The sequence below is a fragment of the Gordonia rhizosphera NBRC 16068 genome, from assembly GCF_000298195.1.
GTDB lineage: Bacteria > Actinomycetota > Actinomycetes > Mycobacteriales > Mycobacteriaceae > Gordonia > Gordonia rhizosphera.
The window spans coordinates 57,153-103,970 of the sequence record NZ_BAHC01000118.1; the positions used below are offsets into that span (position 1 = coordinate 57,153).

40 protein-coding genes and 1 pseudogene (1 of these 41 cut by a window edge) are annotated in these 46,818 nt (G+C 67.2%); 22 read left to right on the forward strand and 19 right to left on the reverse strand.

Annotated elements, in window-relative coordinates:
• A protein-coding gene (locus tag GORHZ_RS13725; RefSeq protein ID WP_006333941.1) for a cytochrome P450 crosses the window boundary here: on the reverse strand, positions 1 to 2,518 show its 5' portion. Its footprint begins 545 nt before the window's first position; the window shows 2,518 of its 3,063 coding nt (coding positions 1–2,518); the start codon lies at positions 2,516 to 2,518; the stop codon falls past the left edge of the window.
• Positions 2,519 to 2,720: 202 nt separating this feature from the next.
• Between GORHZ_RS13725 and GORHZ_RS13730 the strand changes: the two genes are divergently transcribed.
• Positions 2,721 to 4,307, forward strand: a complete 1,587-nt coding sequence (locus GORHZ_RS13730) for a long-chain-fatty-acid--CoA ligase (protein WP_006333942.1) — start codon at positions 2,721 to 2,723, stop codon at positions 4,305 to 4,307.
• Between the two features lie 17 nt (positions 4,308 to 4,324).
• Positions 4,325 to 5,479: an acyl-CoA dehydrogenase family protein gene (locus tag GORHZ_RS13735; protein WP_006333943.1), complete on the forward strand. Its 1,155-nt coding sequence runs from the start codon at positions 4,325 to 4,327 to the stop codon at positions 5,477 to 5,479.
• Between the two features lie 63 nt (positions 5,480 to 5,542).
• On the opposite strand, the gene GORHZ_RS13740 is transcribed toward GORHZ_RS13735, so the two are convergent.
• From GORHZ_RS13740 to GORHZ_RS13760, 5 genes are all read right to left on the reverse strand, one after another.
• A complete protein-coding gene (locus GORHZ_RS13740) occupies positions 5,543 to 6,820 on the reverse strand; it encodes an acyl-CoA dehydrogenase family protein (RefSeq protein ID WP_006333944.1) in 1,278 nt (425 codons plus the stop codon).
• A 16-nt stretch (positions 6,821 to 6,836) separates the two neighbouring features.
• On the reverse strand, positions 6,837 to 8,267 hold the full coding sequence (locus GORHZ_RS13745; protein WP_006333945.1) for a phosphotransferase family protein: 1,431 nt from the start codon (positions 8,265 to 8,267) through the stop codon (positions 6,837 to 6,839).
• Positions 8,268 to 8,513: 246 nt separating this feature from the next.
• A complete protein-coding gene (locus tag GORHZ_RS13750) occupies positions 8,514 to 9,359 on the reverse strand; it encodes an SDR family NAD(P)-dependent oxidoreductase (RefSeq protein ID WP_006333946.1) in 846 nt (281 codons plus the stop codon).
• A gap of 102 nt (positions 9,360 to 9,461) precedes the next feature.
• Entirely contained in the window at positions 9,462 to 10,487 is a 1,026-nt protein-coding gene (locus GORHZ_RS13755; RefSeq protein WP_006333948.1) for a substrate-binding domain-containing protein, read from the reverse strand.
• Positions 10,488 to 10,641: 154 nt separating this feature from the next.
• Entirely contained in the window at positions 10,642 to 11,661 is a 1,020-nt protein-coding gene (locus tag GORHZ_RS13760) for a LacI family DNA-binding transcriptional regulator (RefSeq protein ID WP_006333950.1), read from the reverse strand.
• A 137-nt stretch (positions 11,662 to 11,798) separates the two neighbouring features.
• Between GORHZ_RS13760 and GORHZ_RS13765 the strand changes: the two genes are divergently transcribed.
• The 3 genes from GORHZ_RS13765 to GORHZ_RS13775 are packed head-to-tail and all read left to right on the forward strand — an operon-like array spanning position 11,799 to position 15,017.
• Entirely contained in the window at positions 11,799 to 12,866 is a 1,068-nt protein-coding gene (locus GORHZ_RS13765) for a Gfo/Idh/MocA family protein (protein ID WP_006333951.1), read from the forward strand.
• A 14-nt stretch (positions 12,867 to 12,880) separates the two neighbouring features.
• A complete protein-coding gene (locus tag GORHZ_RS13770; protein WP_006333952.1) occupies positions 12,881 to 14,059 on the forward strand; it encodes a Gfo/Idh/MocA family protein in 1,179 nt (392 codons plus the stop codon).
• 1 nt (position 14,060) lies between these two features.
• Entirely contained in the window at positions 14,061 to 15,017 is a 957-nt protein-coding gene (locus tag GORHZ_RS13775) for a sugar phosphate isomerase/epimerase family protein (protein ID WP_006333953.1), read from the forward strand.
• A gap of 72 nt (positions 15,018 to 15,089) precedes the next feature.
• Here GORHZ_RS13775 and GORHZ_RS13780 read toward each other — a convergent pair whose 3' ends face one another.
• Positions 15,090 to 15,524, reverse strand: a complete 435-nt coding sequence (locus GORHZ_RS13780) for a MarR family winged helix-turn-helix transcriptional regulator (protein ID WP_006333954.1) — start codon at positions 15,522 to 15,524, stop codon at positions 15,090 to 15,092.
• A gap of 112 nt (positions 15,525 to 15,636) precedes the next feature.
• Between GORHZ_RS13780 and GORHZ_RS13785 the strand changes: the two genes are divergently transcribed.
• The 3 genes from GORHZ_RS13785 to GORHZ_RS13795 all read left to right on the forward strand — a co-directional run bounded on the left by GORHZ_RS13785 (position 15,637) and on the right by GORHZ_RS13795 (position 18,536).
• The gene (locus GORHZ_RS13785) at positions 15,637 to 16,281 is read left to right on the forward strand and encodes a maleylpyruvate isomerase family mycothiol-dependent enzyme (RefSeq protein ID WP_040531876.1); all 645 of its coding nucleotides are present in this window, start codon (positions 15,637 to 15,639) and stop codon (positions 16,279 to 16,281) included.
• A gap of 137 nt (positions 16,282 to 16,418) precedes the next feature.
• Positions 16,419 to 17,147, forward strand: a complete 729-nt coding sequence (locus GORHZ_RS13790; protein WP_006333956.1) for a dienelactone hydrolase family protein — start codon at positions 16,419 to 16,421, stop codon at positions 17,145 to 17,147.
• Positions 17,148 to 17,192: 45 nt separating this feature from the next.
• Positions 17,193 to 18,536 carry an APC family permease gene (locus tag GORHZ_RS13795; protein ID WP_006333958.1) on the forward strand — a complete coding sequence of 448 codons (1,344 nt, stop codon included), beginning with the start codon at positions 17,193 to 17,195 and terminating at the stop codon, positions 18,534 to 18,536.
• A gap of 21 nt (positions 18,537 to 18,557) precedes the next feature.
• Here the strand turns inward: GORHZ_RS13795 and GORHZ_RS13800 are convergent, their stop codons facing one another.
• Positions 18,558 to 18,779 (reverse strand): DUF3263 domain-containing protein, encoded by a 222-nt coding sequence (locus GORHZ_RS13800; protein ID WP_006333960.1) that lies wholly within the window; start codon positions 18,777 to 18,779, stop codon positions 18,558 to 18,560.
• Between the two features lie 251 nt (positions 18,780 to 19,030).
• Here GORHZ_RS13800 and GORHZ_RS13805 point away from each other — a divergent pair, with 251 nt between their 5' ends.
• Positions 19,031 to 19,831 carry a crotonase/enoyl-CoA hydratase family protein gene (locus tag GORHZ_RS13805; protein ID WP_006333962.1) on the forward strand — a complete coding sequence of 267 codons (801 nt, stop codon included), beginning with the start codon at positions 19,031 to 19,033 and terminating at the stop codon, positions 19,829 to 19,831.
• A gap of 65 nt (positions 19,832 to 19,896) precedes the next feature.
• Here GORHZ_RS13805 and GORHZ_RS13810 read toward each other — a convergent pair whose 3' ends face one another.
• The gene (locus GORHZ_RS13810; RefSeq protein WP_006333964.1) at positions 19,897 to 25,386 is read right to left on the reverse strand and encodes an ATP-binding protein; all 5,490 of its coding nucleotides are present in this window, start codon (positions 25,384 to 25,386) and stop codon (positions 19,897 to 19,899) included.
• 326 nt (positions 25,387 to 25,712) lie between these two features.
• On the opposite strand from GORHZ_RS13810, the gene GORHZ_RS13815 reads away from it, so the two are divergent.
• From GORHZ_RS13815 to GORHZ_RS13825, 3 genes are all read left to right on the forward strand, one after another.
• The gene (locus tag GORHZ_RS13815) at positions 25,713 to 26,564 is read left to right on the forward strand and encodes a 3-hydroxybutyryl-CoA dehydrogenase (protein ID WP_006333966.1); all 852 of its coding nucleotides are present in this window, start codon (positions 25,713 to 25,715) and stop codon (positions 26,562 to 26,564) included.
• A gap of 65 nt (positions 26,565 to 26,629) precedes the next feature.
• Positions 26,630 to 27,025, forward strand: a complete 396-nt coding sequence (locus tag GORHZ_RS13820) for a tautomerase family protein (protein WP_006333968.1) — start codon at positions 26,630 to 26,632, stop codon at positions 27,023 to 27,025.
• Between the two features lie 14 nt (positions 27,026 to 27,039).
• Entirely contained in the window at positions 27,040 to 28,143 is a 1,104-nt protein-coding gene (locus GORHZ_RS13825; protein WP_040531879.1) for an NAD-dependent epimerase/dehydratase family protein, read from the forward strand.
• A 19-nt stretch (positions 28,144 to 28,162) separates the two neighbouring features.
• Here GORHZ_RS13825 and fadD5 read toward each other — a convergent pair whose 3' ends face one another.
• The gene (gene fadD5 / locus GORHZ_RS13830; protein ID WP_006333975.1) at positions 28,163 to 29,767 is read right to left on the reverse strand and encodes a fatty-acid--CoA ligase FadD5; all 1,605 of its coding nucleotides are present in this window, start codon (positions 29,765 to 29,767) and stop codon (positions 28,163 to 28,165) included.
• 213 nt (positions 29,768 to 29,980) lie between these two features.
• Here fadD5 and GORHZ_RS13835 point away from each other — a divergent pair, with 213 nt between their 5' ends.
• Entirely contained in the window at positions 29,981 to 30,568 is a 588-nt protein-coding gene (locus tag GORHZ_RS13835; RefSeq protein ID WP_006333976.1) for a TetR/AcrR family transcriptional regulator, read from the forward strand.
• A complete protein-coding gene (locus GORHZ_RS13840; protein ID WP_006333977.1) occupies positions 30,565 to 31,548 on the forward strand; it encodes an EamA family transporter in 984 nt (327 codons plus the stop codon). The genes GORHZ_RS13835 and GORHZ_RS13840 overlap by 4 nt, the downstream gene beginning before the upstream one ends.
• A 44-nt stretch (positions 31,549 to 31,592) precedes the next feature.
• Here the strand turns inward: GORHZ_RS13840 and GORHZ_RS13845 are convergent, their stop codons facing one another.
• Positions 31,593 to 32,738: an RNA polymerase sigma factor gene (locus GORHZ_RS13845; RefSeq protein WP_040531884.1), complete on the reverse strand. Its 1,146-nt coding sequence runs from the start codon at positions 32,736 to 32,738 to the stop codon at positions 31,593 to 31,595.
• Positions 32,735 to 33,142: a YciI family protein gene (locus GORHZ_RS13850; RefSeq protein ID WP_006333979.1), complete on the reverse strand. Its 408-nt coding sequence runs from the start codon at positions 33,140 to 33,142 to the stop codon at positions 32,735 to 32,737. Before GORHZ_RS13850 ends, GORHZ_RS13845 begins: the two co-directional genes overlap by 4 nt.
• 224 nt (positions 33,143 to 33,366) lie before the next feature.
• On the opposite strand from GORHZ_RS13850, the gene GORHZ_RS13855 reads away from it, so the two are divergent.
• Complete coding sequence (locus GORHZ_RS13855) at positions 33,367 to 34,227, forward strand: LLM class F420-dependent oxidoreductase (RefSeq protein ID WP_040531887.1); 861 nt, start codon at positions 33,367 to 33,369, stop codon at positions 34,225 to 34,227.
• A 39-nt stretch (positions 34,228 to 34,266) separates the two neighbouring features.
• Here GORHZ_RS13855 and GORHZ_RS13860 read toward each other — a convergent pair whose 3' ends face one another.
• The 4 genes from GORHZ_RS13860 to GORHZ_RS30885 form a co-directional block, all read right to left on the reverse strand.
• A complete protein-coding gene (locus tag GORHZ_RS13860) occupies positions 34,267 to 35,055 on the reverse strand; it encodes an SDR family oxidoreductase (protein ID WP_006333981.1) in 789 nt (262 codons plus the stop codon).
• Between the two features lie 132 nt (positions 35,056 to 35,187).
• The gene (locus tag GORHZ_RS13865) at positions 35,188 to 35,808 is read right to left on the reverse strand and encodes an antibiotic biosynthesis monooxygenase (protein WP_006333982.1); all 621 of its coding nucleotides are present in this window, start codon (positions 35,806 to 35,808) and stop codon (positions 35,188 to 35,190) included.
• Between the two features lie 102 nt (positions 35,809 to 35,910).
• Positions 35,911 to 36,330, reverse strand: a complete 420-nt coding sequence (locus tag GORHZ_RS13870; protein ID WP_006333983.1) for a VOC family protein — start codon at positions 36,328 to 36,330, stop codon at positions 35,911 to 35,913.
• 71 nt (positions 36,331 to 36,401) lie between these two features.
• A complete protein-coding gene (locus GORHZ_RS30885; protein ID WP_006333984.1) occupies positions 36,402 to 36,572 on the reverse strand; it encodes a hypothetical protein in 171 nt (56 codons plus the stop codon).
• Positions 36,573 to 36,763: 191 nt separating this feature from the next.
• On the opposite strand from GORHZ_RS30885, the gene GORHZ_RS32250 reads away from it, so the two are divergent.
• From GORHZ_RS32250 to GORHZ_RS30040, 3 genes are read left to right on the forward strand one after another with little or no spacing between them, the layout of a single operon-like run.
• The gene (locus GORHZ_RS32250) at positions 36,764 to 36,976 is read left to right on the forward strand and encodes a maleylpyruvate isomerase family mycothiol-dependent enzyme (RefSeq protein ID WP_083877297.1); all 213 of its coding nucleotides are present in this window, start codon (positions 36,764 to 36,766) and stop codon (positions 36,974 to 36,976) included.
• A complete protein-coding gene (locus GORHZ_RS13880; protein WP_006333985.1) occupies positions 36,949 to 37,428 on the forward strand; it encodes a hypothetical protein in 480 nt (159 codons plus the stop codon). The genes GORHZ_RS32250 and GORHZ_RS13880 overlap by 28 nt, the downstream gene beginning before the upstream one ends.
• 16 nt (positions 37,429 to 37,444) lie before the next feature.
• Positions 37,445 to 38,098 carry an MBL fold metallo-hydrolase gene (locus tag GORHZ_RS30040; RefSeq protein WP_040531890.1) on the forward strand — a complete coding sequence of 218 codons (654 nt, stop codon included), beginning with the start codon at positions 37,445 to 37,447 and terminating at the stop codon, positions 38,096 to 38,098.
• A gap of 301 nt (positions 38,099 to 38,399) precedes the next feature.
• Here GORHZ_RS30040 and GORHZ_RS31630 read toward each other — a convergent pair.
• Positions 38,400 to 38,600: pseudogene (locus tag GORHZ_RS31630) on the reverse strand (TetR/AcrR family transcriptional regulator); the annotation flags it as partial.
• 590 nt (positions 38,601 to 39,190) lie between these two features.
• On the opposite strand from GORHZ_RS31630, the gene GORHZ_RS13900 reads away from it, so the two are divergent.
• Together GORHZ_RS13900 and GORHZ_RS13905 are read left to right on the forward strand one after the other, a co-directional pair.
• Positions 39,191 to 41,428, forward strand: coding sequence for an NADP-dependent isocitrate dehydrogenase (locus GORHZ_RS13900; RefSeq protein WP_006333999.1), 2,238 nt, complete (start codon positions 39,191 to 39,193; stop codon positions 41,426 to 41,428).
• Between the two features lie 82 nt (positions 41,429 to 41,510).
• Entirely contained in the window at positions 41,511 to 42,443 is a 933-nt protein-coding gene (locus GORHZ_RS13905; protein ID WP_006334001.1) for a 1-phosphofructokinase family hexose kinase, read from the forward strand.
• A 144-nt stretch (positions 42,444 to 42,587) separates the two neighbouring features.
• Here GORHZ_RS13905 and GORHZ_RS13910 read toward each other — a convergent pair whose 3' ends face one another.
• The gene (locus tag GORHZ_RS13910; protein WP_006334002.1) at positions 42,588 to 43,472 is read right to left on the reverse strand and encodes a universal stress protein; all 885 of its coding nucleotides are present in this window, start codon (positions 43,470 to 43,472) and stop codon (positions 42,588 to 42,590) included.
• Between the two features lie 99 nt (positions 43,473 to 43,571).
• A complete protein-coding gene (locus GORHZ_RS13915) occupies positions 43,572 to 44,042 on the reverse strand; it encodes a M15 family metallopeptidase (RefSeq protein ID WP_006334004.1) in 471 nt (156 codons plus the stop codon).
• A 141-nt stretch (positions 44,043 to 44,183) separates the two neighbouring features.
• Here GORHZ_RS13915 and GORHZ_RS13920 point away from each other — a divergent pair, with 141 nt between their 5' ends.
• Both GORHZ_RS13920 and GORHZ_RS13925 read left to right on the forward strand, forming a co-directional pair.
• On the forward strand, positions 44,184 to 45,377 hold the full coding sequence (locus GORHZ_RS13920) for a T6SS phospholipase effector Tle1-like catalytic domain-containing protein (protein ID WP_006334006.1): 1,194 nt from the start codon (positions 44,184 to 44,186) through the stop codon (positions 45,375 to 45,377).
• A 78-nt stretch (positions 45,378 to 45,455) separates the two neighbouring features.
• Positions 45,456 to 46,818, forward strand: a 1,363-nt coding sequence (locus GORHZ_RS13925; protein ID WP_040531942.1) for a ferredoxin reductase family protein, incomplete at its 3' end; no start/stop codon positions are given.

Here is a 46,818-nt window from a genome sequence, read left to right on the forward strand (position 1 = left end):
GGAAGTTCGAGCACACGCCAAGGTGATCGCGGCCGGAGCCGTTGCGAGCCGGCTCGGCCAACACACCGACCGTGATCGAACACACGCCGGGCCGATGATGTGGCGACGACGAGATCGAGTAGTACCGAGGGGCCAGCGGCCCGAGAGAGTCGAGGTACGTCTCGAAGGGCAATTCGCACGCGGGGTGCTCTTCGAGCAGATCCAGCAGGGACTTGCGGCGCTCGACGACGTCGGTGCGGAACACCTCCGGAGAGGCGAGCAGCGCCGACAGCGCTTCTCGCGTCCAGGGGTAGCGGCTGTGGTCGAGCATCGCCTCGACCTGCCGCCGCGACGCCGTGCCCTGCAGCTCCACATAATCGCGCAGGAGTTCGCCGATGCTGATCCGCTCCCCGACCGGTAGGAAGGTCGACTCCGCATCGTCGGCGCGCAACACGACGATGGTCTCCGGATCGACGCCGAAGCGGTCGGTCACCCGGGCAATGAGATCACTGTCGTTGTGTGGGATCACGCCGAGGTGATCGCCGGCCGCGTAGGTGGTGCCTTCCGGGAGCCGGAACTCGATGTGGCGCACCGTTTTGATCGGCAGACCGTCGATCGGACGGGTGAGATCGGCAGACGCCGTGAGTCGCAGCGGCACCGCGCCACGCGCTGCGGCGAACGGTCCGGGGCGTGTCCGCGACACCACCTCCATGCGGAAACGGTTCTGCTTGGACCCGGCGCTCAGGTCGTCGGGCGACAAGCCGACTGCATCAGCGAGGGCCGGCCACAGCGACTCGAGCCACGCCTCGAAGCTCTCGTCGAAATCGCCGGCGGCGTCGCCCTCTCCCCGATCGCGCACCCGGATACCACCTGCGGCGTCCAGCCCGGCGTCGACGGTACGCGGGAAGTGTTGGAAGGTCTTGTCCCACTCAGAGTTCCCGCAACCGAAGACACTGAACTTCACCCCGGTCGCGTCGACGTCACCGGCGGCGATGGCGGCCGCGAATCCGCCCGCGTTGTCCGGCGGGGTGCCGTTGTAGGTGGCGGTCACGACGATGGTCGCGCCGTCGGTGCGCAATCCGTCGATGGCGTCGTCGAGGTCGGCGAGCATCGGTGCGAAGCCGCGGCGCTTCGCTTCGTCGGCGACGATCTGTGCGGTTTCCTCGGCGGTGCCGAAGTTCGAGCCGAAGAAGATGTGCAGCGGTGTCTGATGGGTGGGCGCGGTGGTCTCGGCGGCCGGCTCGGGGGCAGCCACGTTCGAACCGGTGCTGACCGGCTCCGGTTCAGTGGTCTCGCTCTGTTCGGCGTCGCGACGCTCGGCGGGCGTGAATGCCACCGGCATCCTCTTGATGCCGTTGATGAAGTTCGAACGCATGCGCTCGGGTTCGCCGTCGGCACGGATGTCGGGCAGACGGGTCAGCAGCTCGGTGAGCAATGTGCGCACCTGCAGTCGCGCGAGGTTGGCGCCGAGGCAGAAGTGGGTGCCATCGCCGAAGGAGATGTGCGGGTTCGGATCTCGGCCGATGTCGAAGACGTCCGGGTTCTCGAACACCGAAGGGTCGCGGTTGGCGGACGCGTAGTTGATGATGACGCGGTCATTCTCGCGGATCTGCACGCCACCGAACTCCATGTCGCGGGTGGCGGTACGGCGGAACTGGATCACCGAGGGGTTGAACCGCAGCATCTCCTCGATCGCCGACGGCAACAGCGACATATCCGCCCGCAGCCGATCGAACTGATCCGGGTGGGTGAAGAGCATGTTCAGGCCGCCGGCGATGAGGTTTCGCGTGGTCTCGTTGCCCGCGATCATGAGCAGCTGGAAAAAGCGGTCGAGGTCGTCGTCGCTCAGACGCTCGCCGTCGACCTCCGCGTTGACCACGGTGCTCCACACGTCGTTGGTCGGGTTCGCCCGCTTGGCGGCGGTCTGCGCACGGGCGTATTCGAACATCTCGGCAAAGGCCTTCAGGAACACCTGTGGGTCCCCGCCGTACTCGGGGTCGTCGATACCCACGAGCGCGTTGGTCCAGGAGTACAGCAGGTGGCGGTCCTCGGCAGGCACACCCAGCAATTCCGCCAGGATCAGCAGCGGCATCTCGGCGGCGACCTCACCGAGCAGGTCGGCGCTCCCCCGCTCGCAGACTGTGTTCACCACTTCGCGGGCGACCCGGGTGATGGAGTCGGCGAGGGTCTTGCGGATCGCCATCGGCGTGAAGGCCTTGTTGACGATCTTGCGGAGCTGCGTGTGTTGGGGCGGGTCCATGTGCAGCATCATGCGACGCAGGACCTTGACGTCGGTCGGACGCTGTTCGCGCAGGAACGCTGTGCCCCGCCATGACGAGAAGTCGCCCGGGTTCCGCGACACCTGGGACACGAGGTCGTAAGACAGCACCAGCCAGTAGCCCGGTCCGCCCTCGAAGGATCCGGATGCTGGTTCGTCCACCCACTGCACTGGTGCCTGATCCCGCCGCTCGGCAAGCTGTGCGTGCGGGATGCCATCGGAGTAGATGGACGGGTCCAAGAAATCGGGGATGGATGCCATGACTGCTCCTCGTGCTCACTGGCTCGGTCTCAATTCTTGACGTACGGTACTGACCGCACGTACGGTTAGTCAAGCAACGCTCCGGATCGCATCAACGAGAACATTGACCGTCCGTACGGTCCATGCGAAAGTTGCCACAACCCACACCGTGACGGCGAGCACTCGCGTCCACCGATCGCACCGCGCAGAGAAGGAACCAGAGATGACATCCATCACCGAACCGCCGGCGACGTCACCGCATGTCGACGGGACACTCCTCCCGGATCTCGTCGAGCGATGGGCGGCGGCGACGCCGGACGCGGTCGCTGTACGCTACGGCGAGCGGACGTGGACCTGGCGTGAGTGGTCGGACCGCATCCGGCGCCTGGCGGCCGGCCTGTCCTCGCTCGGCATCGCCCGTGGTGACCGAATTGCGTTCCTGGACAAGAACCATCCGGCATGCCTGGAGACTGCATTCGCCGCCACGACTCTCGGTGCGGCCGTCGCGATCCTGAACTGGAGACTGTCCGGCGACGAGCTCACGTACGCAATGACCGACAGCGGTGCGCGCGTTCTGATCGTCGGCGACGAGTTCGCCGACCTCGCGACGTCGGCGGTCGCCGGCAACTCGGGAGTCGAGCGCGTCCTGACGCTGTCCGAGGACGGCGACGACGAGTACGAGGAATTCCTCGCAGCGCATCAACCGCTCGATGTCCTTCTCGGTGTCGACCCCGAAGACGCGGCGCTCCTCATCTACAGCTCCGGAACCACCGGCCGCCCGAAGGGCGTCGTGCTGAGTCAGCGCGCGCTCATGACCCACACCCGCAACGTCGGGACCCGATTCCCGTTCGCGCCGGGAGACATCAACCTCGTGGCGATGCCGATGTTCCACGTCGGTGGCGTGTGCTGGGCATTCCTGGGAATTCAATCCGGCAACGCCAGTATCGTCCTCCGCAACCCCGACGCGGCCTCGCTGCTCGGCGGGATCGCCGCGGGGGCGACCCACACCTTCTTCGTTCCGCCCGTGATCAGCGGACTGCTGGCCGCCGGCGAGCAGGCCACCGCCGCGCTGGCCGGATTGAAGCGCATGGGTTACGGCGCGGCGCCGATGCCGTTGTCCACGCTGCGCAAGGCGATCGACGCGTGGCCGCACATCGACTTCGTCCAGGTCTACGGGCAGACCGAGATCGCCGGTGTGGCCGTGACCCTGCAGCCTGACGAGCATCGCGATCCGGAGCGGTCGTATCTCCTGAAGTCCGCGGGAGTCCCCGTACCAGGCGTCGAAGTGCGTATCGTCGACGTCGCGACCGGCGAGGACGTGCCAACCGGTGAACAGGGTGAGATCTGGTTCCGCTCCGAGCAGGTCATGAGCTGCTACCTCAATCGCCCCGATGCGACGGCGGAGACCATCACCGCCGACGGCTGGCTGCGCACCGGCGACATCGGCCACGTCGACACCGACGGGTACGTCTATGTCGAGGACCGCCTCAAAGACATGATCATCACCGGCGGCGAGAACGTCTACAGTCCCGAGGTCGAGCGTGTCCTTGCGGAACACCCGAACATCGTCGATGCGGCCGTCATCGGTGTCCCCGACGAGAAGTGGGGCGAATCGGTCAAGGCGCTGGTCACGGTTGATGCACCGGTCTCCGCCGAGGACATCATCGCATTCTGCCGCCAACACCTCGCCGCCTACAAATGCCCGAGCACGGTGGACTTCGTCGATGCGCTGCCCCGCAATGCCAGCGGCAAACTGCTCAAACGTGACCTGCGGACCCCGTACTGGTCGAAGTCCGCCCGATCCATCTGAATACCAGGAGAACACCGATGGAAATCACCAGTCTGCACGAAGAGCTCGCCGACAGTGTCCGGGCATTCGTCCGCAAGGAGATCAACCCGTACGTCGAGAAATGGGAGGCCGATCAGATCTTCCCCGCCCACGATCTCTTCAAGAAGATGGGCGACGCCGACCTGCTGGGGATCAAGTACGACGAGCAATACGGCGGCCTCGGACTCGACCTGACCTACGCTGTCGTCGCCACCGAGGCGATGGGCGAATCGCGCTGCGGTGGAGTGCCGTTGGCGGTCGGCGTGCAGACCGACATGTGCACTCCCGCGTTGGCGAACTTCGGCTCCGCCGAGCTGAAAGAGCAGTTCCTCAAGCCCGCCATCGCGGGCGAGTCGGTCGGCTGTATCGGAGTCAGCGAGCCCGGAGCAGGATCCGACGTGGCGTCGCTGCGGACTACCGCGGTGCGCGATGGCGATGACTACGTCATCAACGGCACCAAGATGTGGATCACCAACGGGATGCAGGCGGACTGGTGCTGTCTGCTGGCCAACACCTCCGACGGTCCGGTGCACAAGAACAAGAGCCTGATCGTCGTTCCGATGGACACCCCGGGCATCGAACGCACCAAGATCGCCAAGATGGGCATGCACTCGTCGGATACCGCGCAGCTGTTCTTCGACGATGTCCGTGTCCCCGGCCGGAACCTGATCGGCGAGGAGGGCATGGGATTCATCTACCAGATGAAGCAGTTCCAGGAAGAACGCCTCTGGGGTGCCGCATGGAACCTGGGTACCACCGATCGCCTGGTGACAGAGACGATCACCTACCTTCGCGACCGAAAGGCCTTCGGGCAGAGTCTGCTGGACAATCAGGTGATCCACTACCGCCTGGCCGAACTGCGGACCGAGATCGAGGCGCTGCGTGCCCTGACCTACCGGGCGGCAGCAGATTACGTCTCGGGTGAGGACGCCACCCGACTCGCGTCGATGGCCAAACTCAAGTCGGGCCGGTTGATGCGGGAAGTCACCGACGCGTGTGTGCAGTTCTGGGGCGGAATGGGTTTCGCCAACGAGTCGCAGGTCTCACAGTTCTACCGCGATGGTCGCCTCAGCTCCATCGGCGGCGGCGCCGACGAGGTCATGCTGTCCATCATCGCCAAGCTCGAGGGGACGCTGCCGACGCGGACGCGCTGAGCGGGACCCGGCTTGTCTGAACGCGGTTGGGGGTCAGGCAAGCCGGGGCCGGGCAGGTTCGCATCAGCCGGACTGGCCCGTGACACCCTTCGGCGCCCCGGACGACATGAAGCCGAACAGGTAGCCGGCCACCCGACGCATCTGGATCTCGTCGGCACCCTCGGTGATCCGGTAGCGACGATGATGGCGGTAGATGTGTTCGAACGGCTCATGCCGCGAGTAGCCGCGGCCGCCGAACACCTGCATCGCCTGATCCGCTGCGTCGCAACACAACCGGTTCGCCTGGTAGTTGCACATCGACACTTCCTGCGATGCGGAGAAGGGGCCGTGGGTGTCCATCTTCCAGGCGGTCTCACGCACCAGGGCGCGGAGCATCGCGGCGCGGGTGTGCAGTTCGACGAGGGGGAACTGGATCGCCTGGTTCGTCGACAGTCTCTTCCCGAACGGCGACCGTTCGTTGGCGTACGCGACGGCACGGTTGATGCAGTACTGGGCGGCACCCAGACTCGACGCGGCCTGCCGGATCCGGTTCTCGTTGAAGAAGTGCTGGACGATCTGCAGCCCGCGCCCTTCGTCTCCCATGACCGCCGAATGCGGCACGCGGACGTCCCGCAGGGTGATGTGCGCATGGTCGGTCGGCATGTTGAAGGTCCAGAGGTACTCCTCGACGGTGAATCCCTCGGTGTGCGGGTCCACCAGGAAGGCGGTGATACCGCGCGCGTCCCCGGCCTCGCCGCCGGTCCGTGCGAAGATGATGTCCCGGTGGGCCACGTGGATGCCGGTGTTCCACGTCTTCTCGCCGTTGATCACCCACGTGTCGCCGTCCCGAACCGCGGTCGTCTCCATATGGGTGGCGTCCGAACCGTGCTCGGGTTCGGTGATGCCGAAGGCGAAGAAGCGGGTGCCCGACGCCAAACCGTCGACCCATTCCCGCTGCTGCTCATCGGAGCCGTATTCCAGCATCAGGAGCAGGCCGACGTTGTTACCGACGATCGCGTGTTCATTCTGCAGATCACAGTGCAGCCCGAGGCCTTTGGATGCCAGATGCTCCCGGATGACGGCCATGGACAGATTGGAGCCGTCGCGGCCGCCGTACTCGGCTGGGAACGGGTAACGGAAGTGTCCGGCCGCATCGGCGCGCCGCCGCGCCTCACCGAGCAGCGCCTCCCAGTCGGCGCTGGGCAGACCACCTCTCTCCCAATCGGTTCGGGAGTCCTCGCGGCGATGATCGAAGAACCGGATGTTGTCGTCGGACTGCTCCAGCGGCACGATCTCGGCTTCGATGAAGGCGTCGAGTTCGGCCAGGTAGTCGGTCAGTGATTCGGGCAGCGCGAAATCCACGGTGATCTCCCCTTGGTCAGCAATCGGGTTGGGACAGGTGCCGCGGATTGGCGACCGTCAGACGGTCCACCACCTCAGCGGTGACGACGGATCGGACGGCAGGGTCCTCGGTGGCCAGCGTTCCGTCACGAAGCGCCGCGGCCAGCTCGGCACTGCTCGAGACCCCGAGTTCGGAAAGCCTCCGACGGCTCTCGACGGCTTGGTGGCCGCCGAGCACCAGTTGCCGGCGCACGGCGGCGAGCACGTTCCCGGCCACCCGCGTGTGGAACCGCACCTGCGGGGAGATCCCGGCATCGGCGGCCACCTCGTCGGAGAGGAACCCCGACACCGCTTCCAGCAACTCCGGCATGGTCGGCGCGGTGTGCGGATCCTCTGGCGGTCGGCTCGTCTCGACGACGGTGGCGAGCGGGTCTGCGACCCGCACCGGTCCGGTGATCCGCAGTGCCAGCAGCGCGTCGAACTCCTGCTCGGCGCTGCGACGTCCGATGGCGGCCAGCTCCATCGAGCGTTCGGCACCGTCGAGGTACCGGTTGGCCTGGGTTGCACAGATCAGGCCCCACCGCACCGTCGCATACAGCTCCCACCACCGCAGCACGGCCTCGGTCGGCCGCCACCCGGCGACGTCGGCGTAGGCATCGAGCAGGTCGGCGCGCGTACCCATGCCGGCGACCGGCCGCGCGACACCGAACCGCCACGCCTTCGCACACAGCCAGCCCAGATCCTCCATGGGATCACCGAGATGAGCGAGCTCCCAGTCGAGCACCGCCGAGATCCGGTCCGGGGTGATCAGGAGATTGCCGAGGCGGAAGTCGCCGTGCACGACCGACATCGCCACCGGTTCGGGGCGGTGTCGTTCGAGCCAGTCCACGGCGAGCACGAGACCGGCGGGTGCATGCTCGTACTCGCGGGCGAAGCCGGTGCGCAATGCCTCGATCGGCTCGCCGATCGACGAGAGACCCGTCGCGGACGGCTCCATGGCGTGGATCCGCGCGAGAATCCACCCGGCCTGCCGGGCGAAGTCGTCGCGGACCGTCGCGTAGGCGGCGTCGCGCAGGATGGGTCGGGGGATCGATTCACCCTCGACGAAGTTCATGATGACGTAGGGGAATCCGAGGACACTCTCCTCCCCGGCCGAGTCGCTGAAATCGATCACTTCGGGAACCGGTACACCCGCGTCACGGGCGGCCCGCAACACCGCGACCTCGCCGGCGAGTCCGCCCTCGCCGCAGCGAGCGGATGGGACCGCGCGTACGATCAGGGCCTCCTCCGCCGGCCCGTCGTCGATGGTGACCGCATACGTGGTGCGGCTGGCGCCGGCCGGTAGGACACGCGCCGTGCGTGCGGCGATGTCCCGACCACGAATCGCGCCCAGACGTGCGGCGATCCGATCTGCCACATCGGTCGGGTCGATCGATGCCCCGGTGTCGTCCTGAACCACCGCTGCCACTGCGCCCCCTGCCCTGATCCGTTGCCCTGTCCCGCCGACTCGACAGCTCCCGGGTGGTGGTCCCGCACGGGGTCACGTACCTCGGCGGTCGCCCGCGATGCCGGTGCGGATCGGCTGCCGACGTGCACAAAACCTACCCGACCGAGCGACCGCTCTGTCGGGAGAACCAGAAATTGCGACATGAGGTCCCACCGGTTCCGGGGAACCGCATGGCAACCGAACCGCAATCCGTCGGCACCACCCCGGTCAGCGGTACGTGCCGGCCGGTCGTGGCGTGCCCGACGATGCGCTGGTACCACCGTCGACGGGCAGGATCACCCCGGTGATGTAGGCGGCGTCGGGACCGGCGAGAAACAGGGCGGCACGGGCGATGTCCTCTGGGTAGCCGACCCGGTCGAGGGCGACCCGGTCCATGAGCCGTCCGGTGAACTCGGGGTCGTCGAGACGTTCCCGGGTCAACTGGGACACGGTGAAACCGGGGGCGATGGCGTTGACGCGGATCCCGTCGGCGCCGAGGTCGAGCGCAAGACTCTGGATGAATACGTTCAGACCGGCCTTGGTGGCGTTGTAGGCGAACTGGTTCCAGTCGCCACGCAATCCCGCGATCGACGAGATCGCCAGGAACGTCCCGGCGCCGGCCCGCAGCAAAGGGGTCGTCAGCCGGGCGAGCCGGATCACGGCGTCGAGGTTGACCGACCGTACACGTTCCCACGCCGCATCGTCGAATGTGTCGATCCGGCTCGGAACGCTCGCGCCGGCGTTGGCGATGACGACGTCGAGACGGCCGAAACGTTCGTTGATCGACGTGACCGCGACCGCGAGTCCGTCCGGATCGGTCATGTCCGCGATACAGATGAGGACACGTTCTGGGTCGAATCCTGACACGGCCTCCTCAAGGGTCTCGGCTGTCCGGCCGAGGACCGCGACACGTGCTCCCTGTTCGAGAAAGGCACGTGCTGTCGCCCGGCCGATCCCGGTGCCGGCGCCGGTCACCAGCACGACCTGATCCTGATACGGGTAACTTGCCCACGCGATCTCCCCGTTGACGCCGTAACGCGTCCCCGACTCCGGTGTGGGCGATCCTGCTGCCATTTTGCCGTACTCCTTTGTCGTCGACGGAGGGTCCGGTACCGCGCGATACCCCACCGACGCCTGCCGGTGGGCGGGCGTCGGTGGGGCGAAATCGACCACGTGTCAGCGGGTTCCGGCCTTGGCGTAGTCGGCGACGGAGTCGATGTTGGACTGGTCGATGAACGCCGGACCGGTCAACGTGGCGCCTCCACCACCGATGATGTTGCCGTTGTTGATCTCCAGCCACAGCGAGTCCACCGCGAGGTAGCCCTGGAGGTAGGGCTGCTGGTCGATTGCCCATTGGACCTTGCCCTGCTTGATCGCATCGACGAGCGCCGCGTTGGTGTCGAAGGTGTAGATCTTCGCACTGCTGCTGCTCCTTCCGACCACATCGACCGCGGTCATCGCAATCGGGGCGCCGAGGGTCAGCACCGCGTCGATCGAGGGATCCTGCTGGAGCTTCGCGGTGAGGGTGGAGGCGACCGAGGTCATGTCCTCGCCGTTGACGTTGAGCGTCTCGAACTGCCCGTTGAACTTGGCCTTGGTTCCGGCGCAGCGTGATTCGAGCTGGACCTGGCCCTGGGCCTGGATCACGCACACCACGTGCTTGGCGCCGTCCTGGGTCAACCGTTCGCCGGCGGCGTTGCCGGCAAGCGTCTCGTTCTGTCCGAAGTACTCCTTGATCCCCAAGGCCTGCCAGTCGTCGAAGCCCGCATTGAAGCCGCTGATGGGGATGCCCGCCGCCTGTGCGTTCTTCACCCCGCCCGCCAGCGCCGACGCGGACGGCAATGTCAGGGCGATCCCGTCAACCTTCGAGTCGATCGCGGTCTGCAGCAGGTTTGCCTGATTGGGAGCCTGTGGGTCGGACGAGTACTGCAGGTTGACGTTGTCCTTGTCCGCCGCAGCCTGCGCGCCGGCACGAACGATGTCGAAGAAGGTGTCACCCGGAGGAGCGTGTGTGACCATCGCGATGGTCACTCGAGGCGTATTCGCCTGGCCGGCGCCGCCGCCCCCGGACCCGGAGGAATCGGGTTTCCCGCCGGTACTCGAGCACGCGGCCAGCAGCACGGCGGTTGCGACCGTCGCAGTGAGTGCGGGCAATACGCGACGGCGCAACCGGCCGGCGGATCCCTGCGGTGTGGTGGGCATGGCTATTTCCTTTCGGGAAGGGGCACTGCCGGCGGCAGTACTACCTCGAACTCATTTGTCCTGACATACTGAGGTCGTAACAAATGACCCTAGATCGATGCAAGGATGTGCGCAAGACCACAGTGGGTGGCAATTGTGACTGAGAGGGCTTTTGTCAGCTGTCGGTTCGTCGGACGAGGCAGGTTGAGCTGCGGACCACGAGACTCGGCGCGAGTCGGATCACGCGGGGGTGATCCGATGACGTGCCGGTCAGGCGTTCGATGGCCAGTGTGATCGCCTGCCGTGCCAGTTCCTCGGTGTTCTGTTGAACCGTGGTGAGGTCGACGTGGGCCAGGCGCGACAGGCGGCTGTCGTCGTAGCCGACTATCGAGACCTCGCCCGGCACGTCGACACCACTACGCCTGAGCTCATCGAGGATTCCGACGGCGCAGCGGTCGTTGCCGGCCACGACGGCGGTGGGCAGGTCGCCGGAGTCCAACAGGCCACGGGCCGCGGCCGTTCCCGAGGACTCGGTGTAGTCGCCGGGAAGGATGCGAATCCGGTCGCGCAGGCCGTAGGAGGTCATCGCCTCGATGTATCCGTCACGGCGTTCCTCCGCACCCGGCCGATCTCCGCCGTCAACGTGCACGATGTCCGAATGACCCAAGTCAGCAAGGTGTTTGACCGCCAGGCGTGACCCTTCCGCATCGATGGTGTGTACCGCGTCGACCTTGGCCCGGCCCGGCGCGCGGCCGACCTCGACGATGGGCATCTCATCGGCGAACTCGGCCAGCGTGTCCTCGTTCGCGCCCAGGAGAATGGCCGCCGCACATCGTGATGCCGTGAACGTCCCGAAGGCGCGACGTTCGTCCCGCGCGGGAACCACCGCACTGAGGACGACGTCGTAGCCGGTCCCCTCGATGGTCGCGTAGATGCTCTCGATCAGGTCGGCGTGGAAAGGTTCCTGTGCGCTGAACAGCACGCCGATCAGATGACTGCGTTGCCGCCGCAGGAGTTGGGCGGCGATGTCGGGCTGATAGCCGAGTTCGGCCACGGCATCGCGAACTCGTTTGCGCGACAACTCACTTGGTCCGGGGGCATCTCTGATGACCAACGAGGCGGTTGCGCGGGAGACGCCGGCGAGCTTGGCGACGTCGAGCAGCGTCGGTCGTCGCCCCGTTCCGGCCCGCGCCATGGACCCTCCTCGTCTTAGAGCGCCGCCATCGGCCGCGCCCGCACCAAATCGAACTCACACTATCGTCTTGACTCTGTGGTCGGCGCCACTGCATGATGGCGTGCAGCCAAGTTTAGATCGATCTAAATGGAGATGCCATGGGACCCGATTCGACCACTCTTCGGTGGGGCATGCTCTCGACGTCGAGCATCGGTCGCGTCGCGGCGGCAGCACTGTGCGCCGCACCGTCGGCGGAACTGAGCGCGGTGGCCGGTCGTGACGCCGACCGGGCGCGTGACTATGCCGACGAGATCGGGGCTCCGATCAGTTACGGCATCTATGACGATCTGCTCGCCAGCGACGAGATCGATGCCGTGTATATCCCGCTGCCGATCTCGATGCACGCCGACTGGACGATCCGCGCGCTCGAGGCCGGAAAGCACGTGCTGTGCGAGAAACCTCTGGCCATGACCGCCGGCGACGCGACCCGGGTCTTCGATGCGGCCGACGCCGCCGACCGCCTGTGTATCGAAGGATTGATGTATCGCCACCATCCGCAGACGCTGCTCGCCCAGCGCCTCGTCGAGGACGGAGCCATCGGCGAAGTCGCGCACATCCGCGCCGCGCTGACCGTGTCAGCGCCGATCGGCGACATCCGACGCACCGCAGCGTTGGGCGGCGGGGCCTCACTCGATCTCGGGTGTTATTGCGTGAGCGCGATCCGGTTCTTCGGCGGACATCCGGACCGCGTCTTCGCCACTCGCGTGCTCGACACCGCCCCCGGCGCACACGGCACCGACCTGAGAACCGTGGTCACGCTCGACCTCCCCGACGAGGTATCGGCACAGTTCGACGTCGCCCTCGACTTCCCCCGGCGTGACGAACTCGAGATCATCGGCACCGGAGGCAAACTCACCATTCCTGACCCCTGGCTGTGTCGTCGTGGGTACATCGAACTCGAACGCGACGGCGTGACCGAGCGAGTGCCGGTCGACCCGGCCGGCACCTACCGACTGACCTTCGCCGACGATCCCGACAACATCGACGCCTATCGCATCGAGTTCGAGAACTCCTCGCGCGCCGTCATCGACGACACCCCGCCACGCTTCGGCCGTGCCGACGCCACAGATCAGGCCGCCGTTCTCGAGGCCATCCGGCAGTCCGCGGAACTCGGCATGCCCGTAACCCCCGCACCGTCGCCGGCCACGGCGTCCGCACGTTCCTGAAAGGACAGATCCCCGTGACCACTCCCCCTCGCGTGCCACTCCGCGTCGGCATCATCGGCTGCGGCAACGTCGCCCTCAACTTCCACGTCCCGGCGTATCAGGCCGTACCCGCACATTTCACCGTCGCCGCGCTCGCCGACCCCACGCCCGAACGGCTCGAACTGGGGCGAACCACAGCGGGTCTGGCCGCCGAGCGGGTGTACACCGACGCGCTGGATCTGATCGCGCGTGACGACATCGATGTGGTCGACGTGTGCACCCCCCAGCACCTGCACCGTGACATCGTCGTCGCGGCCGCCCGGGCCGGCAAGCACATCCTGTGCGAAAAACCTCTCGCCGCAACACCGGCCGACGCCCAGGCGATGGTCGAGGCGGCCGACGACGCCGACGTCGTACTCGGCGTCGTGCACAACTACCTGTTCTTCCCGGAGGTCGTCGCCGCCCGCCGACTGATCGACTCGGGCGCACTCGGGGATGTGCGCACGGTTGTGGTGGACATGCTCGGCGTCGTCGATTCCCCGGGCGCCACCGGCTACCAGCCGAGGTGGCGACACGACCCCGCGGCGGCCGGTGGTGGAGTGCTGATGGACATGCTGCACGGCGTCTACCTCGCCGAGCACCTCCTCGCCGAGCCGGTCGAGCGGGTGTCGGGCTACGTCGACGCAGCGACACCAGGTGACGCGGTCGAAGGCCTTGCCCTGTGCCGGCTGGAAACGGCGCACCGCGCGGGCATGGTGAACATCGGCTGGGGCCTCGGTCCCGGCGGCATCCGCATCACCGGGAGCAAAGGCCGGCTCATCCTGCGTTACCACGACGAGGGCACCATGCCGTGGGCCCCGTTCGAATCCATGACGATGACGACCGAATCCGGTACCGAGACAGTCGATCTGCCTTCCGGGCAAGAACTCGCCCCGCTGATCGCCACGGCGCTGCGCGACACCGTCGTCGACCTCGCGGACGCCATCCTCGGCCGCCGTTCCCCGGCCGCGCCGGGCAGCGCCGCGCTCCGCACGCTGGAGAGCACCGTCGGCGTCTACCAATCCGCAGCCCAGGGCACGACCGTCGCGCTGCCGCTGGATCCCGCATCCCCCACGCACCGTCGGGGCGTCATCGGGCTGAATGACCTGGACATCCCCGCCACCTCGCCCGTCCGGCAGCGTCACCTGTTCGGCCTGACCTCCCAAGGAGCCTGACATGCGGATCGGTCTGCTCACCGACAGCCTGTCCACCATGACCCGCGCCGACGCGCTGGACACCGCAGCGGAATTCGGCATCGAGACCGTCGAGATCGGTCTCGGCGGCCCGCACGGCGGCTGGTCACCGGCACCGCACGCCGACATCGACGAATTGCTCACCGATCCGGGCGCGCGGGCCGACCTCAAACGCGCCGTCCGGTCGCGGGGTCTGCACCTCGAGGCCTTCAACGCCGCGGGCAACCCCCTGCACCCCACCCAAGGCGAACGGGACGACAGGATCCTGCGGGGCGCGATCCGACTCGCTGAGGAGTTCGAGATCGGCACCGTCGTCACGATGTCCGGGCTTCCTGCCGCGGCCGGTGACCGATTCCCCGCGTGGATCACCACGGTCTGGCCACCGGAGAACGTGGCACTCCTCGACGAACAATGGAACCGCGCGACCGACTATTGGGGAGGCGTCGTCGACGAGGCGAGCAGGCGGGGTGTGCGTATCGCCGTCGAGATGCACGCCAACCAACTCGTCTACAGCGTCCCGACGTTACAGCGCCTGCGCGCCGAGGTCGGCCCCACCCTCGGGGCGAACTTCGATCCCAGCCATCTGATGTGGATGGGTGCCGACCCGATCGCCGCGATCGCCGCGCTCGGCGACGCCATCTATCACGTGCACGCCAAGGACACCCGCATCGAGGACCGCGCCGCCGTCGCTTCTCACCTCGAGACCACCCCCAACGAACTGGTCTCCGAGCGCGCCTGGAACTATGTCGCGGTCGGGACCGGCCACCCCGGTGGGGTGGACTTCTGGGCCCGGTTCGCGACCGCGCTCGCCGACGCCGGCTACGACGGTCCGCTGTCGATCGAGAACGAGGATTACTCACTGGGACAGCGCGAATCGGTCGAGCTCGCCGCGACGACGCTGCGGGAGGCGTTGCAGCGGCGTCCCGCCCCGACCACGTGACTCCGCTTGGCGACCCCAACACTGCGACTCGGGGGCAGGATCGACTCGCCGCGGAATGCCCACCGGCGGACTTCAGGCGTACGGATCAGTGATCTCCCGCAGCTTCGTCAGAAGCTGCCGCAATTCGCGCATGCCCCGGACACCGAGATGCCGTGTCCACTCCTCGTCGATCCTGGCTTCCTCGAGGCGGGCGATGGCGATCGCCTCCTCGCCGCGCGCGGCTATCCGGACCAACCTGCCGCGCCCGTCGGTGGGGTCGACGACACGTTCAACGTACCCGGCACGCTCGAGACGGTCGACCAGGTGTGTTGCGGTCTGTTTGGCGACCTGGGCCTGCTCGGCGAGGTCGGTGAGCCGCGTTCCGTCGGGGCCGATCCGAGCTGCGACGCGGGCCTGAGCGAGAGTGATCTCATCGAATCCGGCACTGCGGACCGCCTCGAGGATCCGGTTCTCGGCGTAGCGCTGTGCGATGAACATCAACAAGGCTACGGGCGGTTCCTGCGCCACGGCCACTCCTTGATATTAGTTCGATGATGGGACTAATCTAGTCCTATCATCGAACCAATGGGCGGTGTCGTCATACCGACCGTTCACGCCGCGATCTTCGGCTCGGAGGCACATGATGAACAACGACGACATCTGGGCGGCCATCGACGACCATCGCAGCCGCACCGCAGATCTGCTCGAGGCGCTGCGCGATGACGAATGGCGGCGTGCATCGCTGTGTGACGGCTGGACCATCCGCGATGTCGCCGCGCATCTGACACTTCAGCAGATCCGACTCCGACAGGCACTCACGATGCTCCCGCTGGTGGTTCGACATCCCGGCGGACCCAACTCGGTCATCCACTGGTCGGCGAAACGCAAGGCGCAGGTACCGACCCGGCAGCTCACCGGTGAGATCCGCGCGATGGTCGGGTCTCGCGCCCACAACATCGGCCTCACGCCACGAGAGGCCCTCATCGACATCCTCGTCCACGGTCAAGACATCGCACTCCCCCTGGACCGAACGCTGCCGATGTCGCCCGAGGCCGCCGCCGAGGCGGCCGGTCACATGCTTGCCTACGGCACAGGTTGGAGGTCAAAGGTTTTTCAACAGAATGGATTACGTGGTGCAACGCTGCGTGCCACCGACATCGACTGGTCGGGTGGCACCGGCCCGGAGGTCCGCGGGCCCATGTGGGCCCTGCTGCTGTCGCTGGCCGGCCGACGGGCGGCGCTCGGTGAGTTGTCCGGCGACGGGATGACGCTGGTGTCGCGATGACGGCTGTCGAGACGTGACGCTCGGAGCGCCGGCGGTCGGTGGCGATGAACGGGTGGATCGGACCGACGGCGCGCGGGTCGGTGGTCCACATGCGAACGTTGAAGGGAGATCCGTGACCGCCAAGCCGAGGAGATGATATGCCCACGGTCGAGATCCCGAATCCAGACGGTCCCGTGCCCGCCTACCTCGCCGTCCCCGACGGCCCCGGCCCGTGGCCCGGCGTCGTCGTCGTGCACGACGCCGTCGGGATGACTCCGGACCTTCGTCGGCAGGCCGACTGGCTGGCCGGGGCCGGTCTGCTCGCCGTCGCCCCGGACCTGTTCCACTACGGTCGGCGATTACGCTGTGTTGTCGCCTCGATGCGCGCGATGGTGGCAGGACGGGGCCGCGCCTTCGACGAGATCGACGCCGCCCGCGCGTGGTTGGCCGACCGCGACGACTGCACCGGGCGAATCGGCGTCATCGGCTTCTGCCTCGGCGGCGGGTTCGCGGTGCTGTTGGCCGCGAGCGGTGACTATCAGGCCGCGAGCATCAACTACGGCAACGTTCCCGACGGCGCCGACGATCTGTTCGCCGGTGCCTGCCCGGTCGTCGCCAGTTTCGGCGCGCGCGACCGGTCGATGCGCGGCGATCCGGAACGTCTCCGGCATGCGCTCGAACACAACGGGATCCCGCACGATGTGCACGTCTACCCCGACGCCGGCCACGCCTTCCTCAACGACCACCCACGCGGCGAGATGCCGCTGTGGGCGGTCCTGCCGGCCCGCTTCGCCCGCGCCGACTACCACGACCCCTCGGCCACCCACGCACGCCGCCGCATCGAGGAGTTCTTCGCCGAGCACCTCGGTAGCAACCCGCCGACCTGACCGCCGCTGGTGAGGGGTGACCAGTTCGGGTGAGAAGATCTCAGGGTGCCCGCAGACCAACCCACGTCGAGAGGTCCGTCAGCGAAGAGGTCGGTCAGTCTGCTCGGCGCGATCGCGATCGGTATCGGCGGCATGGTCGGCGGCGGGATCTTCGCGGTCCTCGGCGAGGCGGCATCCCTGGCACGTGGCGGCACCGCCGTCGCATTCGCGCTGGGCGGACTGATCGCCGCTCTGACCGCCTACAGCTATGCCCATCTGTCGGTCGCGCACCCGAGCCGTGGCGGGACGATCACCTTCATCGACACCGCCTTCGGCAGAAATCTGCTCTCCGGCGGCGCCAACGTGATGTTGTGGCTCAGCTATCTGGTGACGATCGCGCTCTACGCAACGGCTTTCGGTTCCTACTGCGCCGCACTGCTGCCGTCATCACTGTCGGATTCTTCCTTCGTGCAGCACTTGCTGATCAGCGTGGCGATCGTCGCGCCCACGGTCATCAACATCCTCAGCGCGAGTGTGGTCAGCCGAGCCGAGACAGCCATCGTCGTGTTCAAGCTCGCGCTGCTGGCGGTGGTCATCGCCGCGGGTGCCTCGGGTCTGTCGGGTTCGCGGCTCTCGCCCGCCAACTGGCCCGGACCGGTCGGATTGCTCACCGCGGGCATGGTCATCTTCGTCGCGTACGAGGGTTTCGAGCTGATCGCCAATGCCGCCGAGGATGTGAAGGATCCGCGCCGCACGCTGCCGCGCGCCTACTACCTTTCCGTCGGCATCGTCGTCATGCTGTACGTCGTCATCGCGGCCATCACGGTCAGCGTGCTCAACACGGCGCAGATCGACGAGTACAAGGACTACGCTCTGGCGGCCGCCGCGGAGCCGTCGCTGGGCCAGGTCGGATTTGTCCTGGTGGCCGTCGCCGCCATCGCCGCGACCCTGTCGGCCATCAACGCCACCGTCTACGGCAACGCCCGGCTCGGCTACATCCTTGCCGTCGACGGCGAATTACCGACATCGCAAGCCTGGGAGCGTCACCAGGTTCCGGTGGTCGGCGCGACGACAATCGCCGGCGCGAGCCTGCTGCTCGCGAACTTCATTCCGATCCGATCCATCGCCATCATCTCCAGCGCAAGCTTCCTGCTCGTGTTCACCATCGTCAACGCCGCGGCCTGGCGACTGTCCCACGAAATCGGTGCCCGTCGATGGGTGGTCATCGTCGCCACGGTCGCCAGTGCGGTCGCCCTGGTCGTCCTGCTGTGGCATTCGGCCTCGACCGACCTGGCCGCCCTCGCCGTCTTCACGGGTTTTGTCGCGCTGTCCGTTGGAGGCGAGTTCATCTATGGCCGATTCGTGCGAGGCCATTTCCTGGGCAGACCGTACCGGGCCGACCATCGATGACCGAGCCGTCCAGTCGTCCGGTCATGCCGAGCAGAGCCAGAGTCGCAGCCGTGCGACTCGACGCAGCCGGCGCCGCCGAGCATCGTCGAGTTCGGCCGACTCATCGGTGAGACGCAGGATACGAGTGAAGAACTCCGTTTGACTGAAACCGAAGACCTCCATGATCTGATCGGCGGGCCCGCCACCGTGGTCGGCCCACCGGGAGGCGAAGCCCAGGAGATCGACGTCGCGAGCCCCGGTCAAGCGGCGTCTCCGGTCCGGTGTCGACCGAGCTCTTCGGGGTGAGGTCGCGGCCGGTCGGGTGCCATGATCGTTGCCCACCAGTTCGAAAGTGGGGACGGGTCGGGCCAGACCACCACGGGGGTGGCCGGGCCGTTGATCGACTCGGTGTCATGGTCTTTCATGTCCTAAGCACAGTCCTCCTCGGCGATCGGTGCCAGGGACCTATGTCGGGAGGCCCCGGGACCTTTGGCCCATGCCGGTACGATGCGCGCATGAATGAACACAGGGTCACGGTCGACATCGACGACCTCGGGGTGGCGACGGTCACGTTGAATCGAGCGGAGAAGCACAACGCGCTGGACGGGGCCATGTTCGACGCCCTGCTGCAGACGACCGACACGCTGCGCGCCGACCACCGGGTGCGGGCCCTCGTGCTGCACGGAGCCGGCAAGAGCTTCTGCTCCGGGTTGGACACCTCGCGTCTCGGACAGGACGGCGGCGCGGAGTCCCTGCTGGACCGGGAGGAGGGGCACCGGGCCAACCGTGCGCAGCGCGTGTCGGTGGACTGGGCCGACATCCCGGCGCCGGTCATCGCCGCGATCACCGGCAACTGTTTCGGTGGCGGACTGCAGATCGCCCTCGGTGCCGACATCCGCTACGCCGCCCCCGACGCCCGGCTGTCGATCATGGAGATCAAATGGGGCCTGGTGCCGGATATGGGCATCACCCAGACCCTTCCCCGCCTCGTCGCCGCCGATGTCGCCAAGGAACTGACTTTCACCGGCCGTATCCTCAACGGCATTGAAGCGCAGGCGGCGGGGCTGGTGACCCGAGTCGTCGACGATCCGCTCGCGGCCGCACTCGATCTGGCCCGCGAGATCGCTCGCAAGTCACCGCACGCGATCCGCGCCGCCAAACGGCTCTACGACCAGACCTGGGCAGGCGCGGACCCGGCGGCCGCGCTGACGCTCGAGAGTGAGCTGCAGGTCGGACTGCTGGGTTCGCCCAATCAGCTCGAAGCGGTCGGGGCCGGCATGGCGCGGCGGGAACCGCGGTTCGCCGACCCGAACTGATCACACCTCGTGCGAGATGACTGATCCCGGCGGGTCGTCCCCGCCGGGATCAGATCATCGTCAGGTCAGGAGATCGCGGCCTGCTCGCTCTTGTTGGACCAGCGCGGGTTGCTCTCGATCGCACCGATGATCCGCGGCCGCAGCTCGGCGGCCTTGATCACCGCATCGACCGAACCCACCTCGACGGCACGCTGGATGCTGTGCACCGCGTCGAACTCGGCGGCGATCTCGCTGATCTTCTCCGCGCGCACCGACTGCCGGGCCTCGGCGAGTTCCGCGCTCAGCGTCGACCGGTCGGCACCGGACGCACCCGCCACCTTCGTCTCCAACTCCCGCACGCGGGGGTCGGCGGCGGTGCGCTTGGCGACGTCGCCGGCGAAGACCACCGCGGCCGCCGGCGCACCACCGAGCACAGAGGCGAACGAGCCCTCGATGGCCATCACCGTCATGTTCGGGTTCAGTGCCTTGGAGAACACCACGAACGCACCACCGTGATACCGCGAGATCACGCAGAACACGATCGGCCCCTGGAAGTTGACGATCGCGCGACCGATCTCGGCGCCGTACTCCAGCTGCAGCTTGCGCATCGACTCGGGTGAACCGTCGAAGCCGGACAGGTTGGCGAGCACCACCAGAGGACGATTACCGCTGGCCACGTTGATCGCGCGCGCCGCCTTCTTCGACGACTGCGGGAACAGCGTGCCCGCCGTGTAGGTGTCCGGGCCGTCGGTGGGCTTGTAACCACGCCGCTGCACCTCGCGGGATTCGATGCCCAACAGGCACACCGGGATTCCGCCGAGGTGGACGTCGCTGACGACCGCGGTCTCCGCGTCCGCCATACCGGCCCACCGCTCCAGAATCGGGTGATCCTGGTCGGCGACCGCCCGCATGACGGTTCGGATGTCGAAGGGCTTCTTGCGATCCGGGTTGGTCTCTGCCGAGAAGATCTGCCCGACCGTGGTGAAGTCGCTGCCCGCCATCACGTGCGGGAAGTCGGAGATGTCGCGATCGCTCGGGTCGCTGGTCACCGACCGACGCGGCGTCTCCTCGCCCGGCGCGATGTAGGTGTGGTCGTAGTGCGACATCAGCACGTCGCGGGCGGCACCCAGGTTCGGCGCCCAGTACTGGGCCTGGCCGTTGGGGCCCATCACCCGGTCGTAGCCGCCGATACCGAAGTTGTCCTCGGCGGACACACCACCGGAGAAGTCCAGCGACTGCTTGCCGGTCAGCACCATCGCCGAGTCCGGTGTCATCACCAGGATGCCCTTGGTGTGCATGAGCATCGTCGCCTCGGCGTTCCAGTACGGCTGCGCGCCGACGTTGATCCCCGCGACGACGATATTGATCTCGCCACCCGCCTGGGTGAACTCGACGACCCGCTTGAGGGCGCGCGCCACCCAGTCCATGTTCTCGGTACCCGAGTCCATCGAGATCCGCGCACCCGACGACAACGCGTACCACTCGAGCGGTACCTGCATCGACTCGGCGAGATCCAGAGCGCCGATCACCCGCGCGCACTCCGGCTCCGACAGCGCACCGAGCGATTTCGTCGGGTCACCGAGCAGCACGACGCGGGTGACACCCTGCGGGTACTTCTCGGTGGCGGTGGTGACCACACCGGCGACGAGGGCCGCGCTATTGCGTCCCCGCGGCCGGTCGACGGGGACCAGTCGCTGCTCGGCGTCGAGGTCGTACTCGGAGAACTCGCCGAGCATCGTGGCCAGCTCGTAGGGGTAGACGGTGTTGCGTCGCGCGGCCCGCAGCACCTTCTGCCGGTAGGAGTCGAGCGGCTCGATCGGCTCGTCGGACGGCTCGCCCACGACCACGTCGAAGTCGCCGGTGGCGTTGGCGGAGAACCGCACCGAGACCTTGGACAGCTCACCGGTCACGGGGTCGCGACGCCGCGCGATGAGCAGCACCTCCTCGAGGCCGACACCTGTCGTGGTGCCCCGGATGTGGTCGGCGATCGTCTGCAGCTCCTCGGCCGCGGCGGCCATCGGCGGCCAGATGTACATGACGATGCGGTTGGTGTCGGCGGTGCGGGTCGACCCGCGCTGGGCGCGTCGGATCGAGTCGACACAGGTCGCCAGGACGGTCTCCGCGGTCGGCAGCGTCAGCAGACGGCCGTCGTGCTCACGCATGCCGGTCAGATCGCGTACCTGGGCGAACGCGATGAGGCGATCGTCGGACGGGTTCTCCTTGGCGACACAGCGGAACAGGTACACCTCTTCGTCATCCGCCGACGACAGCCGGGTGAGATCGAACTTGCGCAACCGCTCCATCTGCATGCGCTGCGCGATGTAGGGGTGCAGCCCACGGATCAGTCGCTCCTCGACCATGCCGGTCGCGGACGGACGGAAGGTGAAGTGGTGGTGCATCCGCGCGTCACCACTGCCGGCGACGGTGAGGGTGATGCGGTGTACCGGGCTGGGCAGCGCACTGGCGGCGATGATCTCGTTCAGTGCGCCCGCCATGGCGTCGAAGTCGGCGGGCTGCTGCTCCCAGCTCAGATAGATGTCGGCGTCGATGGACGCGGTGCCCCGGGCCAGCTCGGCCAGACCACTGAGGGTGGCGCCCAGATCGTCGAACCGTCCTGCGGCCGACACCAGATTCGAGCCGTCGCGCTCGGCGACCACGAACGTCGCCCCACCGGCGGTCTGGATGCGCAGATCGGTGAGACCCTTGTTGCCATAGTAGCGGCGGGTCAGCACCTCGAGCATCACCGTGTTGTCGGCCTTACCGAGGAGCATCCGCTGCCCGAGCAGGCGGACCAGCGGTTCGGTGCTGCGGACCATCTCGGCGATACGCTCGGCGCGGTCGGGAGCGTCGGGGTTCGCATCCAGGTACCGCAGCTGATCGCGCACGTTGTTGACGACGCGGGCGCGGTTGCGGCGCAGCAGCGGCTGGCCGTACCAGGAGTAGACAACGCCGCGGGCGAGGTCGGCGACGGCCGGGAAACGGACCTGGGTCGCCGCGACGAGGCGGTCGAGGGCGGTGCTGACCGCGTCCCCGATCTCGTCACGTGGCGTCGGCTCGGGCAGCCACTCGCGCAGCAGCGTGGTGATCACGGTCACCGAGTCGGCCGGGTTCTGCAGTGCCAGGAAGATCCGGAACACCGCGGCCTCGAGTTCGGGGGTGCGCTCGAGATCGGTGACCCCGTAGTGTCCGAGTGCGCGGCCGAGCTGGGCGTGGAAGGCCGCCGGGAGACCGTCGCGCTCGACGTCGAGGCTCTGCAGGTAGGTGTGGAAGTTCTCGCGCGCGCTGTGCAGATACGGGTCGGCGAAGTCCTCACCGGACGGCTTGTTCTGGCTCAGCTCGGCGAGATCGGCGAACACCGTGATCAGTTCCAGCTCGTCGGCGATCGGCCGGCGGCCACTCTCGACGGCCTCGTGACGGACCATGAGGTACTCGTCGAGCAGGCGCGTGCGGTCGAGCGGGTCGACGTCGTAGCCGAGCAGCTGGCTGCGAAGATCCTCTTGCGAACGCGTGGTGCGGACGTGCGCCTCGACGTTCGGCGCCGCCGGCAGTTCGATCTCGACGGTGTCGGTCACCTCGTCGGTCTGCTCGTCGTCGTCATCGTCGGCGAGGGGTTCGAGCCGCAGCAGCGGCGCACCGGTCTCCACCTGGGTGCCCACCGACACCAGGCACTCCTTGAGCCGGGCTCGCATCGGAGCACGGAGCACCGTCTCCATCTTCATGCTCTCCAGCACCAGGACGGGGGCTCCGGCCTCGACCTCGGCACCCACCTCCAGCGGTGCGGCGACGACCAGGGCGGGGGCGGGCGAGCGGACGACACCGCCCTCGTCGCGGCTGACCCGGTGGGTCACGCCGTCGACGTCGACGAGGTGGACCGGCCCGTGCGTGTCGGTGACCAGGCGATACCGGACACCGTTGACGACGATCTGGGCGCTGTGCTCATCGAAACGCTCGAGGTCGACGTCGGCGGTACGGGTGTCGGCACCGGCCTCGATGCCGACACGGAAGCGGTGTGCACCGATGCGGGAGACCCGCACGCGGTATCCGACGCCTCGCAGCTTGAGATCGAGCGGCCGTCCACTGTCGTGGCGCACCTGCGGGCGTCCACCCGACGCGGTGGACAGGAGTCGCTGACGCTCGACCGACTCCTCTTCCTCGTAGGCGTCGATGGCCGCGGCGGCGAGTGCGATCGCGGAGTGCTTGTGGGCGACCAGGCCGCCATCGGCGCGGACGCGGTCGATCCAGCCGGTGTCGGCGCTGCCGTCGATCACCTCGGGCTGGTTGAGCAGCTCGAGGACGAAACTCTTGTTGGTGGCGCCACCCTCGATGATGACGCGTGTCTCGGCCATCGCCCGGCGCAGGCGGCCGAGGGCCTCGTCGCGGTCACGGCCGTAGGCGATGATCTTGGCGATCATCGAGTCGAAGTCGGCGGGGATGGTGTCGCCCTCGTTGACGCCGGTGTCGACGCGGATGCCCGGGCCGGCCGGCAATTCCAGACGGGCGATACGTCCCGGCGACGGGGCGAAGTCACGGTCGGGGTCCTCGGCGTTGAGTCGGGCCTCGATGGCGTGGCCGCGCTCGACCGGAGCCTCACCCTCGAGGGGGACGCCGGAGGCTACCTGCAGCTGGGCCCGGACCAGGTCGAAGCCGTTGGTGATCTCGGTGATCGGGTGCTCGACCTGCAGGCGGGTGTTGACCTCCAGGAAGGCCAGCAGGTTCTCGCCCGGGTGGTAGAGGAACTCGACGGTGGCCGCGCCCCGATAGCCCACGGCGATGGCGAGCCGCTCTGCGGATGCCTTGAGATTGGCGACCTGGTCGGCGGGGAGCACCGGCGACGCCGATTCCTCGATGACCTTCTGGTTGCGGCGCTGGACCGAGCAGTCGCGCACGCCCAGCGCCCAGGCGGTGCCCTGACCGTCGGCGATCACCTGCACCTCGACGTGGCGGGCGCCGGTCACGAGCCGTTCCAGGAACACCACACCGCTGCCGAAGGCTCGCTCGGCCTCGTCGCGGGTGCGGGTGTACGCATCGCGGAGATCGGCGTCGTTGGTGACCTTCCGGATGCCTCGGCCACCACCGCCGGCGGTCGCCTTCAGCATCAACGGGTAGCCGATCTGGGCGGCCGCGGCCACCGCGTCCTCGAGGGTGTCGACACCACCGCGGCTCCACGCGGCCACCGGCACGCCGACTTCCTCGGCGATCAGCTTGGCGCCGATCTTGTCGCCGAGTTTGCGCATCGCCTCCGCCGACGGTCCGACGAAGGTGACACCGATCCGGTCGCAGAGTTCGGCGAAGAGCGGATCCTCGGCGACGAAGCCCCAGCCGACCCACGCCGCGTCGGCGCCGGTCTCGAGCAGGGCCCGTTCGAGGACCTTGTGGTTCAGGTAGGGCCGGGAGGCTGCCGGGCCCAGGTCGTAGGTGATGTCGGCCTCGCGGACGAATGTCGCGGTGCTGTCCACATCGGTGTGGAGGGCGACGACCTCGATCGGCTGTCCGGTCTCGGCGGAAAGGCCTCGGACGGCGTGGATGAGTCGCATGGCGGCTTCGCCTCTGTTCACGATGGCAATGCGGGTGAACATCACCGACTCCCTTCTGTTCGTCATGCCTGCCGATTGGCCGCTCGGAGGTCGCGGTACCCGAACTCGACGGTACGTCGATCGAACGGGTCATGGTTCCGGTCGGCGCGAAGCCGACGCCGGACCCTCGTGATTGTTCCGAATCGTTTCCCTACGCGCGAGTACGGTTCGCGGACTGAGGCAAGGAGAGACATATCCCACATTGGGAGCGCCGGGCGTAACACTCCTGGTCGAGGCGTCGTCGCTGCCCGACCCTGACCGCGTCTCTGAACCTTCCGGCCGCTACCTTGTCCTGGGGATGACATCGACCTCGACTAGAGGAGCATTGCGTGACACATCTGGGAGTAGTGGGCGGCGGCACGATGGGTGCCGGGATCGCCGAGGTGGCCGCACGGGCCGGTGACGACGTCCTGATTCTCGAACGCGACCAGGAGGCGGCCGACGCCGCGCTGGCCCGCATCGAGAAGTCGCTGGGACGGGCAGTGAAGTCCGGCAGGCTGGCCGACGACGAGCTGACCGCGGCGATGGCGCGGCTGCAGACGACGACCTCGATCGCCGACTTCGGTGATCGCGAACTGGTCATCGAGGCGCTGCCCGAGATCGAGTCCCTCAAGGTCGGGTTCTTCGCCGAGTTGGACAAGGTGACCCGGCCCGATGCGATCCTCGCGACGAACACGTCGTCGATCCCGATCATCCGCATCGCGAAGAACGTCGCCGATCCGTCGCGTGTCGTCGGCGTGCACTTTTTCAATCCGGTCCCGGTGATGAAGCTCGTCGAGATCATCTCGAGTCTGGCCAGCTCACCCGAGGCGATCGAGACCGTCACCGCTTACGCCCGCGACCACCTCGGCAAAAAGACCATCCAGGCTGGTGACCGCGGCGGGTTCGTGGTCAACGCGCTGCTCATCCCCTATCTCGTCAGCGCGATCCGCATGTACGAGAGCGGATACGCCACCAAGGAGGACATCGACGCGGGCATGATCAACGGGTGTGCGCACCCGATGGGGCCACTGACGCTGTCGGACACCATCGGCCTCGACGTGGTCCTCGACGTCGCCGAATCCCTCTACCAGGAGTTCCGCGAACCCCACCATGCGCCGCCACCCCTCCTGCAGCGCATGGTCGATGCCGGCTATCTCGGCCGCAAGACCGGTAAGGGGTTCTACGACTACTCGAAGTAGCCGGATCCCCGCACCCGGGTCGCCCGACGTGACAGTCTCGACTCAGATCTTCGAGAGGAGAGGTCATGCCGCTGATCTACGTCGACCTGCTCGACAATCGCACCGACGCACAGGTCGCCACCCTGCTCGACGCTGTCCACGCGGCCGTCGTCGAGGCATTCGAGGTACCCGAACGTGACCGATATCAGGTCGTGAACGTGCACCGGCCCGGCCACATGGTCGTACAGGACACCGGACTCGGCATCGACCGGACCGACGACGTGGTGGTCATCCGGGTGGTCAGCAAACGACGCTCGGTGCCGCGCAAGCAGCGTCTCTACGAGCTGCTCGCGACGAATCTGGCCCGGGACTGCGGGATCGCGGCGAGCGACCTCGTGGTGAGCGTCGTCGAGAACGATGCGCCGGACTGGTCCTTCGGGCACGGGGTGGCGCAGTTCGTCACCGGCGACCTCCCCTCGTGACGGCGCGATAGGCGGTGTCTGCACCGACGATCGTGGTCACCGGCGCGTTCGGCCAGGTCGGCCGGCGCGTCACCGATATCCTCCTCGACCGCGGATGCCGGGTTGTTGCGCTGGGCCGGGCCAGCCAGAGGGCGAGGACGGTCGCGCAGGAGATGATCGTGTCGGCGCCGGCCGGCCGGTTGATCCCGGCGTTTGTCGACATGCTCGACTCGCAGGGGGTCGTGCAGGTACTCGCCGACCACGAACCCGAAGCGATTGTGCACCTGGCGGCGGTGGTTCCGCCGGCGTCGTATCGGAACCCCCAGGGGGCGAGCGAGATCAACGTCGAGGGGACCCGACTGCTGCTCGCCGCGGCGCGCCGGGTGCCGACGCCCCCGTTCATGGTTCTCGCCTCCAGCGCCGCGGTGTACGGATCTCGTAACCCGCATCGTCATCCCGAACTCGTCACCGCGGAGACGCCGGTGAATCCGATCGACCGATACGGGCAGGACAAGGTGGTGGCCGAGGCTGCGGTCGCCGGCAGCGGCCTGCCGTACTGCATCCTGCGTCTGGGCGGGATCATCTCACCGGACGTGGCCGCCGAGGTCAATCGTGGTTATCTGCTGCTGATGCGGGCCACACCGGGCGACAACCCACTGCACACGGTCGACTCCCGCGATGCCGGCCTGGCGTTGGCGAACGCCTGCGATCGCCGCGATCTGGTCGCCGGAAAGGTGTTGATGATCGGCGGGGACAGCAGCCACGTCCACACCCATCGTGATGTCGTCGACGACTTGATCGCCACCGTCGGTCTCGGGCACCTCGGTGGCTCGGTGTGCCTGCCCGGCGACCCCAACGATGAACATGGATGGGCCTTCACCGGCTGGTTCGACACCGCCGAATCGCAGGCGCTGCTCGACTTCCAGCAGCACGACTGGGCGAGCACCGTGCACTGGGTGGCGCAGTCTCAGGCCCGCCGACGTCTGGTGCTTCGGCCGGCGGGGCCCGTCTTGCGGCCGCTCATCCGTGTCGCGCTGGCCCTGCAGCGTCGATCAGAACACCGCGGTCCCTACGCCGATCCCTGGCGTCTCATCTCCGCCACGTACGGCGCTGCGGCGTTGGCCCAACCTCTGTCGTGAGCTGTCGTGAGTTGCTCGGTCAGTCGGCCAGACCCGCATCCTTGCTGCCGTAGGCCTTCCGCAGCGTGGGTTTGACGACCTTGCCGCCGGCGTTACGAGGTAGTTCATCGATGATGACCATGTCCTTGGGCTGCTTGAACCGCGCGAGGTTCTCATTGAGATAGGGCTCGAGTTCTTCGAGGGTCAGTTCGTCCACGCCCTCGGCGAGGACGACGACTGCCACCGGCACCTCGCCCCACTTCTCGTGGGCGCGAGCGATGATCGCGGCCTCCGCGATCTTCGCGTGACCGAAGAGGACGTTCTCCACCTCGGCGCAGTAGATATTCTCGCCGCCGGAGATGATCATGTCCTTGGCGCGGTCGACGACATAGAGGAACCCCTCCTCGTCCTCGCGGACGAGGTCACCGGAGTGGAACCAGCCGCCGCGGAAGGCGTCCGCGGTTGCCTGCGGGTTCTGCCAGTAGCCCTTCATCATGTTCGGGCCGCGGTAGACGATCTCACCCACCTCACCGGGTTTGACGTCGTTCATCATCGGATCGACGATGCGTGCCGTCACGCACGGCACCACCTTGCCGACCGAACCGATCTTGCGCAGCGCGTCCTTGCCCTCCAGCATGCACGTCACGGGCGACATCTCGGTCTGCCCGAAGGCGGTCATGTTGCTCGCGGCGGGAAAGGTCTCGTTCATCGCATTGAGCACGGTGTCCGATGCCGGTGCGGCGCCCCAGCTGATGTTCCGGAGCTTGAGGTTGCGGGGCCTGGCCTTCTGCGCGGCACAGACAGCCTGCCATTGGGCCGGCACCATGAATACCGAGGTGGTGCCCTCGCGCTCGAGGGTGTCGAGCATGGCGTCGGCGTCGAAGGCTCCGAGTGCGTGGATCACGGCCGGGATGCCCCGGTAGAACACCGGTGCGAAACCCCCGATACCGGCGATGTGGAAAATGGGCGGGACGATCGAGGCGACATCATCGGACTCACCGCTCGCGGCGATCATCGCGGTGACCGCCTGCGCCTGCAAATTGGTGTGGGTCAGCATGGCGCCCTTGGGCTTACCGGTGGTACCCGAGGTGTACATGATGAGCGCGACGGTCTCCTCGGGGACGTCGATCTCGGGCAGATCCGACGGATCCTCGGCGAGCAGGGTTTCGTAGTCGAGGTGCGCCGGGTTGTCGGAGCCGTCGACCGCGATCACGGTCTCGAGGCCGCCGGTCGAGGCGTTGACGGCGTCGGCCAACGGTGCGAGCAGTTTCTCGGTGACGATCACGCGGGCCCCGCTGTCGGTGACCAGGTAGCCGACCTCCGCCGGACTCATCCGGATGTTCACCGGCACCGGGATGGCGCCGATCAGGTTGGCCCCCAGCACCGCCTCGACGTATTCGGTGCGATTGAGCAGCGCCATCAGGACCCGGTCCCCGAACCGCACACCCCGGCGATACAGCGCGGCGGCGAAGGCACGGGTGCGCTCGTCGAGCTCACGCCAGGTAGTCGCCTTGTCGAGGTACTTGATGGCGGTCTGGTCGGGAATCATGAACGCGTGCCGGCGCACCTGGTTGTTCCAGTGGTTGCGTCGGGAGCGCATCGGCTCGGTGGTCAGATCAGTTGTGGATTCGGTGGTGGCGGTCATTGCTCGATCTCCCCTGTTGTTGACGCAGCTAACCTGAGCACCGCTTCATGTGCTCCGAATCACACCTTATGGTCGGGAGTGGCCTCCGGGTGAGCGATCGACGAGGGAGTTCTTCGTGGCGTGCCGGCGACGTGGACCTCGCGCTCGCCACGATTTCATTCGTCGGGCACGATTAGGTAGACTGTTCTACCTAACAACGAGCGAGACGCGGATATGTCTGACACCCCCACGGGTCGCGCAGCGCGGCCGGCACGCGCGCGGATTCTCGACGCCGCGGCACGACAGTTTTATGCGCACGGTATCGCGGCAACCGGGATCGACACGATCACCGCCGACGCCGGCGTCGCCAAGATGAGTCTCTACAACAACTTCTCATCCAAGGCCGACCTCGTGTCCGCATACCTCGACGAGCGCCACCGGGAATGGATGTCGCTCTACGCCAAGCGCTGCGAGGACGCGACGACACCGTCCGAGCGGATCATCGCGGTATTCGACGCATATGCAGACCACGCCGCCCTCGCCTACGACCACGGGTTCCGTGGTTGCGGACTCCTCAATGCGGCTGCCGAGTTACCCGTCGACGACCCGGGCCGGGATGCGGTGCGCCGGCATAAAGAGGAGGTCGAATCGATTCTCCGCACCGAACTGGCCGCGCTGTGTGAACCCCGCGTGGCGGATGCCTGCTCGGAGCATCTGTCATTCCTCCTCGAGGGTGCCATGAGCAGGGCGGGTCTGGAAGGTACACCGGACCGCCTCGGTCATGCGCGTACGCTGGCCGAATCCATCGTCGCGGCACTATGAAATCGGTTGCGCAGGCAAGAGCTTCGGTGCTCGGCGCCGCGATGTTGTGGGGCACCACCGGAACCGCGGCGGCGCTCGCACCATCACTGAGCGCAATCACTGTCGGCGCCGCCGCGATGGGTCTCGATGGGATTCTGCAGGGGATCGTCAACGGCGCGAACGTACGACGTTCCACTCTCGCGCTAGGCCGCCACGCTTGGGTCGTTGCAGTTGGCGTGATGTGTGTTGCGCTGTATCCGTTGGCTTTCTATTCCTCGATGCGGGTCGGCGGTGTCGCCGTCGGAAGCGTAGTCTCGCTGGCGTCGGCACCCTTGGCGTCGGCGATCATCGAACGAATCGTCGACGGGCGGAAGCTGACGCAACGCTGGATGCTGGCCTCCGGTCTCGGAATTCTCGGCGGCACCCTTCTGAGTGCAGCGCATCCCGGTACGGTCGGTGCAGCACACTCATCGGCGCCGGGTATCTTCCTGGGGCTGCTTGCCGGCTGCACGTATGCCGGCTACTCGTGGGCGCTGCGACGCCTCATGCGCAACGACGTCACGCGTGGTGCGGCCACCGGCGCTGTTCTCGGCCTGGGCGGCATACTGTTGCTGCCCCTCGTCGTCGTGAACGGATCGGCCATCGCGGGGTCCCTGACGACATGGCTTGTCGTCGCGTATCTGGCAGTGGTGCCGATGTTTCTCGGATACGTGTTGTTCGGCATTGGTCTGGGGGCACTCGACGCCACCACCGCGACAACGATCACTCTCATCGAACCCGCAGTGGCCACCGTGCTGGCGGTTGTCGTTCTCGCCGAGCGCACCTCGGCCGCCGGCTGGACCGGAATCGCCCTCATCTGCGGCGCGCTATGCCTGCTCACGGTCTCGCGGCGGCACTCGGCAGCTACACCCACTCCGCACCCCTCCGGGGGTGCAGTCCTGGACCCGGCGCCCGGTACGCCGCCGGTGTCGACCGACCGGACCGATCCGGTTACGACCTGATCCGAGTCGAGGACTCTCCATGCCGGCGCAGCGCCGCCGGCATGTCACCGTGGCATGAGCCGACGCATCCGCGCGGCCTCGCGGGAGAGGTGATCACGCTCGGCGACGCTGGTCGCGGCGCGGGCGGCCGCGGAATACAGTTCGGCCGCACGATCGAGATCGCCGATCCGTTCGTGGAGGTAGGCCGTGACCGCGGTATGGCGCGGCACTCCAGGGTCCACACCAGCGAGCGCAGCGAGACCCGCCCGCGGTCCATCGGCCTCACCCACGGCCACCGCGCGGTTGAGTCGGACCACCGGACTGTTCGTGAGGCGTAGCAGTTCGTCGTACCACTCGACGATCTGCACCCAGTCGGTCTCGTCGGCGTGTCGGGCATCCGCATGCAGGGCCGCGATCGCCGCCTGTGCCTGATACTCGCCCAGCCGATCACGGGCGAGAGCGGACTGCAGGATTATCACACCTTCGGCGATCATCGCCCGGTCCCACAGTGATCGGTCCTGTCCATTGAGCGGGATCAGCCGACCACCCGGGCCCGTGCGCGAAGCTCGCCGCGCGTGGTGGAGCAGCATGAGTGCGAGCAATCCGGCCGACTCGGGTTCGTCGGTCAGGTCGACGACCTGGCGGGTCAGTCGGATCGCCTCGGCGGCCAGATCGACGTCGCCGCCGTACCCTTCGTTGAAGATGAGGTAGAGCACCCGGAGCACGGTCGGGAGATCACCGGGCTGGTCGAGTGGGAGACCTGCGATGCGGCGCTTGGCCCGGCTGATCCGCTGTGCCATCGTCGCCTCGGGGACGAGGTAGGCCGCAGCGATCTGCCGGGTCGTCAGGCCGCCGACGGCACGCAACGTCAACGCCGCGGCTGCGCTCGGTGACAGACTGGGATGTGCACAGAGAAAGTAGAGCCGTAGCGAGTCGTCGCTCATCGGCGCCGGGCCGGGACGGGGTTCGGCATCTACAGCGATCTCCCTTCCGCGACGGGATATCTCGGATCGCCGGGTGTCGAGGAACTTGCGCCACGAGACCGTGGTGAGCCAGGCCTTCGCGTCGCGCGGCGGGTCGTCGGGCCAGGTGTCCAGTGCCGGGATCAACGCCTCCTGGACGGCATCCTCGGCCGACGCGAAATCCGCTCCGCGCCCGACGAGGACACCGATCACCGCGGGCACGAGTTCCCGCAACAGCGTCTCGTTCACTCGGTGACCGTGGGTGGTTGGGTGAGGAACGGCCGGACCTCGAGCCACTCGTGGATCGGCTTTCCGCCGGCCCCGGGGGCGGCCGACAACTCCCCCGCAAGTTCGACCGCGCGGTCCCAGGAATCGACGTCGATGACCATCCAGCCCGCGATGAGATCCTTGGTTTCGGCGAACGGGCCGTCGGTCACGGGTGGCCGTCCCTGGCCGTCGTAGCGGACAAAGGTGCCCTCGGGTGCGAGGGCCTGCTCGTCGACGAACTCCCCGGTCGACTCCAGGCGTTTCGCGAAGTCGCTCATGTACTGAATGTGTGCGTCGACCTCGTCGGGAGTCCACTGGTCCATCATCGTCCAGCCGTCGACGGGTGTCGGTCCGCCCCGATAATGCTTCAGCAACAGGTACTTCATGGTCGTCCTCCTCGGTTGCGCGCGGCCCTCATAGCCACTGGTACCCCTGGGACGGAGCCGCCGCCAGATTCTCGACACTCCGCGACTCGCTTCTCGCGTCACGCGTCCGATTCGCCCCCCGGGAAGTCGGGGCGTCCGCCGGTTGCCTGCCGGAGAGGCGACGACCCGACTTCCGGGGGGACGAACTCGAGGGGATCGTCGCTCGACCGGTAGGGTCGGATTCCGTGAATATCAGCGGGGTAGGTATTTGGAGTGCACCATTGCGTTACGGCGATCCGGGCGAAGCTGCGGACGCCGCGTCGGAGCTGGAGCAGCTTGGCTTCTCGGCCCTGTGGATTCCCGATGTCGGCGGCCCGGTGCTGGACTCGGTGGCGAATCTGCTTGGCGCCACCACGACAACCGTGGTCGCCACCGGAATCCTGAACATCTGGATGCATGAGCCGAAGGACGTCGCGGCCGCCCACGCCCGGCTGACGGCCGAGCACGGGCCCCGCTTCCTGCTGGGCCTCGGCATCAGCCACGCACCGCTGATCGACGCGCACGAAGCGGGGCGCTACCAAAAGCCGCTGGCCACGACCAAGGCATTCCTCGACGGCCTCGACGACGCCGAGCACCCGGTTCCCACCGACAGCCGGATGCTGGCCGCGCTGGGCCCGAAGATGCTCGAACTCGCCGCCGACCGCACCGCCGGCACCCATCCCTACCTCGTGACCCCCGAGCACACGGCGGCGGCACGTGCCGCCCTCGGCGAGGGCCCACTGGTCGCCCCGGAACAAACCGCGATCCTGGCCACCGACCGCGACGAGGCGCGATCGATCGCAGGCAAATGGCTACGCGGCTACCTGGCCATGCCCAACTACGCGAACAACCTTCGCCGCCTCGGCTTCTCCGAAGAGGATCTGACGTCGGTGAGCGACAAGCTCTTCGATGCTCTCATCGCGTGGGGCGACGAGGCGGCCGTGCTCGCCCGCATCGACGAACATCGCGCCGCTGGAGCCGATCACGTCTGTGTCCAGGTGCTGCACGCAAATCATCGCGGATTCCCGCGCGAGCAGTGGCGACGACTCGCCGCTGCTCTCGGCTGACCAACCGCCAACCATCCACCGGGCCACCCGTGGGAGCCGTCACCGGGTGCCGCTGATCCCTCCATCCACCGGGATCACGGTTCCGGTCAGGTAGGCGCCGGCCCGCGAGGACAGGAAGATCGCGGTGCCGGCGACGTCCTCTGGACTGCCGACCCGACCAAGTGGGACACCGTTTTCCACCTGAGCGCGCGCTTCGGGGTCATCGAGGAGGAATGCCATCATCTTCGACGGGAACGGCCCGGGAGCGATGGCGTTCACGGTGATGTGCTCGGATGCCAGTGTCGCGGCCAGCTTGCGGGTCAGCATGTGGACCGCGGCCTTCGAGGCGCCGTAGGAGAAGTTGTCGGTGCCGGAGACGACCAGGCCGTCGATGGACCCGATGTTGATCACACGGGCCGGGTCGTCCGCGGCAGCGGCGGCGCGCAGCCGCGGCAACAGCGCCTGGGTGACCTCGAATATCGACGTGACGTTGAGGTTGAGGATCTTGTCGAACCCCGAACGGGGGAACTCGTCGAGGGCCGCGCCCCAGGTGGCGCCCGCGTTGTTGACCAGGACGTCGACGCGGTCGAAGCGATCGGCCACGAACCGGGCCAGCGCCTCCACACCCTCGGCCCGCGACAGATCGGCGGCGAGCGCCGCGACGTCGCCGATCTCCGACAGCTCCGCCTCGGCCGACGCGCACGCCTGCGGCTTGCGGGAGGAGATGATCACGCGCGCACCCGCCTGCGCGAAGCCGCTCGCGATCATCATCCCGATGCCGCGGGTGCCGCCGGTGACGACGACGTTCTTGCCGCCGACGTCGAAGAGCCCCGCCGGATGACTGTTCACTGGGCAGGTTCCTCCGATGGTCCTCAGGGTTTGTGCGTCCTGAGAGATTCATAGTTGAAATCGGAGTCGCCTTCAGCGGTTTCACGAATGCTGCAGATCAGCCAGGTGGTCGCAGCGAATTCTCCCTACGTGTCAGACGAGTTCGGGCACGTGCAGATGTGCGAGGACCAGTTCGAACTCGCACACCTCGAGCACCTCGGCGCCGGCCTCGGCGGTGCCCGCCTCACGGATCGTCCCCGCCTCGCCCCGGGTCTGCATCATCGCGTGGGTGCTGTCGTAGGTCACCGACGAGACCGCGATACCGGACTCCCGGTCGATCATCAGGCTGGCGCTGCAGAATCCGTGTAGATCCTCGAGCGCCGGAAGCGAAGCGAGCTTGAAAACGTCGACGGCGCGGTCGAGTTTGTCGGGGTCGACACGGAACCAGGTCGCGCGCAGGCAGGCGCCTTCGTGCGCCCGGTGGTTGCGATGCAGTGCCGCGATCTCCCACTCGTCGACCTGGGGCCTGCCGCCGAGCACGTCGGCCGCGCGGGTGCGCACGGCATGGAGGTGTTCCTCCGTGGCTATCATCTCGTCCAATGTCTGCCAGGAACTGGTGATGATGCACCTGCGTGAATGTCGGTCGACGATCATCGAGGTGCCAAGGCATCCGGGCATGTCGGCCAGCAGCGGCATGACCTCGTTCTGAACGTGCCGGATGCCGGCATCGATGCGGTCCGGATGTGCGACGACGGTGGTGGAACGTGCGAACACGGGTCATTCCTCCGGTCGGGGCAGCGCCCCGGCGGCGCCGCCGGTCGGATCTGACGATCCTCTCTTTCCCGTCGGTGGGCAAGGGCCGATGGCGCGCCGTCTTCACATTGCCCGTGTGCCGTCCGACAGCACCGGCGAGATGAATCCGAACACATTACCGTCCGGGTCCAGCAGATAGGCCAGGCGGCCGACCCCGGGCATGTCCGCCGGTGCAAGCGCTTCGGTGCCGCCGAGTTCGAGACCGCGCTCGAAAGTACCGTCGACGTCGTCAACGCCGACCACAATGTTGCAGCCACTGACCGGTGCACCGACCTCCGGGCGCGGCCCTCGACGCTCGGTCAGTCCGCCGTTGATCCCGAATCCGGCAGCGCCCTGTGATATCGCACCGTCGCCGGTCATGATCGCCCAGTAGGGCACGTCACCGAACTGCTGGAACGACCAGCCGAGCAGTTCGGAATAGAAGTCGATGAGCTGCTGTGGCTCGGTTGCGTGAATCTCGAAGTGCACGACCAGGTTCGCCACGATGCCTCCCTTGGTGGGTTCGGCACCAACCCTACGCTCGCCGGCCCGCCCGGCGATCGTGATGCATTGACTCAGGCCGAAGCCGGCTCGAACTGCGCCAGCATCTCCATGAGTGCCACCTGATCCGGGCCGACGAAGGGACTGGACTGCGGTGTGGGCAGCAGGTTGTCGAGCAGAGTGGCGATCGAGTGTGCCGGCGGGAGATGGCTGCTGAGAATCCACGACGGGTCGGCACGCCACACGCCAGCATCTCGGCGAACCGATCCGGGGCGACGTGGTGGATCCAGGGGCTGTCGATCCCTGCCCACAGCACCTGGCGCTCTGCGAGTTCCGCCTGCGGGAGGTCGGCGACGTCTGGGACCGCAGCCTGTTCCGGAGTCGCCATCACGGCGCCGAAGCAATCGGATGAGAACGCGATGAGCGCGTCGTCGACCTGCTCGGGTCGCTCGAGGCCGATCAGTGGTCGGCACCGACCGACTGTCCCGGCTGGACCGTGCGCGACGTCGCGGCGCACATGCTCGGGATGGTCGAGATGGCCGCGTCGGTCCGCGAACAGATGCGGCAGACTCGCACAGCCCGGCAACGGTCCGCCGGTGTCTTCATCGATGCACTCACGCGTTGCAGGTCGACGAGCGCGCCGACATGACGCCGGCCCAGATCGTCGAGCGGTTCGCGGTGCGTGCCCCGAAGGCCGTCTCGGGTCGCCGACGCACTCCCGGATTCATTCGCAGGCGCCCAATGGCCGATCCGCCCGAGGTCGCCGGCCGGCCCGAGGATTGGCAGATCGGTTTCCTCGTCGTCGTCGACGTGATCCTGACCAGAGACCGTTGGATGCACCGCATCGATGTCTGCCGGGCCGCCGGCGCCGAACATGTGCTGACCGCGGACCACGACGGCGTGCTTGTCGCCGACGTCGTCGCAGAATGGGCATCCCGACACGCAAAGCCCTTCACACTGCACCTCACCGGCCCCGCCGGTGGCCACTGGTCGAACGGGCGCGGCGGTTCCGAACTCGAACTCGACGCGATCGAGTTCACCCGCATTCTGTCCGGGCGTGCTCCCGGAACCGGCCTTCTTGCCACCCCAGTTCCCTTCTGACACAAAAGGATTTGTCATGAACAAACACCGCATCGGCACCGACGTCACCGTCCTGGCCGACCAGACCGAAGTCCCCGGTATCGGTTATCTCCCGATCAACGCATTCGTGTTGCACGCCGACCAACCGGTTGTCGTCGACACCGGGTTGAGCCTGCCGGATCGGGACTTCGTCGCGACATTGTCGTCGGTGATGGACCCGGCCGACGTGCGGTGGATCTGGCTCACCCATCCTGATCGCGATCACACCGGTGGGCTGTATGACCTGCTCGACGCGGCACCGCAGGCTCGCGTCATCACAACCTTCCTCAGCGTGGGCATCCTGGCCACCGAACGGCCCCTGCCGATGGACAGACTCCACCTGGTCAACCCGGGCCAGAGGATCGATGTCGGCGACCGTACGCTCGCCGCCTTCCGCCCGCCATTGTTCGACAACCCGGGCACCACCGGATTCCTCGACACCAGTACCGGATACTCGGTGGCGGCCATCCGCATGGCGGTGTCGCGATCAAGTGCGGGCGATCGAGGGGCTCGGAGATCGGTGGCGTTCATCGTCGACTCCGTGCCGGTTGGGAATCAGGTAGCCCCACCGCGTAGCAGAACATGTCGACGACGCGGGGAAGTTGACGGCGCCAGCGGTCACCACCGGGGTCGTTGGCGAGCTGCTGGCTGACGATGCCGGCCGAGAGCGCGGCCCACAGGTCCAGGTCGTCGGGATCGGTGACACCGGCCGCTGCCATGAACCCCCGGAAACGCTCGTACTGGCGCAGCGAGGTGGCATACGCGGTCTCGCTGGGGGTGAATCCGGGAAGTGTCCGCGCAAACAGCAGCTGATGGCGTGCCTCGTCCGCGGTGGCGAAGTCGAAGAACAATTCCGCGACGACCAACAGGATCGCGCGGGGTTCGGAGGGGGGCGACGCTGCCGCGAACGTTTCGTCCATCTGCCGGTACCCGTCGGCGAACATGGCGTCGAATACCGCGTTCTTCGACTCGAAGTGGGTGTACAGCGAGGGTGGCCGCATCCCGATGCGATTCGCGATCTCGCGCAACGTCACCGAGGCGAGCCCCTCGGAGTGCGCGATGTCCCATGCGGTCTCGACGATCTCACGCCGTGTTGCCTCACGCCGTTCGGCTCGCCTATCGTGATTAGGACTTCCGTTCATGATTAGGATCATGACCCTCGACACACGCGATGTCAACGGGCCCGTCGGGTAGGCCCGAACCACGGTCACGGTCCTGTGAGGTCGGCGTCCTCATGACCGCACCGCTGCGAGCTTGACGCCGCGGACTCGATCGCGGTCGCCGGCCGGAAGCTCGCGCCGGGTACCCGGCTCGGTAGTCGCGGCGAACTGCGGGTCATGTGCGGGGTGTCGGTTCGTCCCGGGGTGCAGATCGACGCGGCTTGCAGATATCGACGAACCCATCGACCAGAATTGGCGCCCCATCGTCGACGCACACCTGTCCGCGGTCACGACGATGTTCACCGACATCCTCGACGGCGACGCAGGGCTCGCGATCGAGCGCAGCGCACCGGGGTTCCTCGAACTGTTCGCAGCGGTTGCCACCGGCAGGGACCGGACGTGACGCGGACTCGGCCCGGCGTCGTCAGAACCATCCTTGGCCTCGGTGGGCACGAGACCTCCCGCGACGCGATACTGGTAACGCGAGACGTCCGCACCACCGTGCCCGACGTCCCCACCACCGTGCGAAACGCACGGACTACCGTGCTGTGTGTAACGAAAACCGGATACGACGAAGGCGGATCATGAACGCGAAGCAACCGACCATCATCTACACAATGACCGACGAGGCGCCGATGCTCGCGACGCACGCGTTCCTTCCGGTCATCCGGGCGTTTGCCGATGCTGCCGACATCAACATCGAGACCAGTGACATCTCGGTGGCGGCCCGCGTGCTCGCGGAGTTCCCCGACTACCTGACCGAGGAGCAGCGGGTCCCCGACAACCTGGCTGCACTCGGCCGTCTGACCCAGGACCCGGACACCAACATCATCAAGCTGCCGAACATCAGCGCCTCGGTGCCGCAGCTGCTCGCGGCCATCAAGGAGCTGCAGGCCAAGGGCTACGCCGTCCCCGATTTCCCGGAGAACCCGAAGACCGACGAGGAGACCGAGATCCGCACCCGGTACACCAAGTGCCTCGGCAGTGCTGTGAATCCGGTTCTCCGCGAAGGTAATTCCGATCGCCGTGCGCCGAAGGCGGTCAAGGAGTACGCGCGCAAACACCCACACTCGATGGGCAAGTGGTCGATGGCATCGCGCACCCACGTCGCGCACATGACCCACGGCGACTTCTACCACGGCGAGAAGTCGATGACCGTCTCCGGGGACCGCGACATCAAGATGGAGCTCATCACCAACGACGGTGAGACCATCGTGCTCAAGCCGAAGGTCTCGCTGACCGACGGCGACGTCATCGACTCGATGTTCATGAGCAAGAAGGCGCTGATCGAGTTCTACGAGGAGCAGATGCAGGACGCCTACGAGACCGGTGTCATGTTCTCTCTGCACGTGAAGGCGACGATGATGCGGGTGTCGCATCCGATCGTTTTCGGCCACGCGGTACGCACCTTCTACAAGGAGGCCTTCGCCAAGCACGGTGCACTCTTCGACGAGCTCGGCGTGAATGTCAACAACGGCCTGTCGGACCTCTACGCCAAGATCGAGTCGCTGCCTGCGACGCAAAAAGAAGAGATCATCGACGACCTGCACAAGTGCCACGAGCATCGGCCGGAGTTGGCGATGGTCGATTCGGCGCGCGGCATCTCCAACTTCCACTCCCCCTCCGACGTCATCGTCGATGCGTCGATGCCGGCGATGATCCGCGTCGGCGGCAAGATGTGGGGCGCCGACGGCCGGCCGAAGGACACCAAGGCGGTCAACCCCGAGTCGACCTTCTCCCGGATCTACCAGGAGATGATCAACTTCTGTAAGACCAACGGCGCCTTCGACCCGACGACGATGGGTACCGTGCCCAACGTCGGCCTGATGGCCCAGAAGGCCGAGGAGTACGGCTCCCACGACAAGACCTTCGAGGTGCCCGCGGCCGGTGTAGCGAATATCACCGACCTCGAGACCGGCGAGGTCCTGCTGACCCAGAACGTCGAAGAGGGCGACATCTGGCGTCTGTGCATCGTCAAGGACGCACCCATCCAGGACTGGGTGAAGCTGGCGGTGACCCGGTCACGCGATTCGGGGATGCCGGTGGTGTTCTGGCTCGATCCCTACCGCCCGCACGAGAACGAGCTGATCGCCAAGGTCCATAAGTATCTGAAGGATCACGACACCGAGGGTCTCGACATCCAGATCATGTCGCAGGTCCGGGCCATCCGCTACACCATGGAGCGGCTGATCCGCGGGATGGACACCATCTCGGCGACCGGCAACATCCTGCGTGACTACCTCACCGACCTCTTCCCGATCCTGGAACTGGGAACCAGTGCCAAGATGCTGTCGATCGTGCCGCTGATGGCCGGTGGCGGACTCTACGAGACGGGTGCGGGCGGTTCGGCACCCAAGCACGTCAAGCAGCTCGTCGAGGAGAACCACCTGCGGTGGGACTCGCTCGGTGAGTTCCTCGCGCTGGCGGTGAGCCTGGAGGACCTGGGTCGCAAGACCGGCGACAAGCGGGCGATGATCCTGGCCAAGGCGCTCGACGCGGCGACCGGGAAGCTGCTGGAGAACGACAAGAGCCCCTCTCGCAAGACCGGTGAACTCGACAACCGTGGCAGCCAGTTCTATCTCGCCATGTACTGGGCGCAGGAGCTGGCGAATCAGACCGAGGACCCCGAACTGGCGAAGCACTTTGCCGCACTGGCCGATACGCTGACCAAGAACGAGGAGGCCATCGTCACCGAGCTCAACGAGGCGCAGGGCGAGTCTGTGGACATCGGCGGATACTACGCGCCGGATCCCGCGATGACCGACGCGGTGATGCGTCCGAGCAAGACCTTCAACGCGGCGCTGGAGTCCGCGCAGGGCTGACGACCGGCACGCGCCCGATGTTTCGAGGCGGCCCGCGGCTCAATCGAGCTGCGGGCCGCCTCTTTTTTGAGAAGCTGGTTCGATGGCACCGATAGCGACCGTCACGATCAACCCGGCGCTGGACATCCACACTTCGGTGCCGCGGGTGCGACCGACGGACAAGCTGCGGTGCACCGATCCCCGGTACGACCCCGGCGGGGGCGGGATCAACGTGGCGCTGGCGATCACGTCACTGGGCGGGTCGGCCACTGCGATCCTCACCACCGGCGGGTACACCGGAGCCCGGGTGCAGTCGCTGCTCGACGCCGGTGGCCTCGATACCCATGCGGTCGCCATCGCCGAACCGACCCGTGAGTGTCTGACCGTCACCGAGGACAGCACAAACGATCAGTACCGGTTCGTGCTGCCCGGACCGCATCTGCGGCCCGACGAGGAGCGGCAGGTTCTGCAGACGATCGATCAGGTCGTTTCGCCGGGCGCGTTCCTGGTCGTCAGCGGTAGCCTGCCGCCCGGATGTTCCGCCGACATCTTCAATCGTGTCGCGGACATCGCCGGCCGCCATGACTGTTCGCTCGTCGTCGACACCAGCGGTCCGGCCTTCGGCTCGGTACGCGGCGCCCGCTTCGTCAAACCGAGTGTGCGGGAACTGCGCGATCACACCGGGCTACCCCTGCCGGACGAGGCCTCCCAAGCCGACGCGGCCCGCACCGTCATCGGCGAAGGCATCAGCGACGCGGTCGTCATCTCCCGTGGCGGTGCCGGGGCGCTCGTGGTGACGGCCTCCGACGCCGTGGTGATCGACCCCGTCGAAGTGCCGCAGGGCGTGGGCAGCGGGGTGGGTGCCGGCGACGCTATGGTCGCCGCGATCACACTGGCGCTGTCGCATGAGTGGCCGTTCGTCGAGGCGGTCCGCCTCGGCATGGCTGCCGGTGCCGCCGCGCTGCTGACACCGGGCACCGAACCGTGCCGGCGTAGAGATGTGGAACGGCTGTACGGGCGCGCGCTCGAGTGGTGATGAGCGCGACCCCAATGTTCTTCCCCCGCAACTTGATTCGTTCCCCACCTGCAGTGGGGGGACGACCCGAAGTACGGGGGAAGAACCGGGAGCGGCGCGGGCGGGGGGCGCGCGAGAGCGACGGCGCGGCGGGGGCGGCCGGGGTTAGGGGACTACCAGCACCGGGCAGTGGGCGTGGTGCACCAGGCTCTGGCTCACCGACCCCAACAGCATTCCCTTGACCGCGCCGCGTCCGCGGGAGCCGACGACGACCAGGCCGGCCGAGCGGGAAAGCTCGTTCAGGCCTCGGCCCGCGGCGTTCTCGTCGTAGACAACCTCCACCTCGACGTCGGGGAACTTCGCGCAGGTGTCGGCGATCGAGGCCTTCAGGCGCTGAGCCTCGTTTCGCCGCAACCGGTCCCAGTCGATCGCCGTGGTCGCGTACGCCGACCCGATCAGGGTGGACACCTGCTGGAAGTAGGCGACCGTGACGCGTCCGCCGAACAGGTGCGCATGGTTGAGCGCCGCGAGGAGGGCGCGGTCCGCGTTCTCGGATTCGTCGGATCCGACGACGACCCGGTTGGCGTGGGCGTCGTCGTCGGCCGTGGGCTCCCGCCACGCCAACACCGGGCACTTGGCCGCACGGATGATCGGCATGACCTGACCGCCGAGCGTCTCACGCAGCGACACCCGGGCTCCGATCACGACCATCTGCGCGCCCTCGGAGTGGGACTTGATGTGATCGGCGAAGGCGCCGGTGCAGGTCGTCGTGGTGATCTCGCTGTCCGGCGACACCTCCCGGACCGCCCGTGCGGCGTCCTCGAGTTTCGCGTCACCGAGTTCGCGCACCTGGTCGTGGAGCGTCTTGTCCCCGGCCATCGCGTACTCGTCGAGCAGCGGCGAATACCAACTGTCGCCCGGGACCGCGTTCACCAGGTCCACCCGCGCGTGTGTCCGAGCGCTGAGGGCGCCGGCCCAGCGCGCGGCGCCGAGGGCGGTCTCGGAACCGTCGATACCGACGATCAGGGGTGCATTCTGGCTGTCACTCATGGTGGTGGCCCCTTCCGCGTGTGTGGCCGATGCTGGACAACCCTCAAGTCCGAATCTACCGGGAACGGACACGATGACGAGGGCACTTGGTCCCGACGATCAGAAATTCCCACGCTGCCGCGCCGCGGCGTCGGCCCACATCGGCGGGCATCGCATTCCCGGCACCGTGGCCACCTCGAAGTGCCACCACTCGTTGTCGAAGGTGCGGCACAACCCCCACCGGAAGCCGTTGACCTCCAACCACGTAGCACCGGCTCGTGGGCCCACGTCGATGGCATCTCCGGTCACATGGGTGGACTCGTTGGGCGGCAGCACCCATCGACGCGCCGCCCCGGGACTGCCGTAGGTGGCGAGTCCGTTGCGCCACAGTTGTTTCTGCTCGGCACGCGTCCGCCGCCCGGAGGTGATCGACAACGGCACGCCCTCGGCATGTGCCGCCGCGGCCGCCCGGGAATACGCCGTGGCCAGCACGGGGTCGAGTCCGGCGGTCTCCGGCCGGGCGTGCGCCGGGGCGGGCGAGAAGATCGGCAGCACGGCGGCCGCGCCCACGGCGACGGCGGCGATGGCCACACGTGGTGACCGCACAACGGTGGTGATCGGCACACGAGTAGTAAACGCGTGGCTGCCGGGCGGCGCAGTGGGCATGCCGATTTACGGTGCTACTGCCTTGGTTATCGTGACCGGAAACTGCCCGACAAGAGGAGTGGCTCGATGAAGCGTCTGGTCGTCTGCTGTGACGGCACCTGGAAGACCGCCAAGGACCCGCACATCTCGAACATCGAGAAGATCGCGCGAGCCATCCGGACCGGGGCCGACGGGGAAACGGTCCAGGTCGTGCACTACTTCAACGGCGTCGGCACCGGGGCGACCTGGTTCGACCGGGTGATCGGCGGTGCCTTCGGCAGTGGCCTGAACATGAATCTGATCGACGCCTACCGCTTCCTGGTCCTCAACTACGAACCGGGTGACGAGATCTTCGTGTTCGGCTTCAGCCGCGGCGCCTACACCGCGCGCAGTCTGGTCGGCATGATCGGCAAGGTCGGGTTGCTCACCGCGGAGGCACTCGCCCGCTCCGGCGACATCAACCTGCTCGACGAGGCCCTCAAGCACTACCGCGACCGCAGCCGCGGCACCAACCAGCAAGATCGGCCGGTGCACGGTGCCCAAATCCCCGACCTGCGGCCGTTCACGCATGGTGCGAACTCCCCCGAATCGCTCCCCCGTATCCGGTTCATCGGGGTCTTCGACACCGTCGGCGCACTGGGGGTACCCGGGATCTCGAGGCACAAGTACGAGTTCCTCGACGTCAAGCTGAGCAACTCGGTCGATGTCGCCCGGCAGGCGCTGGCCATCGACGAGCAGCGACTCACCTTCGACCCCTGTGTGTGGACTCGGGACACGAACACCCGCACGGATCTCAAACAGGTCTGGTTCGAGGGGGTGCACTCCGACATCGGCGGTGGTCTCGCCCGACCCGAACCGTCGGAACTGTCGCTGGCGTGGATGGTGCGCGAGGCGACGAACGCGGGTCTCGACTTCGACTTTGAGCGCTTCCCCCCGCTGACCGACGCCGGCGTGAGCCCGCTCGACAAACGCTACGCCACCAACGACTCGATGAAATGGGGCTACCGGGTGATCAACCTGGTCAAGCTGGGAGTTCGATCGGTCGGCATCGGCAAACGCGTCGCCAACCGGCACAAGGGGCAATCCAGGCTGCTCGAGATCCTCGACGACTCCGCGAGCCCCTTGTACATCGCCGACTACGCCTACCTGCGGTGGCGCGACCTGCCGACACGGGAGAACCAGGCGCACAACATCGGGTGGTGGGATGACCTGATCGGAGGCGACGGGCTCGCAAACAGGGTGGTGACAATCCCGCCGCTCGCACCCGCGCAATCGCCGTGAATCCCCTGGTCACGACGTACAGCAGACTCCCAGGTTGCTGACAGCGTCATTCCGGTCTGCGCATCCACAATGTCATTTATGACATCGAACGTGCTGCCGCCCCGTGCGGCACCGCCGGTCGGGGCGACACCGACCCCGGACGGGTGGGCCGCCTACCGCCGTCCGCGCCCCACGCCCCGCTGGTGGCGCGACGCCACGGCTGCCGCGATGTGGGGCATCCTGCTGTTCGTCACCGCACTGTGGGTGGCCGGTGGAGGTCTGACCGACACCGGCACGCTCGGAACGACGCTCACGTCGATCGGTCGGCTGGCCGGACTCTGGGCCTCGGCGCTGCTGCTCGTGCAGGTCATCATGATGGCCAGGGTGCCGGTGATCGAGCGGGCGTGGGGGCAGGACGCGTTGACCCGACTGCACCGCTGGGTCGGGTTTGGTTCCTTCACACTGTTGCTCGTCCACATCGTCTTCGTCACCATCGGGTACGCCGATGCCGACGTGGGACGCATCTGGCACACCGTCGTCGATTTAACCCTCGACTATCCCGGCATGCTGCTGGCCATCGCCGGCACCGCCGCCATCGTGATGGTCGTGGTGACCTCCTACCGGGCGTCGCGTCGTCGACTGCGCTACGAATCGTGGCACCTGATCCATCTGTACGGCTATCTGGGCGCGGGCCTCGTTCTGCCCCACCAGCTCTGGACCGGCCAGGAGTTCCTGCAGTCGACGTCGGCGACGGTGTTCTGGTGGAGCCTGTGGATCCTGTGCGCCGCATCGGTACTGGCGTACCGGATCGCGCTTCCGCTGTGGCGGTCGTGGCGGAACCAGCTACGCGTCGCCGAGGTTCGGCGCGACGGCCCCCACACCGTGACCGTGACCGTCGCCGGGCCGCGCGTGCGGTCCCTGCGCGCACAGGGCGGGCAGTTCTTCTGGTGGCGGTTCCTGACGACGTCCGGTGGCACACGCGCCCACCCGTTCTCGCTGTCGGCCGCGCCCACCCCGCACACCTTGCGCTTCACCGCCGACATCGTCGGCGACGGCACCCGCGACCTCACCACCCTGACGCCGGGTACCCGCGTCCTCGTCGAGGGACCCTATGGGCGGCTGCATGGTGGCGTGCGCCGGCATTCCAAGGTGCTGCTGCTCGGGTCGGGTATCGGGATGGCGCCCATGCGGGCCCTGCTCGAGGATCTCGACGCCGGCCCCGGAGACATCACCGTCGTCTATCGCACCCATTCGGTCCGCGACGCGGTGCTCGACCGCGAACTCAGCGGCCTCGCGCAGCGGCGACGGGCGCGCTACGTCATGGTCGACGGCCGGCGGAACCCCGACAGGTCGAGCTGGCTGCCCGCAAACGCGGCGCAGTGGGACGACGCCGCCGCCCTGCTACACCTGTGTCCGGACATCGCCGATCACGACATCTACATCTGTGGTCCCCCGGAATGGA

What these genes read in the sequence shown, in the direction of transcription:
- GORHZ_RS13850 (WP_006333979.1), bottom strand. Translation starts at nt 33,142, where the DNA reads ATGAAGTACCTGTTGCTGAAGCATTATCGGGGCGGACCGACACCCGTC.
- GORHZ_RS13840 (WP_006333977.1), top strand. Translation starts at nt 30,565, where the DNA reads ATGAAATCGGTTGCGCAGGCAAGAGCTTCGGTGCTCGGCGCCGCGATG.
- GORHZ_RS13785 (WP_040531876.1), top strand. Translation starts at nt 15,637, where the DNA reads ATGATGAACAACGACGACATCTGGGCGGCCATCGACGACCATCGCAGC.
- GORHZ_RS13755 (WP_006333948.1), bottom strand. Translation starts at nt 10,487, where the DNA reads ATGCCCACCACACCGCAGGGATCCGCCGGCCGGTTGCGCCGTCGCGTA.
- GORHZ_RS13820 (WP_006333968.1), top strand. Translation starts at nt 26,630, where the DNA reads ATGCCGCTGATCTACGTCGACCTGCTCGACAATCGCACCGACGCACAG.
- GORHZ_RS30040 (WP_040531890.1), top strand. Translation starts at nt 37,445, where the DNA reads ATGAACAAACACCGCATCGGCACCGACGTCACCGTCCTGGCCGACCAG.
- GORHZ_RS13750 (WP_006333946.1), bottom strand. Translation starts at nt 9,359, where the DNA reads ATGGCAGCAGGATCGCCCACACCGGAGTCGGGGACGCGTTACGGCGTC.
- GORHZ_RS13905 (WP_006334001.1), top strand. Translation starts at nt 41,511, where the DNA reads ATGGCACCGATAGCGACCGTCACGATCAACCCGGCGCTGGACATCCAC.
- GORHZ_RS13810 (WP_006333964.1), bottom strand. Translation starts at nt 25,386, where the DNA reads ATGTTCACCCGCATTGCCATCGTGAACAGAGGCGAAGCCGCCATGCGA.
- GORHZ_RS13765 (WP_006333951.1), top strand. Translation starts at nt 11,799, where the DNA reads ATGGGACCCGATTCGACCACTCTTCGGTGGGGCATGCTCTCGACGTCG.
- GORHZ_RS13900 (WP_006333999.1), top strand. Translation starts at nt 39,191, where the DNA reads ATGAACGCGAAGCAACCGACCATCATCTACACAATGACCGACGAGGCG.
- GORHZ_RS13760 (WP_006333950.1), bottom strand. Translation starts at nt 11,661, where the DNA reads ATGGCGCGGGCCGGAACGGGGCGACGACCGACGCTGCTCGACGTCGCC.
- GORHZ_RS13835 (WP_006333976.1), top strand. Translation starts at nt 29,981, where the DNA reads ATGTCTGACACCCCCACGGGTCGCGCAGCGCGGCCGGCACGCGCGCGG.
- GORHZ_RS13730 (WP_006333942.1), top strand. Translation starts at nt 2,721, where the DNA reads ATGACATCCATCACCGAACCGCCGGCGACGTCACCGCATGTCGACGGG.
- GORHZ_RS13735 (WP_006333943.1), top strand. Translation starts at nt 4,325, where the DNA reads ATGGAAATCACCAGTCTGCACGAAGAGCTCGCCGACAGTGTCCGGGCA.
- GORHZ_RS13790 (WP_006333956.1), top strand. Translation starts at nt 16,419, where the DNA reads ATGCCCACGGTCGAGATCCCGAATCCAGACGGTCCCGTGCCCGCCTAC.
- GORHZ_RS13910 (WP_006334002.1), bottom strand. Translation starts at nt 43,472, where the DNA reads ATGAGTGACAGCCAGAATGCACCCCTGATCGTCGGTATCGACGGTTCC.
- GORHZ_RS13920 (WP_006334006.1), top strand. Translation starts at nt 44,184, where the DNA reads ATGAAGCGTCTGGTCGTCTGCTGTGACGGCACCTGGAAGACCGCCAAG.
- GORHZ_RS13805 (WP_006333962.1), top strand. Translation starts at nt 19,031, where the DNA reads ATGAATGAACACAGGGTCACGGTCGACATCGACGACCTCGGGGTGGCG.
- GORHZ_RS13775 (WP_006333953.1), top strand. Translation starts at nt 14,061, where the DNA reads ATGCGGATCGGTCTGCTCACCGACAGCCTGTCCACCATGACCCGCGCC.
- fadD5 (WP_006333975.1), bottom strand. Translation starts at nt 29,767, where the DNA reads ATGACCGCCACCACCGAATCCACAACTGATCTGACCACCGAGCCGATG.